45 protein-coding genes, 1 tRNA gene and 2 pseudogenes are annotated in these 40,683 nt (G+C 65.2%); 20 read left to right on the plus strand and 28 right to left on the minus strand.

Annotated elements, in window-relative coordinates:
* Window positions 1–271, minus strand: a 271-nt coding sequence (locus KBY72_RS08410; RefSeq protein ID WP_315859534.1) for a sigma-70 factor domain-containing protein, incomplete at its 3' end; no start/stop codon positions are given.
* 70 nt (window positions 272–341) lie between these two features.
* Here KBY72_RS08410 and KBY72_RS08415 point away from each other — a divergent pair.
* Entirely contained in the window at window positions 342–1,073 is a 732-nt protein-coding gene (locus KBY72_RS08415) for a pseudouridine synthase (protein WP_254961393.1), read from the plus strand.
* Window positions 1,074–1,201: 128 nt separating this feature from the next.
* A complete protein-coding gene (locus KBY72_RS08420) occupies window positions 1,202–2,014 on the plus strand; it encodes a helix-turn-helix domain-containing protein (protein WP_254961392.1) in 813 nt (270 codons plus the stop codon).
* On the opposite strand, the gene malQ is transcribed toward KBY72_RS08420, so the two are convergent.
* Together malQ and KBY72_RS08430 are read right to left on the minus strand one after the other, a co-directional pair.
* Window positions 1,978–3,504 carry a 4-alpha-glucanotransferase gene (gene malQ / locus KBY72_RS08425; protein WP_254961391.1) on the minus strand — a complete coding sequence of 509 codons (1,527 nt, stop codon included), beginning with the start codon at window positions 3,502–3,504 and terminating at the stop codon, window positions 1,978–1,980. The two genes, KBY72_RS08420 and malQ, sit on opposite strands and share 37 nt — an antisense overlap.
* Window positions 3,501–4,697, minus strand: coding sequence for a Coenzyme F420 hydrogenase/dehydrogenase, beta subunit C-terminal domain (locus tag KBY72_RS08430; protein ID WP_254961390.1), 1,197 nt, complete (start codon window positions 4,695–4,697; stop codon window positions 3,501–3,503). Before KBY72_RS08430 ends, malQ begins: the two co-directional genes overlap by 4 nt.
* Before the next feature lie 91 nt (window positions 4,698–4,788).
* Between KBY72_RS08430 and KBY72_RS08435 the strand changes: the two genes are divergently transcribed.
* Window positions 4,789–5,790: an LCP family protein gene (locus tag KBY72_RS08435; RefSeq protein WP_254961389.1), complete on the plus strand. Its 1,002-nt coding sequence runs from the start codon at window positions 4,789–4,791 to the stop codon at window positions 5,788–5,790.
* Here the strand turns inward: KBY72_RS08435 and KBY72_RS08440 are convergent.
* Entirely contained in the window at window positions 5,773–6,276 is a 504-nt protein-coding gene (locus KBY72_RS08440; RefSeq protein WP_254961388.1) for a hypothetical protein, read from the minus strand. The two genes, KBY72_RS08435 and KBY72_RS08440, sit on opposite strands and share 18 nt — an antisense overlap.
* 68 nt (window positions 6,277–6,344) lie before the next feature.
* Between KBY72_RS08440 and KBY72_RS08445 the strand changes: the two genes are divergently transcribed.
* On the plus strand, window positions 6,345–7,352 hold the full coding sequence (locus tag KBY72_RS08445) for a ribose-phosphate pyrophosphokinase (protein ID WP_254961387.1): 1,008 nt from the start codon (window positions 6,345–6,347) through the stop codon (window positions 7,350–7,352).
* Window positions 7,353–7,363: 11 nt separating this feature from the next.
* Window positions 7,364–8,530 carry a glycoside hydrolase family 10 protein gene (locus KBY72_RS08450; protein ID WP_409995486.1) on the plus strand — a complete coding sequence of 389 codons (1,167 nt, stop codon included), beginning with the start codon at window positions 7,364–7,366 and terminating at the stop codon, window positions 8,528–8,530.
* Here the strand turns inward: KBY72_RS08450 and pepN are convergent.
* Genes pepN through KBY72_RS08465 form a run of 3 tightly spaced genes read right to left on the minus strand, consistent with a single transcriptional unit; the run spans window position 8,514 to window position 12,231 of the window.
* On the minus strand, window positions 8,514–11,180 hold the full coding sequence (pepN, locus tag KBY72_RS08455; protein ID WP_254993372.1) for an aminopeptidase N: 2,667 nt from the start codon (window positions 11,178–11,180) through the stop codon (window positions 8,514–8,516). The genes KBY72_RS08450 and pepN overlap by 17 nt on opposite strands.
* 5 nt (window positions 11,181–11,185) lie before the next feature.
* On the minus strand, window positions 11,186–11,626 hold the full coding sequence (locus KBY72_RS08460; protein WP_254961385.1) for a cAMP phosphodiesterase: 441 nt from the start codon (window positions 11,624–11,626) through the stop codon (window positions 11,186–11,188).
* Between the two features lie 44 nt (window positions 11,627–11,670).
* Window positions 11,671–12,231: a hypothetical protein gene (locus KBY72_RS08465; RefSeq protein WP_254961384.1), complete on the minus strand. Its 561-nt coding sequence runs from the start codon at window positions 12,229–12,231 to the stop codon at window positions 11,671–11,673.
* Window positions 12,232–12,320: 89 nt separating this feature from the next.
* On the opposite strand from KBY72_RS08465, the gene KBY72_RS08470 reads away from it, so the two are divergent.
* Window positions 12,321–13,508, plus strand: a complete 1,188-nt coding sequence (locus KBY72_RS08470) for a histidine kinase (protein WP_254961382.1) — start codon at window positions 12,321–12,323, stop codon at window positions 13,506–13,508.
* Window positions 13,509–13,597: 89 nt separating this feature from the next.
* Window positions 13,598–13,670: transfer RNA gene (locus KBY72_RS08475), tRNA-Glu, on the plus strand.
* A 69-nt stretch (window positions 13,671–13,739) separates the two neighbouring features.
* Here KBY72_RS08475 and KBY72_RS08480 read toward each other — a convergent pair.
* Window positions 13,740–14,210, minus strand: coding sequence for an SRPBCC family protein (locus KBY72_RS08480; protein ID WP_106633068.1), 471 nt, complete (start codon window positions 14,208–14,210; stop codon window positions 13,740–13,742).
* A gap of 240 nt (window positions 14,211–14,450) precedes the next feature.
* On the opposite strand from KBY72_RS08480, the gene KBY72_RS08485 reads away from it, so the two are divergent.
* From KBY72_RS08485 to KBY72_RS08510, 6 genes are all read left to right on the plus strand, one after another.
* Window positions 14,451–15,593 (plus strand): FAD-binding oxidoreductase, encoded by a 1,143-nt coding sequence (locus KBY72_RS08485; protein ID WP_254961381.1) that lies wholly within the window; start codon window positions 14,451–14,453, stop codon window positions 15,591–15,593.
* Window positions 15,594–15,735: 142 nt separating this feature from the next.
* On the plus strand, window positions 15,736–17,259 hold the full coding sequence (zwf, locus tag KBY72_RS08490; RefSeq protein WP_254961395.1) for a glucose-6-phosphate dehydrogenase: 1,524 nt from the start codon (window positions 15,736–15,738) through the stop codon (window positions 17,257–17,259).
* 36 nt (window positions 17,260–17,295) lie between these two features.
* Window positions 17,296–18,591 (plus strand): glucose-6-phosphate dehydrogenase assembly protein OpcA, encoded by a 1,296-nt coding sequence (locus KBY72_RS08495; protein WP_254961380.1) that lies wholly within the window; start codon window positions 17,296–17,298, stop codon window positions 18,589–18,591.
* 27 nt (window positions 18,592–18,618) lie between these two features.
* Window positions 18,619–20,088 carry a cobyrinate a,c-diamide synthase gene (locus tag KBY72_RS08500; protein WP_254993373.1) on the plus strand — a complete coding sequence of 490 codons (1,470 nt, stop codon included), beginning with the start codon at window positions 18,619–18,621 and terminating at the stop codon, window positions 20,086–20,088.
* Window positions 20,037–20,339, plus strand: a complete 303-nt coding sequence (locus KBY72_RS08505; protein ID WP_254961377.1) for an acylphosphatase — start codon at window positions 20,037–20,039, stop codon at window positions 20,337–20,339. Before KBY72_RS08500 ends, KBY72_RS08505 begins: the two co-directional genes overlap by 52 nt.
* A gap of 23 nt (window positions 20,340–20,362) precedes the next feature.
* Window positions 20,363–21,049 (plus strand): GAP family protein, encoded by a 687-nt coding sequence (locus KBY72_RS08510; RefSeq protein ID WP_254961376.1) that lies wholly within the window; start codon window positions 20,363–20,365, stop codon window positions 21,047–21,049.
* Window positions 21,050–21,062: 13 nt separating this feature from the next.
* Here KBY72_RS08510 and KBY72_RS08515 read toward each other — a convergent pair whose 3' ends face one another.
* From KBY72_RS08515 to folD, 4 genes are all read right to left on the minus strand, one after another.
* A complete protein-coding gene (locus KBY72_RS08515) occupies window positions 21,063–22,529 on the minus strand; it encodes an AAA family ATPase (protein ID WP_254961375.1) in 1,467 nt (488 codons plus the stop codon).
* The gene (locus tag KBY72_RS08520; protein WP_254961374.1) at window positions 22,522–23,031 is read right to left on the minus strand and encodes a divergent PAP2 family protein; all 510 of its coding nucleotides are present in this window, start codon (window positions 23,029–23,031) and stop codon (window positions 22,522–22,524) included. The genes KBY72_RS08515 and KBY72_RS08520 overlap by 8 nt, the downstream gene beginning before the upstream one ends.
* Window positions 23,028–23,930: a geranylgeranyl diphosphate synthase CrtE gene (crtE, locus tag KBY72_RS08525; RefSeq protein ID WP_254961373.1), complete on the minus strand. Its 903-nt coding sequence runs from the start codon at window positions 23,928–23,930 to the stop codon at window positions 23,028–23,030. The genes KBY72_RS08520 and crtE overlap by 4 nt, the downstream gene beginning before the upstream one ends.
* A 247-nt stretch (window positions 23,931–24,177) precedes the next feature.
* On the minus strand, window positions 24,178–25,056 hold the full coding sequence (gene folD / locus KBY72_RS08530; RefSeq protein ID WP_254961372.1) for a bifunctional methylenetetrahydrofolate dehydrogenase/methenyltetrahydrofolate cyclohydrolase FolD: 879 nt from the start codon (window positions 25,054–25,056) through the stop codon (window positions 24,178–24,180).
* A gap of 69 nt (window positions 25,057–25,125) precedes the next feature.
* Between folD and KBY72_RS08535 the strand changes: the two genes are divergently transcribed.
* Entirely contained in the window at window positions 25,126–27,195 is a 2,070-nt protein-coding gene (locus tag KBY72_RS08535; RefSeq protein WP_254993375.1) for an HDIG domain-containing metalloprotein, read from the plus strand.
* Here KBY72_RS08535 and KBY72_RS08540 read toward each other — a convergent pair.
* Both KBY72_RS08540 and KBY72_RS08545 read right to left on the minus strand, forming a co-directional pair.
* Window positions 27,192–27,662: a hypothetical protein gene (locus KBY72_RS08540; RefSeq protein WP_254993376.1), complete on the minus strand. Its 471-nt coding sequence runs from the start codon at window positions 27,660–27,662 to the stop codon at window positions 27,192–27,194. The two genes, KBY72_RS08535 and KBY72_RS08540, sit on opposite strands and share 4 nt — an antisense overlap.
* The gene (locus KBY72_RS08545; RefSeq protein ID WP_254935999.1) at window positions 27,659–27,946 is read right to left on the minus strand and encodes a SemiSWEET family sugar transporter; all 288 of its coding nucleotides are present in this window, start codon (window positions 27,944–27,946) and stop codon (window positions 27,659–27,661) included. The genes KBY72_RS08540 and KBY72_RS08545 overlap by 4 nt, the downstream gene beginning before the upstream one ends.
* A 60-nt stretch (window positions 27,947–28,006) precedes the next feature.
* Here KBY72_RS08545 and KBY72_RS08550 point away from each other — a divergent pair, with 60 nt between their 5' ends.
* From KBY72_RS08550 to KBY72_RS08565, 4 genes are all read left to right on the plus strand, one after another.
* On the plus strand, window positions 28,007–29,527 hold the full coding sequence (locus KBY72_RS08550) for a peptide ligase PGM1-related protein (RefSeq protein ID WP_254993379.1): 1,521 nt from the start codon (window positions 28,007–28,009) through the stop codon (window positions 29,525–29,527).
* Between the two features lie 78 nt (window positions 29,528–29,605).
* Window positions 29,606–29,794 (plus strand): hypothetical protein, encoded by a 189-nt coding sequence (locus KBY72_RS08555; RefSeq protein WP_254993380.1) that lies wholly within the window; start codon window positions 29,606–29,608, stop codon window positions 29,792–29,794.
* Window positions 29,795–29,802: 8 nt separating this feature from the next.
* Window positions 29,803–30,330, plus strand: coding sequence for a hypothetical protein (locus tag KBY72_RS08560; RefSeq protein ID WP_254993381.1), 528 nt, complete (start codon window positions 29,803–29,805; stop codon window positions 30,328–30,330).
* 23 nt (window positions 30,331–30,353) lie between these two features.
* Entirely contained in the window at window positions 30,354–30,791 is a 438-nt protein-coding gene (locus tag KBY72_RS08565) for a hypothetical protein (protein WP_254993382.1), read from the plus strand.
* 280 nt (window positions 30,792–31,071) lie between these two features.
* Here the strand turns inward: KBY72_RS08565 and KBY72_RS08570 are convergent, their stop codons facing one another.
* From KBY72_RS08570 to KBY72_RS08630, 13 genes and pseudogenes are all read right to left on the minus strand, one after another.
* The gene (locus tag KBY72_RS08570) at window positions 31,072–31,533 is read right to left on the minus strand and encodes a type II toxin-antitoxin system VapC family toxin (RefSeq protein ID WP_254961362.1); all 462 of its coding nucleotides are present in this window, start codon (window positions 31,531–31,533) and stop codon (window positions 31,072–31,074) included.
* Window positions 31,534–31,537: 4 nt separating this feature from the next.
* A complete protein-coding gene (locus KBY72_RS08575) occupies window positions 31,538–31,768 on the minus strand; it encodes a FitA-like ribbon-helix-helix domain-containing protein (RefSeq protein WP_254993383.1) in 231 nt (76 codons plus the stop codon).
* A gap of 338 nt (window positions 31,769–32,106) precedes the next feature.
* Complete coding sequence (locus tag KBY72_RS08580; protein WP_254993385.1) at window positions 32,107–34,008, minus strand: polysaccharide biosynthesis protein; 1,902 nt, start codon at window positions 34,006–34,008, stop codon at window positions 32,107–32,109.
* A gap of 302 nt (window positions 34,009–34,310) precedes the next feature.
* Entirely contained in the window at window positions 34,311–34,679 is a 369-nt protein-coding gene (locus tag KBY72_RS08585) for a type II toxin-antitoxin system RelE/ParE family toxin (RefSeq protein ID WP_254961358.1), read from the minus strand.
* Window positions 34,676–34,948, minus strand: coding sequence for a type II toxin-antitoxin system ParD family antitoxin (locus KBY72_RS08590; RefSeq protein ID WP_254993386.1), 273 nt, complete (start codon window positions 34,946–34,948; stop codon window positions 34,676–34,678). The genes KBY72_RS08585 and KBY72_RS08590 overlap by 4 nt, the downstream gene beginning before the upstream one ends.
* A gap of 74 nt (window positions 34,949–35,022) precedes the next feature.
* Window positions 35,023–35,385: a hypothetical protein gene (locus KBY72_RS08595; protein ID WP_254931710.1), complete on the minus strand. Its 363-nt coding sequence runs from the start codon at window positions 35,383–35,385 to the stop codon at window positions 35,023–35,025.
* Window positions 35,386–35,564: 179 nt separating this feature from the next.
* Window positions 35,565–35,957 carry a hypothetical protein gene (locus tag KBY72_RS08600; protein WP_254931728.1) on the minus strand — a complete coding sequence of 131 codons (393 nt, stop codon included), beginning with the start codon at window positions 35,955–35,957 and terminating at the stop codon, window positions 35,565–35,567.
* A gap of 106 nt (window positions 35,958–36,063) precedes the next feature.
* A pseudogene (locus KBY72_RS14435) lies at window positions 36,064–36,258 on the minus strand (DegT/DnrJ/EryC1/StrS family aminotransferase); the annotation flags it as partial.
* A gap of 23 nt (window positions 36,259–36,281) precedes the next feature.
* Complete coding sequence (locus tag KBY72_RS08610) at window positions 36,282–36,563, minus strand: type II toxin-antitoxin system YafQ family toxin (protein WP_254961356.1); 282 nt, start codon at window positions 36,561–36,563, stop codon at window positions 36,282–36,284.
* The gene (locus tag KBY72_RS08615; RefSeq protein WP_254961355.1) at window positions 36,550–36,978 is read right to left on the minus strand and encodes a hypothetical protein; all 429 of its coding nucleotides are present in this window, start codon (window positions 36,976–36,978) and stop codon (window positions 36,550–36,552) included. Before KBY72_RS08615 ends, KBY72_RS08610 begins: the two co-directional genes overlap by 14 nt.
* A gap of 10 nt (window positions 36,979–36,988) precedes the next feature.
* Window positions 36,989–37,150 (minus strand): hypothetical protein, encoded by a 162-nt coding sequence (locus KBY72_RS08620; protein WP_254931713.1) that lies wholly within the window; start codon window positions 37,148–37,150, stop codon window positions 36,989–36,991.
* Between the two features lie 338 nt (window positions 37,151–37,488).
* Window positions 37,489–37,809, minus strand: a complete 321-nt coding sequence (locus KBY72_RS08625; protein ID WP_254993388.1) for a hypothetical protein — start codon at window positions 37,807–37,809, stop codon at window positions 37,489–37,491.
* Window positions 37,802–38,077, minus strand: coding sequence for a hypothetical protein (locus KBY72_RS08630; protein ID WP_254961353.1), 276 nt, complete (start codon window positions 38,075–38,077; stop codon window positions 37,802–37,804). Before KBY72_RS08630 ends, KBY72_RS08625 begins: the two co-directional genes overlap by 8 nt.
* A gap of 187 nt (window positions 38,078–38,264) precedes the next feature.
* Here KBY72_RS08630 and KBY72_RS08635 point away from each other — a divergent pair.
* A pseudogene (locus tag KBY72_RS08635) lies at window positions 38,265–39,853 on the plus strand (IS3 family transposase).
* Window positions 39,854–39,909: 56 nt separating this feature from the next.
* On the opposite strand, the gene KBY72_RS08640 reads toward KBY72_RS08635, so the two are convergent.
* Entirely contained in the window at window positions 39,910–40,212 is a 303-nt protein-coding gene (locus tag KBY72_RS08640; RefSeq protein WP_254962186.1) for a hypothetical protein, read from the minus strand.
* 85 nt (window positions 40,213–40,297) lie between these two features.
* Here KBY72_RS08640 and KBY72_RS08645 point away from each other — a divergent pair, with 85 nt between their 5' ends.
* The gene (locus tag KBY72_RS08645) at window positions 40,298–40,462 is read left to right on the plus strand and encodes a hypothetical protein (RefSeq protein WP_254962187.1); all 165 of its coding nucleotides are present in this window, start codon (window positions 40,298–40,300) and stop codon (window positions 40,460–40,462) included.
* Window positions 40,463–40,683 lie beyond the last annotated feature (221 nt).

Genomic DNA, 40,683 nt, shown 5'->3' on the forward strand with positions numbered 1-40,683 from the left:
AGCGCTTCTTAAGCAATGGCGCGCTCAGACCAGCAGCCTGGGCCAACTCCGCCTGGCTTGGCTTGTTGCCCAGTCGCACCTCCAGCTCCAACTCCAGCTCCTCTAAACCCACCAGCTCCTGCACCTGGCGACCCAGCGTGATCTCCTGCTCATGGGACAGCAGCGGCACTCGCCCGATGTCCCGCAGGTAGCTACGCACCAGGTCGCCACCTGATTGGGCCGAGACAGCACCGGCACTGGGGCTGGAGCCAAGAACGGGCAGGGCTGACATGGCTAGCCGGTTTACGAAACTCTTTGGTTTCGCAAACCTACCATTCTTTTTAAGGGCGAACATGGGTGGCATGCCCACTGAACGGCTGCAAAAACTGATAGCCAACGCCGGGCTCTGCTCCCGTCGACAGGCAGAACAGCTGCTGGACCAAGGCCTGGTGCAGGTAAATGGTGCCGTGGCCCAGCTGGGCGATCGGGCCGACCCCGAGCGCGATCGCATCACCGTGCGGGGAGAGCCCCTGGCGGCCCGGCCCCAGCCCCTACTGCTGCTGCTCAACAAACCGGTGGGAGTGGTTTGCAGCTGCCACGATCCCGAGGGGCGAACCACCGTGCTGGACCTGCTGCCAGCCGAACTGCGCCACGGCAGTGGACTCCACCCGGTGGGCCGGCTCGATGCCAACAGCCGCGGCGCCCTGCTGCTCAGCAACCAGGGGGAGGTGACCCTGCGGCTCACCCATCCACGCTACGGCCACCGCAAGACTTACCGGGTGTGGGTGAAGGGCCAACCGGAGGACCGGGTGCTGGAGCGCTGGGCTGCCGGAGTGCCCCTTGATGGCCAGGCCAGCCAACCGGTGGGGCTGGTGCTGATTCAAAGGCGCCCCCAGGCAACCGAAATCGAACTGCGGATGGGAGAGGGACGCAACCGTCAGATCCGGCGCACCGCCGAGGCCCTTGGCCACCCCGTGCTCGATCTGCAGCGGCTGGCAATCGGCCCCCTGCAGCTGGGCGCATTGCCCGAAGGTCGCTGGCGGCGCCTCGATCGCCAAGAATGGCAACTGCTTAATCCCACGCCCCCACCCTGAGCCCCTCAATTCCGCTGCCACCAAAGCGCCCGCGAGGCCGCCCTGGCCGCTGGTGGCGCCCTGGTGGCTGGTGGCGCCCTAGTCAATCAGCGGCCCCAAGTGGGCCTGCCGAGGCTCCGGCTGATCCGTTGCTGGCAGCAGGCCAGCGGCTGCGGCTGCGGCGCGAGGAACGGGGCCTGAGCCTGCGGGACCTCGCCCTGCAAACACGCATCAGCGCAGCAGTGCTGGAGGCCCTAGAGCGAGGCTGGCGCGACCGTCTACCGGAAGCCACCTACCTGCGCACCATGGTGCCGCTGATCGAGCGACACCTAGAGCTGCCATCCGGCAGCCTGGAAACGGCGCTGCCCAGCAGCGAGCAACACCGCCGTTTCCAGGGCCAAAGGCGAGAGCCCCTGCTGCGTCGTTTCACGCCGGGCTCAATCGATGTATTCACCACCTGGCAGGGCACCCTGCTCTACGGCCTACTGACCCTGGGACTGATCTACGCGCTGAACCTGCAGCAGCAGCAACTGGCAGCCCGGGGGCTGCTGGCGCTACGGCCGATTTCGCCCCTGCCTGCCGCTGACCAGGCCAAACCGCCGCGGCCTGATCAAGCCCTACTGCAGCTTTATCCCGAGCTGCGCCCCCTGGAGCTGGCCGCCAGGGGCCAGGGGGTTGAGAAACTGCGGCGGGCAAAGCCAAGCCAAATTCCAGCGGCCGGAGTGCTGGAGCTGCAATTAAGCCAGCCCAGCCAGTTCACGCTGGAGAGCGCCAGCGGAGTTCGCACCAACCTGCGTAACAGCAGCGGCAGCATCAGCCTGCCACTCAGTGGCAGCTTCCGACTCAGCCTCAACCCTCCACCCAGCGCCGGCGATCTAGTGAGCTGGAACGGCTCGCCCCTGCAGCCAGTCAAGGGCCAGCCCGGTCAGTTCAGCTCACCAGCAGACGCAGCCCGGCCGTAGCTAGCCGCCATGGCGCCATAGCCCTGCAGGGCCCCGTCCAGGCTGGCCACCGGCTGCTGCAGGCGCCAAGTCCAGTTGCCCGAGCTGGTGCCTGGGGTATTGAAGCGGGCCCGGTCATCGAGCTCCAGCAGATCCTGAAGGGGCACCACCGCTAGGTCGGCAGGACTGGCCAGTGCCAGCTCCAGCAGCTGCCAGGCCGGCGCCGTGATGGGTGCACCCACCGCCTCGGCCAGCCGCTGACGGGCGTCGTCACCGAGGCTCTGCCACCAGCCAACGCTGGTGGCGTTGTCGTGGGTGCCGGTGTACACCACCCAGCGGCGACCGCGGATGTTGGCTGGTAGGTAGGGATTGGTGGAGTCGCCATCAAAGGCGAACTGCAGGATCTTCATGCCTGGCAAGCCGAAGCCATCACGCAGGGCCTCCACCTCTGGGGTGATCACACCAAGATCCTCAGCAATTAGGGGCAGGTGCCTGCCGCGGCGCAGCCAGAGCAAGGCCAGCAACGGCCAGCCTGGAAACCAGCGCCAACTTCCGTTTTCGGCGGTGAGTGCATCACCGGGCACGCTCCAAAAAGACTCCAGAGCGCGGAAGTGATCGAGCCGCAGCTGGTCAAACAATTCAAATTGGCGCTGCAGGCGGGCCAGCCACCAGCTAAAGCCGCTGAGCAGGTGTCTGGGCCAGCGATAAACAGGGGTGCCCCAGAGCTGGCCGGTGGCCGAGAAGTAGTCGGGCGGCACGCCGCTCTGGGCCGTGAGCGAGCCATCGGAGCGCAGGGAGAACAAGGAGCGGTGGGCCCAGACATCGGCGCTGTCGTGGGCCACATAAAACGGCAGGTCTCCCAGCAGCTGCACGCCGGCCTGGCTTGCCTGACGGCGCAGCTGCTGCCACTGGCGCTGCAGCTGCCACTGAAGCAGCTGCTCCTGCAGCAGCCAGTCGGCGCGCTCGGTGGCAATTCGCGCTAAGGCGCGGCGCTGACGCTGGGCCAGGGGCGCCGGCCACTGCCACCAGGGCTGGCCGCCTTGGAGCCGGCGGATCACCATGAATAGGGCGTGGTCTGGCAACCAGCGCCGTTGGCTCCGCCGCCAGCGGGCAAAAGCCCGTTGCTGCTCTGCCGGCTGGGCACCCCAGCGGCGGGCCAGGGCCTCCCCCAGAGCCGTACTGCGGGCCGCAACCACAGACAAATCCATCGGCCCGGCCGCCAGCGCAGCTCCAGGTAGGGCCTCTAAGTCATTGGGCTCCAGGAAACCCTCCTGCCGCAACCGCTCACCATCCAGCAGCCAGGGGTTGAGGGCCGAGCCGCTAGGGGAGCTGTAGGGCGAACCGGTGCCGTCGGGGGGAGCAAGGGGCAGCAGTTGCCAAACGCCAATGCGATGGCGACCGAGGAGGTCAAGCCAATCGTGGGCAGCCTGGCCAAAGCTGCCGCAACCACCCTTACCAGGCAGGGAGGTGGGGTGCAGCAGCACCCCGGCATGGCGGTGGGCCTGATTCACGAGGCCGGCAGCCGATATCGACTAATGATGGCCTTGGCAAACGCCGGAATGTGGGCTTCGAGCTTTTCTGGGTGGTTACGCCGCAACCAGAGGGCGTTGCGGGTGAAGTGGGAGTCGATCGAAAAGCGGCCATATTCCAGGCCCTTCGGCCCTAGCCGCTGCACCAGCAAACCAATCAGGTTGGCCAGCCACATGGGCAGCTTCAGGGCCTTGTCGTAGGCCTCGATGCCCTGCTGCACCGCCGCAAAACGCTCACCACTGGAGGTAACAGGGGCCACGTCAAGCTCCTCCTCCACCAGATCCAGCAGCAGCTGGCCCCTGGGGTTGCGCACCGTGAGCCATTGGCGGCCGAAGGTCGCGCCCATGTAGCCCACCACCAGATCGGCGCCGGCGTTGGTGTAGTCGAAACAGCTCAAACAACTCGGAGCAAATACATCTTTGAGCTTGGGTGTGTCCAACCCAAAGAAGGGCACCGTTTCCTCGCGGCCGTCGCTGTGGCGGAAGTGGATGCGGAAGTCCTGCATGAACTCGTAGTGCACCACCGTCTCTGGCGAGCTGACGGTGCTGTCGAGGAAGGTCTGCAGGCCCGCTCGGCTGACGTTGTCTACGCAGGGCAAGCCCAGCACGTAGAGCTCATCAAGGGGCAGGGTGGATTGCACCGCCCGCAAGGCCTGGATCTGGCAGCCCACACCGATCGCCAGCAGCTTGCGGATGCCGCTGCCGGGCAGCTGCTCCAGCACCTCCAGGTTTGGGGACAGGGTGGGCTTATTCACCCGGGCGCTGAGCACCTCCTCCGGGGTGCGGGCGAGGCGGGGCACGGGCGTGAAGCGATCCTCCTCGCTTTGGCCAACGCAAAGCACCGCATCGACCAAGCCAGTTTCCAGGGCCCGCACACCGATGCGGCTGACGATCCCGGTCCACTGGGCCCCTTCGATCGGTTGCTGGAGCCGGGCGGTGAGCATGCGCTGCTGCACCCCGAAATAAAGCTCCTCCTCGTTGTCGAGGTCGCGGCTACGGCCATGGGCCGCAGCCTCCATAGCCTCAAAGCGCTGCTCCAGAAAGGCGCAGCTGTTTTTCACGTAAGCAACCCAGCGGCTGTCACACAGACCGCACTGGCTGCATAAATCTTTGGCTGGATAGACGCTGCCCTTGGCCAGGGGCCGGGCGCGCTCATGGGGAGCACTTGCAGCCATCAGCGGATTTCCCCATAGCATCTGCGCCGCCACAACCTATCGGGTGCAAGACGTAGAGGCTTGGGCCAAAGTGGTTTGCCGACAAGCCCCTATGGCCCGACGTTCCGCCCCAAGCCAACCCCGCCGGGGAGCCACCCTGTTGCGGCTGGGTGCGGTAGCCGTAGGCATGGCCATGGGCGCGGGTCTGATCGGTGTGCTCTGGCCCATAGGCGACCGTGCCACAGAACCACTGCAGCAGCTGACGCCAGCCGACCTGGCCAAGCCCCCTAGCCGCAGCATCACCCTGCTGGTGATCGGCCTCGACAGCGAGCGTCCCGGGGATCCGCTCAACAAGGCCGCTCCCCGTGGGGCAGCCAACGCCGATGCCCTGCTGCTGGTGCGGGTTAATCCCCAGGGGCCCCTGCAGGTGCTCAGCCTGCCGCCCAACCTGGCCGTGCAACTACCGGGCCAGAAACGCCCCCAGAGTCTCGGCAGCCTCTATCGCATCGGCGGCGTAGCCCTCACCGCTGATGCGGTGGGCAACCTGGTAGGCCTCGACTCGGGCCAGCCAGCGCGCTTTTTGGTGCTGGGCCGCTCCAACCTGCGCAGCCTGGTGGATGGCCTCGGCAGCATCGCCGCCAATCCCACCCTGGCTCTTCGCTACAAGGACAAGAGCCAGCGCTTCAGCATCAACCTTCAGGGCGGGCTGCAACGGCTCAAGGGCAACCAGGTGGAGCAACTGGTGCGCTACCGCGATCCAGACCGGCCTGAGGAGAGTCGCCAGGACAACCAGCAGCTGGTGGTGCGCAGCCTGCTGCGGGAGCTGGCCATGCCGGAACAGCTGGGCCAACTTGCAAATTTGCTCAAATCACTCAACAACCAGGGGGTTGTCACCAACTTGAGCCAGCCAGAAACCCTGAGCCTGCTGGCGGCTGGCCTAGATCAGGCCGAGAGCGTGCAATTCACCAGCCTGCCCCTGGCACCGGCACCCGAACAGGAACAGGAACAGGAACCCAACAACAGCCGGAGCACCAAACTGAACCTGCGCGAGATCAGCAGCAGCGCCCCTGAGCCCCTCTGGCCGGCAGCGACTACCTCAACGGCTCAGCAATAGCTCCCATCGCAGGGCCAAAGCAGGGGCCAGGTCAAAAGGCTCCTCCAGGGTTCCCAACCAGGGCAGGCCATCGCCGCGGCGCAGGTCTGGCTGCCAGGGGCCACCGGCCTGCACCAGCCCGGCCAAGGGCACTTGCCACTGGGCCAGCAGGGCCGCCATCGCCGCCGGCAGGCCCGTCTGCAGCTGCTCGGCCGTCAGCAGCAGCAGCACCGGCTGGCGCCAGGCCCCAAGGGCCTCGGCCCAGTGGCCGAATCCCTGCAACACCAGGCCGGGATCAAGCAGCAAGGGCACCAGGCCTGGTCCCTGCTCAGCCAGGGAGGCCAACGATTGGGGCGGTTGCTCAATTGCGAGCGGGTTGCCCCAGGGCAGGCCCAGGGCCAAGGCCAGCGGTGGCCCCGCCTCTGCTTGCAGTGCCGCCACCGCAGCCGCTGCACCAGCTCCCACCAGCACCAAGGGGCGTTGCCGACCAGACAGGGAAAGAGTCATGGATTTTTGTACTAGGTGGGCGGGCTCGCTTCTACCATCAGGTTTCAGCCGACGCGTTAGCGGCCGCCGTGACCAGTTTTCTGACCGCTGATCGCGTGGCACCCCAGGGCAGCGCGAGCCAGTCGAATCACGACACCCGGCGACTGAGGTTGTTTAGTGGCACCGCCAACCAAGCCCTGGCTCAGGAAATTGGCACCTATCTGGGCGTGCCAGATGGGCCGAGGGTGATCAAACGCTTCGCAGACGGCGAGCTTTACATCCAGATTCAGGAGTCGATCCGGGGCTGCGATGTCTTCCTGATCCAGCCCACCTGCGCCCCGGTGAACGATCACCTGATGGAGCTGCTGATCATGGTGGATGCCTGCAAACGGGCCTCGGCCCGGCAGATCACCGCCGTGATCCCTTACTACGGTTACGCCCGCGCCGACCGCAAGACCGCCGGACGGGAATCGATCACCGCCAAACTAGTTGCCAACCTGCTGGCTAAATCAGGGGTGGATCGGGTGCTAGCCATGGACCTGCACTCCGCCCAGATCCAGGGCTATTTCGACATCCCCTGCGACCACATCTATGGCTCGCCGGTGCTGGTCGACTATTTGCGCACCCGCGACCTCTGCGAAGTGGTGGTGGTGTCCCCGGACGTGGGCGGGGTAGCTCGGGCCCGGGCCTTCGCCAAGCAGATGAATGACGCTCCCCTGGCGATCATCGACAAGCGTCGCTCAGGTCACAACGTGGCCGAAAGCCTCACCGTGATTGGCGATGTGGTGGGCAAGACCGCAATCCTGATCGACGACATGATCGACACCGGCGGCACGATCTGTGCCGGTGCCCGGCTGCTGCGGCAGCGGGGGGCAACCCGGGTGCTGGCCTGCGCCAGCCATGCGGTGTTTTCCCCACCGGCAATCGAGCGGATGTCGGAGCCTGGGTTGTTCGAGGAGGTGCTTGTCACCAACAGCATTCCCCGCCGCGATGAAGACCGCTTCCCCCAGCTGCAAGTGCTCTCGGTGGCCAAGATGCTCGGCGAAGCGATCTGGCGCATCCACGAGGAGAGCTCGGTGAGCTCAATGTTCCGCTGAGGGCAGATCCGCTGAAGTTGCGCCGTTTTGCCCGCTTAAAAGCCTTTTTGCCAGCTGCGGCGAGCATTTTGCTCACCCTGCCTTGGGCTGCCAACGCTCCACTGCTGGCCCAAACTCAGCCAGCTCCGCCCCGGCGCATCGGCGTGTGGCTCACCAATAGCCCCAGCCCCCTCTACTACGACCCCGCCCGCATCGATCGGGCGGTGCAGGAGCTGGCAGAAGCGGGCTTCAACACCCTCTATCCCAACGTGTGGAGCCGGGGCACCACCTTCCACCGCTCCCGCCATGCGCCGATGGAGCCTGCCTTGGAGAAGGCCAACCCCAACCTCGATCCGATCTGCCGCTTCACCAAGGCCGCCCATCGCCGCGGCCTGCAGGTGATCCCCTGGTTTGAGTACGGCCTGATGGAGCCGGCCGACGCTGCCGTGGTGCGACAAAACCCCGATTGGGTGCTGCAGCGCCGGGATGGCAGCACTGAGATGGTCATGCACGGCAAACCAATGGTGTGGCTCAACCCCGCCCACCCGGGGGTGCGGCAGCGCTTTCTTGGCCTGATCGGCGAAATCGTGCAGCGCTGCAGCGTCGATGGCATCCAGCTCGACGACCACTTCGCCTGGCCGGTGGAGCTGGGCTACGACCCCTACAGCCGCGAACTATTCCGGGCGGCCACGGGCCGGGAGCCGCCAAACGACCACACGGATCGGGCCTGGATGCGCTGGCGGCGTCAGCAGCTCACCGCCCTGCTGCGGGAGCTGCGGGGCCAACTCAAGCCCTCTGGCACGGTGATCAGCCTCTCGCCGGGCCCCTTCCGCTTTGCTTACAACCACTGGCTGCAGGACTGGGAGCTTTGGTCCTTGGGCGAGCTGATCGACGACCTAGTAGTGCAGAACTACGCCCACTCGGTGAAGGGCTTCGAAAAGGACCTCAACCAACCGGCCCTGGTTAAGGCGCGCAGCTGGGGCATGCCTGTGGAGATCGGCATCCTGGCGGGCTTCGGTGGCCGCACCCCAACCATGGCGACCCTGGCGCAGAAAGCCCAGGTTTCGCTGCAGCGGGGCCATGGTGTGATCTATTTCTATTGGGAGGGCCTGTGGGGTTTGCACGCCGGGCCTGAGGGGGCTGCCTACCGCAAAGCTGCCTTTTGCCAGCTGCACCAGAGCCTCAAGGGCCGGCCTTAGCGCCCAGGCACTGACTAACCACCTCACCGGTGTTTGGGGAGAGAGATGCTGCCGCCAGCTGCTCGAGGGCTGCGTGCATCGCGGCTGAACGGACTGGTCCGTAGCTCTGCCAGCGGCTAAATACCTTGGCCAGGCGCGAGGCCGTGATCGGGTTGCGCTGGTCGAGATCGGCGATGCGAGCTGCCATGAAGCGGTAGCCGGAGCCATCGGCGGCATGGAACACCGCCGTATTACCGGCGAGCCCCCCGAGCACGGCCCGCACCGAATTGGGCGCCGCGGGATCAAAGCGGGGATGTTCCAGTAGACGAGCCACCCGCTCCAGGCCATCGGCAAAGGGCGCAGATGCTTCTAGGGCAAACCAGGCATCAAGGATCACCGGCTTGTGCTGCCAGCGTTGGTAAAAAGCATCCACCGCCTGCTGGCGCTCAGAGATCGGATGGCACTGCAGGGCCCTGAGGCCAGCGCGGGCCAGGGTCATCGAGGGGCCTTGCACCGCCGCCGCTGCGGCCGCCGCAACCTGCGCATCACCGGCGGCCACCCGCCAGCTCCACACGGTGCCCGTAAGCAGGCGATCGCCGTTACCAGCGGGCCAGGCCAGGCTCCACTGGGGCGTGCAGCGCTCCAGGGCAGCGGTCAGGGGCACGGCCAAGGCCGCACCAAAACGCTGCTGCAGGGCAAGCAGCGCCGTAAACAGGGCCGGCGGATCGGGCTCAGCGCCAACGGCAACGGCGGCATCCTCGAGCTCGGGCAAACCTGGCAGGGCCAGCAACACGCTGCGACTGGCCTCGGATAGGGAGGGATCGGCCAGAATCCGGCCGAAGGCATCGATCAGCTCCTCTTCCAGCAGGCCATCGGCGCTACCTGCGGCGCGGGCCAGCACGGCTTGGCGCAGCAGCACCTGGCCCGCATCCCAGCGGGCAAAAGGATCGCTATCGGCAGCCAGCAGGTGCACCAGCTCGGCGGTGGGCCGGCCCATTTCCAGGATCACCGGCGCTGAAAAATGGCGTAGTAGGGAAAGGGCCGGGGGATGGTGCTGGCGAGGGAGTCCCACCAAGCGCAGGTTCTGCTGGGGCTGGTCGATCACCAGCAGGCGGGTGCCATCGCCAGCTAGCAGGGCTGGGTCTGGTTCTCTCTCGAGTCGCACGGGGAGGGATTCACCGCCCTGAGCCAGCAGCCCCAGGGCCAGGGGAATCACCAGCGGCTGCTTGTCGCTCTGGCCGGGTGTCGCTGGGGTGTGTTGTTGCACCTGCAGCTCGAGCACGCCCGTTTCGCCATTCCAGTGGCGCTGGATGTGCAGCCGCGGCGTGCCGGACTGGTGATACCAACGGCGAAATTGGGCGAAATCAAAGGGCGGCGGCACTGGGGCGGCATCCTGCATCGCCTGCACGAAGTCTTCGCAGGTGGCGGCGGTGCCGTCGTGGCGGCTCACATAGAGCGCCATCCCCCGCATAAACGCCTCCTCACCCAGCAGGGTGTGCAACATACGAATAAGTTCCGATCCCTTTTCGTAGATCGTGGTGGTGTAGAAGTTGTCGATCGCCTGATAGGCATCAGGCTGCACGGGATGGGCAGTGGGACCAGCATCTTCACGAAACTGGCTATTACGCAACATCGAAACGTTTTCGATGCGATTCAATGCCGCACCGTGCATATCTTCCGTGAAGCTCTGGTCGCGAAACACGGTTAGACCTTCTTTAAGCGACAGCTGGAACCAGTCGCGGCAGGTGATGCGATTGCCTGTCCAGTTGTGGAAATACTCGTGGGCAATCACGCTCTCGATCCGCTCAAGCTCGCCATCAGTAGCGGTTTCGGCGTCGGCTAGCACCAGCTTGGAATTAAAGATATTGAGGCTTTTATTCTCCATCGCGCCCATATTGAAGTGACGCACCGCCACGATGTTGAACTCATCGAGGTCGTATTCGAGGCCGTAGCGCTGCTCATCCCAGGCCATCGAGCGTTTCAGGGACGCCATGGCGTGGGCGGTGTAAGGCGCATCGCCGGGTTCCACGTGGATGCGCAGGGCCACGGCGCGGCCGCTGGCGGTGGTGAAGCTGTCTTTCACCTCCTCAAGCTGGCCAGCCACCAGGGCAAACAAATAGGAGGGTTTGGGGAAAGGGTCGTCCCAAACAGCGAAGTGGCGCCCGGCGTCGAGGTCGCCGGTTTCGATGCAGTTGCCATTGGAGAGCAGCACCGGACAGCTGGCCCGATCGGCTTCGATCCGCACCTGAAAGCGACTGAGCAGATCGGGGCGGTCGGGGTGAAAGGTGATGCGCCGAAATCCCTCGGGTTCGCACTGGGTCGTGAACAGCCCGCCACTGGCGTAGAGCCCTTCAAGGGTGCTGTTGGTTTCCGGGTGGATGCGCACCCGGCTCTGCAGCTGAAAAACCCCAGAGGGAGGCTTGGTGATCACCAGCTGGTCGGCGCTGAGCTCAAAGGCCTCAGCCGGCAGGAGCTCGCCATCGAGACGCAATTCCAGCAGCTCCAAGTCGACGCCCTGGAGCACCAACGGTCCCGGCTGGGCCAGCGGATTAGGCACGAAGGCCAGCTGGGCCAGCACCTCGGTGTGGCCGGAGTGGAGCTGCACCGTCAGATCGGTGCGCTCAAGCAGATACGGCGCCGGACGGTAATCGGCGAGGCGCACGAGGGGCATGGGAATTACTTAGAAGTAGCGGGCTTAGGGGTAGCGGGCTTAGGGGTAGCGGGCTTCACTGCTGGCTTGGTATCGGGCGACTGCTTGATGGCGTCCTGCACCTTGGCCATCACATCTGCTGGCACCTCCTTGGGGCAGATCTCAGCGGCACCAAGGACAGCCGAGTTGATCGATCCCTTGCGCAGGTCGTCGATGCTGAGCGGCTTAGCTCCCACCTGGCTGATCACGCCATCGTGCTGGCCCTGAATCAGCTGGGCGATGGTTTCGCCAGCAATGCCCACCGCTTTATCGAAGGGCACCCCTGCCCCCCGGGCAATGCAAACGTTTACGGCTGCAATCCGGGTGTAGAGGTTCATTTCCGCCTCAGTGGCTGGAGCTGCCAGGGCTGCTGCAGGGACCAGCAGCAGGGGAAGCACCAGCAGGGGAGCCAGAAAACTACGGGGCATCAGGAACACCGGAAAAGAAAAATTGCTGACTGCATGCTGCTGCATCAAGGCAAGGCGTCGTGCGGGATGGGCGCCCCCGCTTCTTCAACCCGGATCTCGTGGTGGGTTTCGGCCACATCCAGGGCGCCGTTCTTCCAGGAGTAGATCGAACGGGAGCGGTAGCGGTCTTGGTCGACCAGGCGAGTGTGCTCAAGAATGTCCCACTCCTGGTAGCTGGATTCAAAAATGAGCTCGTGCTCATCCACCTGACGGATCTGACTTTTGGTGGGAGCGCCGCTCAAGTAGCCGGAGCTGCGGCTTAGCTGGTGACCGCAGAGATTGGCCTCCATGGTGCCAGTGGGCACGTAGCGGGGCTTTTTGTCGAAGAATTCGAACTCCTGCTCGGGCCACCAAGTGAAGCGATAGGCCGCATCACCCTCCACCGGCTCACTGAATATCTCCACCCGCAGCATCATGTCGAGCCGCAACGCCTCCCCGTCCTCAAATAAATACAGCCGGCGCGAGCGCCACAGGCCCAGGTTGCGGGCAAACCAGCGCCTTGTATTGCTGTCGAGCTGAATCCTGGGGCGCGGCGCCACTGGACTGGAATTTGAAGGCATGCTCATGACATCCCGGCCCTAGGGCGCACGGCATTGGTTTATTTAGTCATAGCGAAATCGAGCTGCTCTGGCCAATTCCCCATAGGGTTGGCCACGTGAGCGCCGATCACCCCACCACGGCCGCCCAGGTCGCCAACGACGGAGCGACCGAACGCCCCGAACTGAAGCTGCTGCTTGTCGCCACCAGCTACCACCTGGCCAGCCAGGACCTACGCAACCTGATCCAGTTCCTCAAAAGCGAGGAGTGCGCTTTCAAGGTGAGCCTGGAGATCGCCGATCCGGGCCACCAACCCCAGCTGCTGGAGCTGCACCGGCTTGTGGCCACCCCGGCCCTGGTGAAGCTCGACCCCCTGCCCAAGCAGGTGATCGCCGGCAATGCCATCACCCAGAAGCTGCGCAGCTGGCTGCCGCGCTGGCAGCAGATGGGGGTGGTTACGAGCCTGGGCATGAGCCTGCGGCCCGCTGAAATTGATGGCAGCCGCACCAAGCGCGAGCTGCAGTTGGAAGACCAGCTGCTGGTGCTGCGCCAGGAAAACGAAACCCTGATCGAGCGCCTTGGGGTGCAGGAGCGCCTACTGCGGATGGTGGCCCATGAGCTGCGCACGCCGCTGACGGCTGCCAAGCTCGCCCTTCAGAGCCACACCCTCGGCCAGATCGACGAGACCCGCTTCCGCGACGTACTCACCCGCCGCCTCGACGACATCCACGAACTCTCCAAGGACCTGCTGGAGGTGGGTACAACCCGGTGGGAGGCCCTCTTTAATCCCCAGCGCCTGGCGCTGGGCAAGGTGGCCGCCGAGGCGATCCTGGAGCTGGAAAAACTCTGGATCGGCCGCGACCTAGAGCTGATCACCGACATCCCCGCCGACCTGCCAGATGTGTTCGCCGACCAGCGCCGCATGCGCCAGGTATTGCTGAACCTGCTGGAAAACGCCCTCAAGTTCACCCCGGACCGGGGCCGGGTGCACCTGACCCTGCTGCACCGCACCGACCAGTGGGTGCAGGTGAGCTTTTGCGACACCGGTCCGGGGATACCTAAAAGTGAGCAGGAACGGATTTTTCTGGATCGGGTGCGCCTGCCCCAAACCTCCAGCACCACCTCGGGCTACGGCGTGGGCCTGTCGGTTTGCCGCCGCATCGCCGAGGTGCACGGGGGGCGCATCTGGGTTGTGTCAGAGCCCGGCGAGGGTGCTTGCTTCCACGTCAGCGTGCCGGTCTGGAGCGGCCAGGTCCAACCCGCCCTGACGCCAATGGGGCCTGATCGTCGCGGCGCCCCCCACTGATGACAGGCCTGAAGCGCTGCTCTCCTTGACGAAGGGTCCCCCTGCCCCGTAGCTTCCAATACATCAACGCCCTACAGTGTTGTGGCCTCGCCCCCATCGTCTAGAGGCCTAGGACACCTCCCTTTCACGGAGGCGACAGGGGTTCGAATCCCCTTGGGGGTATACACAAATCCAACTGCTTTTGGCCCCATCGGGCAAAAGAGAAAGGTTGGTTAATTCGATTCCTGTTAATCAGGATTGGGCTGCGCGGCGTTCCGCCTCTCGCTGCACTCCGCGCAGGTTGTTGGCCAGGTCTTCGCGCAGACGTTGCTCGATCAAGCCAATCGGCATGCCGGGCCGGCCCTGCACCGTGAGCTCGTAGAGCAGGTGGGTGGTTTCACCAGTGCGGCCGATCTGCCAACAGCCTTCAAAGCGGCGGAAATCACCGCGACACATGCAAAAACGCAGCTCGCCCGCCTCGAGATCCTCCTCAATCTCGAGCTCCACCTTGGCGCTGAAACGCAGCCCACAGAACTGCTGGGTGCCCACCTGCTCCAAACCCACCCGATTGCCGCGGCGCCAAAGCTGGCGGGAGGAGGCCAGGTTGGGAATAAAGCTATTGAGATTGGCGTAATCGGTGAGCACGGACCAGATCCAGCTGGGATCAAGCGGTAGGCGCAACTGCACCGCAAGGCGCCTGGTGCCCTGGGGCAGACGCTCCATCTCCTGCTGGATGGTGTCGAGGCTGCAGATGGCTGTTGGGGCGGAATTGGTCAAATCCGCAGGCCCATTCGACAACAAATCCGGCTCAGCCAGTTGGCCGGGCAGACCTGATCGGGCAAGAAGCTGCGCCAAGGACGCACGGCGTAAGTGTGCTGGGGCACAAACCTAGCGGTGTCTGCCGGGAATTCGCTGCGGCCGTGTTCCCTATGATCAGCCCGTTTTTGAGGGGACTGAGTCTGCATGCGTGTTTCCACCGGTCGCGCCAACCAGTCCGACAACCGGATGTTCACCGTCGTGGTGGAAGCCTTCGGGGTGAGACGCCAGCGTCAGGCTGAGCGCCGCTTCACCGTGCCATTCGGCCAACTCCAGGGCCTGATGCAATTAATCGCTCAGACAGGCGGTCGCATCAGCGCCGTTCTCGCAGACGATGGCGCCAGCCCAGCACCCGCCCCCAAAGCAAACGCCGCTCCTTCGAAACCCGCTGCCGTGTCCCACGCCGACGTTCCCGTCAACCTTTACAAGCCGAAGGATCCGTTCGTCGGCACAGTGACCGACAACTACAGCCTGCTGGCGGAAGGGGCTATCGGCCGGGTGAATCACATCACCTTCGACCTCTCCGGTGGTGACCCCCAGCTGCACTACGTCGAAGGCCAGAGCATCGGCATCATTCCCGACGGCACCGATGCCAACGGCAAGCCCAACAAGCTGCGCCTTTACTCAATCGCCAGCACCCGCCACGGCGACAACCTGGAGGGCAACACGGTGTCGCTGTGCGTGCGCCAGCTGCAATACGAGAAGGACGGCGAGACGATCAACGGCGTCTGCTCCACCTTCCTCTGCGACATCGAACCCGGCGCCAAGGTGAAGATCACCGGCCCGGTGGGCAAGGAGATGCTGCTTCCTGAAGACGAGGAAGCCAACGTGATCATGCTTGCCACCGGCACGGGTATCGCGCCGATGCGCACCTACCTGCGCCGCATGTTTGAGCCCTCCGAGCGGGAGAAGAACGGCTGGCATTTCCGCGGTAAGGCCTGGCTGTTGATGGGCGTGCCCACCACCCCCAACCTCCTTTACGAAGACGACTTCAACCGCTACGCCAGCGAGTTTCCCGAAAACTTCCGCTACACCAAGGCGATCAGCCGCGAGCAGCAAAACGCCAACGGCGGTCGCATGTACATCCAAGACCGCGTCAGCGAGAACGCCGAGGAGATCTTCTCCTGGATCGAGAATCCCAAGACCCACGTCTACATGTGCGGTCTGCGGGGCATGGAGCCCGGCATCGACGAGGCGATGACCGCCGCAGCCACTGCCAAGGGTTTGAACTGGGCCGAGTTGCGTCCCCAGCTCAAAAAGGCCGACCGCTGGCACGTCGAAACCTATTGATTTCGAGCCAAATCCGCTTCCCCTGCCCGCCCCCAAGGCGGGCTTTTTTTTGGCGAATCCCACACAGAAACCATCACAAAGTGGGGCAAGCGGTGGGCGACGGCGCCAGGCCCGTTAAACCATGGGCACCAGACAGGCATTCATGGGCGCTGTGCTCACCAATCCACTGCGGGTAGGACTCCGCCAGGAGCGGGTTATCCCGCCCCAATGCCTAGTGATTTTTGGGGCCAGTGGCGACCTCACCCACCGCAAGCTGGTGCCGGCGCTATTTGAGTTGTTTCGCCAGCGCCGCCTGCCCAGTGAATTTGCGGTGCTGGGCTGCGCCCGCCGCCCCTGGAGCGATGAGGACTTCCGCGGCAAGATGGCCGAGGCCATGGCCCAAGAGGTGGCTGAGCACCGGGTGGCCTGGGAGCAATTTGCAGCCGGGCTGTTTTACGAGCCGGTGGACCTGGAGGATCCCCCTTCGGTGGTGCGGCTGGGCCAGCGGCTAGAGGGCATCGACCGGCTGCGGGCCACCCGCGGCAACCGCACCTTCTACCTCTCCGTATCGCCCAACTTCTACGGCAGTGGCTGCCGCTCCCTGGCCGCCGCCGGGCTGCTGAGCGACCCGAGCCGCAGCCGGGTGGTGATCGAGAAGCCCTTCGGCCGCGACTACGGCAGCGCCCAGGAACTCAACCGGGTGGTGCAGACCTGCGCCCAGGAAAACCAGATCTTCCGGATCGACCACTACCTGGGCAAGGAGACGGTTCAGAACATCCTGGTGATGCGCTTCGCCAACACGATCTTTGAGCCGATCTGGAACCGCAATTACATCTCCAGCGTGCAGATCACGGCGGCCGAAACCGTGGGCGTGGAGGAGCGGGCCGGCTACTACGAAAGCTCGGGCGCCCTGCGCGACATGGTGCAGAACCACCTCACCCAGATGCTCGCCCTCACCACCATGGAGGCACCGGGACGCTTTGACCCCGAGTCGATGCGCAACGAGAAGGCCAAGGTGCTGCAAGCGGCGCGCCTAGCCAATGAAGATGAGCCCTGGAAGTGTTGCGTGCGCGGCCAGTACGCCCCTGGCGGCTCCCACAGCCGACCAATCGCCGGCTACCGCCATGAGCCGGGGGTGAACCCGGAGAGCACCACGGAGACCTACGTGGCAATGAAGCTGTTCATCAACAACTGGCGCTGGCAGGGCGTGCCCTTCTACCTGCGCACCGGCAAGCGCCTACCCAAGCGGCTCTCCGAGGTGGTGCTCACCTTCCGCGAGGCGCCCGTGCACCTGTTTGATGCCGCTGGCGGCGCCCCCACCCCCAACCAGCTGATCCTGCGCATCCAGCCAGATGAAGGCGCTGAATTCAAATTTGAGGTGAAGTCCCCCGGCTCCGGCATGCGCAGCCGGCCGGTGGATATGGCCTTTTCCTACGACGACAGCTTCGGTGAACCCAGCGACGAGGGCTACGTGCGCCTGCTGGCTGACGCCATGCTGGGCGACCCCACCCTGTACACCCGCAGTGACGAGGTGGAGGCCGCCTGGCGTCTCTACACGCCGCTGCTGGAACTGATCGAGGACGCCCCCTCCCAGCTGCCCGTGTACCCCTACGAAGCCCGCACCTGGGGTCCTGCCGCCGCCGACAACCTGCTGGCCGAAGACGGCCTGGCCTGGCGTCGCCCCTGATTTCTCTTGCCCTGACCCCACCGCGAGTCTGCCCCCATGTCGACCCAGCTCACCCTCCAGGCCCCCCTCGCCCTACCCCCCGACCAGGTGCCCGGCTACCTGGAGCGCCTCTGGAATCAGGAATTGGGCAGCCCCCCCGGCGCCGCCACCTTCACCCTGGTGGTGTGGGAGGGCTCCTGGCTGGAGCAGCAGCTGGTGCGCTGCGGCCGGCTAGATGGACCAATCACAGGCCTGCTCAATGAAACGGTGCTAGAGGCGGCCCGAGCCGCGGCGGTGAGCTGTGGCTTGCCCCTGAGCACGGCACCGATGGATCCCAAGCTGGCCTGGGCGATCGGCCAGCTGGGCGGCAATCACCACGCCGAAGACCAGCGCGGCCAGTTTGTGGAAGGGGCGATCAGCGCCCACATGCCCCGGCGGCTGATCACCCTGGCCCCCACCCTCGACGGCGGTCAGCCCTTAGAAACCCTGGTGGCCGCCTACTGCCCCCTGCCGGAGGAGGGCGCTGGCGGCTCCGCTTGCGGCGACGTGGTGGTGCTCAGGGGCGGCACCGGTGCCCTGCGCCAGAACCTCGATCTGGTCCAACCGCTGATCGCCCCAGACCTGCCCTGCTGGGTGTGGTGGAACAGCAGCCTCGATGAGGCCCCTGATGTGATGGCGGCTCTAGCCACCGGCGCCCGGCGCCTGGTGGTGGATTCGTCGCTGGGGGATCCGCGCCGCTGCCTCGACCTGCTGGTGGACCGGATCGATGCGGGCCAGCCGATCAACGACCTCAACTGGCTGCGGCTGCGCAGCTGGCGCGAATCCCTGGCGATGGTGTTTGATCCGCCCTCGCGGCGTGATGCCCTCAACCACGTGGTGCAGCTCGACCTCGACGTGGAGGGCAGCAACCCGGTGAAGGGTTTGCTGTTGGCGGCCTGGCTGGCCGACCGGCTGGGCTGGCACCTGATCTCCACCTATGCGGTGGATGGCGACGGGGTGGGCGATGGCATCGGCGCCGAATTCGAGCGCACCGACGGCCAGACCGTGCGCTTCCGCCAGATGCCAGTGCCAGTGGGCGTACCCAAAACCCACCCCGGCGCCATGGTGGGACTGCGGCTGATCTGCCAAAGCAGCCAGGGCTCACCGCTATGCGTGATCCTCTGCTCCGAATCGGGCGGCTGCATGCGGCTCGAATCGGGCGGCATGGCCAGCATGGAACTGGCTGAGGAGGTGGTGCCCCTGCCCAATGAGAGCGAGGAGATGGAGATGGCCCGCCTGCTCTCCGGCGGCCACGACTCCACCAACCCCCTGCTGGCAGCCGCCGCCCCCCTCGCCGCCAAACTGCTGCCCTAAGACCGCTGCCCTGAGAGCCTCCCCTGAATGGCCTGTCTGATCGCCGCGCCCAGCAGCGGTAGCGGCAAGACCCTGCTGAGCCTGTGCCTGGCAGCCTGGGCCCGGGCGCAGGGCCTGGGTTTGCAGCCCTTCAAGGTGGGGCCCGACTACCTCGATCCCCAGCTGCTCAGCCGGGTGAGCGGCCACACCTGCCGCAACCTCGATCCCCTGCTGTGCGGGCCCGAGTGGCTGGAGCGCTGCTTTAGCTGGCACGGCAGCCGGGCCGACCTGGCGCTGGTGGAGGGGGTGATGGGCCTGTTCGATGGCCGCGGCCCCAGCAGTGAGGGCAGCTCGGCGGCGGTGGCGGCCCAGCTCGGTCTGCCGGTGGTGTTTGTGGTGGAAGCGTCGCGGCAGGCGGGCTCCCTGGCGGCGCTGGTGCGGGGCTTCCGCGACCATGGCCCACCAGCGGTGCAGCTGGCCGGGGTGGTGCTCAACCGGGTGGGCAGCGAGCGCCACCACGCCCTGCTGGCGGAAGCCCTGGCCAGCATCGAGGTGCCGCTGCTGGGGGTGCTGCCGCACCACCCCAGCCTGGAGCTGCCCTCACGTCACTTGGGCCTGCTGCCGCCGGAGGAGCTGCAAGACCTCGAGCAGCGCCAGGAGCAGTGGGCCGAGCTGGCCACCCGCCACCTAGACCTGAAGCAGCTGGTGCCGCTGCTGGCCCCACCAGCAGCCGAGCCAGGGGCCGAAAATCCGATCAACTGGTGCCTTCGGCAGAGCCCCCACCTGCGCCAGAGCCCCCAGCCCCTGCCGGTGGCGATCGCCAGCGATGCGGCCTTCCATTTCCGCTATCCGGAGGCCGGCGAGCTGCTCGAGGCGGTGGGGCTGGAGCCTCGGGCCTGGAGCCCCTTGGCCGATGAGCCCCTACCCGAGGGCTGCCGGGCGGTGCTGCTGCCGGGGGGCTATCCGGAGCTGCACACGGCCCAGCTGGCGGCGAGCCGGCGCAGCCTGGGCGACCTGGCCCGGGCGGCGGCGGCGGGGCTGCCGCTGGTGGCCGAATGCGGCGGCCTGCTGCTGCTGGGCGAGCAGCTGGCCGATGGCGAGGGGCAGCTGCAGCCGATGGCTGGCGTGCTGCCCTTCAAGGCCCGCAAAGGCTCTCTGAGCCTGGGTTACCGCACGGCTACCGCCACGGCCAATGGCTTGCTGGTGCGGCCGGGCGAGAGCTTTTGCGGCCATGAATTTCACCGCTGGCAACTGGAGCCTCTGCAGAACTGCGACAAAGCTGTGGCAGCCGGCGACGGGCTGTGGCAGCTTGACGGCTGGGGGACCGTAACCCGGAGCGAAGGATGGACAGCGCCGAACGTGCACGCCAGCTGGCTGCACCTCCACTGGGCTGGATGCCCGGTGATTCCCTCACGCCTGGCAGCCGCAGCCGCGCGCGCCGCGCCGCTGCCGACGAGCGCCGCTTTGTGCAGCCCCACGAACCCCGGCCCCAGATCCAGCAAGAACGCTGGCGTCTGATCGTGCGCGGCCAAGTGCATGGGGTGGGCTACCGGGCCGCCTGCAAGCTGCGGGCCCAGGATCTTGGCCTGAGCGGCTGGGTGCGCAACTGCTCCGATGGTTCGGTGGAGATAGAAGCTGAGGGCTGCCCGCAGGAGCTCACCGAGCTGCGGCTGTGGTGCGAGAAGGGCCCGGCTGAAGCGGTGGTGAATAGCGTGGCTAGCAGCCAGGTGGCCGCTGCCGGCACCGACTGGTTTGAAGTGCGTCGCTGAAATGCCCAAATAACGACCGCACCATGAGTTCCAACCTGCTCGGCGAGCTAGCAGCTTTTGGTTTGGCGATCAGCTTTTCGCCGCTGCACATCGGCCTGCTGCTGCTGCTCCTGCTCGGCCCCAAGCCGCTGCAGCGGGGCGGGCTGTTTGTGGCTGCCTGGCTGGTCACCGCCGCCCTGGCCATTACCCTGCTGCTCACGGTGGGCCACGGCTTGCTGCTGAGCATGGACAAGGGCAGCGACCACCTCACCGGCCTCGACCTACTGGCCGCCGGCGCCCTGCTGGGGCTGGGGGTGAAGGAGCTGCTGAATAAAAATGAAGAGGGTGCGGGGCCGCCGGGCTGGACGCGCCGCCTCGATCAGTTCTGTGCCCTGCCCCTGCCGCTGCTGCTGGCCATCAGTGCCGGCCTGCAGGTGGCCAGCCCCGACGATCTGTTCCTGTTTGCCAAGTCCGCCAGCAGCCTGCTGTCAGCGGGGCTCGGCCGCGGTCAGGAGCTGCTGGCCACTGGGGTATTTAGCCTGGTGAGCGCCAGCCTGCTGCTGCTGCCGCTGCTGGCCCTGCTGCTGGCTGGCCCAGAGCGCATGCTGCCCCTGCTGGAGCGGGGCAAGCAGTGGCTATTCGCCAAGGGCGACCTGCTGGTGGGCCTGGTGAGCGTGGCCTTGGCGGTATATCTGGGCTGGCAGGGCATCGAGGGCCTGCGGCTGGCCTAGGCAGCCAGAGCTATCAGCCATCCACCTGCAACCAGTCGCTCCAGAGCTGCTGCTCGGCGAGGGCGCTGGGCCCGGCACCCGAAGCGCCGGCCTGGAGCGTGACCGCCTGGCTGGCCCGGCTCACGGCCACGTACACCAGCTGGCGGCGCAGCACGGTGTCGCTGGGCCAGAAGACATCGCCATCCACAAACACCTCGGCAAAAGTGCTGCCCTGGCTGCGATGCACGGTGAGAACGGCGGCCGGACCGAGGGAGGCAAAGGCATCTCGCACCAGGAAAAAACGGCGCCACAGCCCCTTGCCGTCCTGCTTGCCGGCGTCCTTGGCCTGTTGGCGTAGGCGGGCCAACACAGCCTCGAAGGCGATCCTGGCCGCCGAGCCCAGGGGCGGCAGTAGGCGCAGGCTCAGCTGGCTATCGCCGGCCTCCACCCGGGCGGTGAGGGTATCGATCACCGGCGCATCAGGCACGCCGAAATCGGCCAGATCGCAGCGTTCGGGGATGACATCGCGCACCACCAGCTCCCGGTTGGAGCCCAGCAGCATGTCGGGCTCCTCGGCGGCGTCCTCGCCCTCGCGGCAGGCGGGGGCCATCACGGCAGCGCGGGTAATCAGCACCTCACCTGGCAGCACCGGCAGCTGGTCGGCCATTTCACCGTGCAGGGCGCGGCGGGCGATCGGCACCAGCTGCTCGAGGGAGCGGTTGGTGTAGCAGAGGATGCGAGCTAGGTCGGGGTTGTCGGTTTCGGCGCTGCGGCGCAGGGCGGCCTGGGCGGCTTGCAGCCAGGCGCCGCGCTCCAGCAGGGCCACCTGACCGCTGGCATTGCGGATCGGCGGCAGCGGCGGCGGGCGGCGGCAGGGCAGGTCGCCCTGGCGCAACCCCGAGGCCAGGCGCAGCACCGGCCCCTGGTGGCGCACCACCTGACGCAGCTCGGCCCGGCTGGCCCGGCCCAGGCTGAACACCGGGCTCACGGGTTCACCAACCGGCGGCAACTGGGCCGGATCGCCCACAAACACCAGCCGGGTGCGAAAAGAGTGGGCGCAGCGCAAGCTGATCTCCAGCAGGGTGGAGTCCACCATCGAAGCCTCATCGATCAGCACCAGGCCCAGGTGCTCGAGGGCGACGGCGGTTTGCTCGGTTTCCTCGCAGCGCTCGATATCGCGCTGGCGCCTGAGTTTCAGCCGCAGCAGGCGGTGAATGGTGGAAGGAAACCAGGTGGGCGAAAGGCCAGCCCCAGCCAGGTAGGAGCGCAGCACACCCACGGCTTTATGGGTGGGGGCCACCACGGTCCAGCAGAGGCCGGTGGCCTCCACCTGGGCCAGAAAGCGCATCGAGAGAAAGGTTTTGCCGGTGCCGGCGTAGCCGCTCAGCACAAACGGCGTGCCATCTGCGGGCGCCACCAGCCAATCGGCGAAGGCGGCGGCGGCGGCCTGCTGGTCGGCAGTTAGGGCCGCGGCTGAGTCGGGAGCTTCGGAGTCAACCAACCGCGGTGAACCAGCCCAGGCCCTGGGCCAGATGCAGCGGCGAGCCAGCCAGCACCAAACCAGGCAAGGCCACCAGTGGCCCGATCAGGGCACCGATCAGCACCTCAAGGCGGGTGTGGCCGAGATTTTCCTTGAGGGGTTTTGGGGAGGAATCAGCGCTGGCCATGGAGTTATCACCCATCTCATTGACGCGGGCGGCGGTGAGGCCAGCGGCGCGGCGCACACCGGAGGCGTCGTAGAGCACCACAAAGCAGAGCACGGCCGCCAGGGCAAACAGGGGCCCCTCAAAGCCCTGCACCCAACCCAGGGCTGCGGTGGTGCCGGTGAGCAGGGCCGAGTGGCTCGAGGGCATGCCACCGGTTTCCACCAGCACCCGCGGATTCCAGCGGCGATGCACCACCAACTCAATCACCAGCTTGGAGAGCTGGGCAACGCCACAGGCCGCCAGGCCCCACCAGAGCACGCCGTTGTCGAAGACGCCTACCAACATGGGGTTACTCATCGGTCGCGGCTCGTGATGTAGTCGGCCAGGGCAAGCAGGGGCGCGGCACTCACGTGCCAGGGAGCCAGGGCGGCCTTGGCCTCGGCCACCAGGGCATCAGCCCGCTGGCGCGATTCCTCTAAGCCCAGCAGCTTGGGGTAGGTGGTTTTGTCGGCGGTGAGATCCTTGCCGGCGGTCTTGCCGAGCACCTCGCTGCTAGCCGTGACATCGAGGATGTCGTCGATGATCTGAAAGGCCAAACCAATGCCGCGGGCGTAGGTGCTCAGGGCGGCCAGCAGGTCTTCGGAGGCACCGGCGATCAGGGCGCCGGTGAGCACGCAGGCCCGCAGCAGGGCGCCGGTTTTGTGCAGGTGGATGTATTCGAGGGTGTCGAGATCGACGGATTTGGCCTCACACTCCAGATCCACCACCTGACCGCCCACCAAGCCGGGGGCGCCGGAAGCCAGGGATAGCTCGCCCACCACCGCCAGCAATCGCTCGGCCTCCACGCCTGGGCTGCGCAGCGCCACCATCTCAAAGGCGCGGGTGAGCAGGGCATCGCCGGCCAGGATGGCGTTGGCTTCGCCATACACCTTGTGATTGGTGGGGCGGCCGCGGCGCAGATCGTCGTTGTCCATAGCCGGCAGGTCGTCGTGGATCAGCGACATGGTGTGGACCATCTCGAGGGCCACCGCCGTTGGCATGGCCAAGGCGCTGTCGCCGCCTGCCAGCTCACAGGCCGCCAGGCAGAGGATCGGCCGCAGCCGCTTGCCACCAGCCAGCAGCGAATAACGCATCGCCTCGCGCAGGGACTCGGGCCGCTCCGGCCCCAGGGAGCCATCAAGGGCCGCCTCCACCCGCAGGCGGGTCGCCTCTAGATAGGCGGCGAAGTCAAAGGGGCTGGAGTCCGCCGCGGTCATGGAGCTTCGGCCAGGGGCCTCCGTGCTAGCGGGATTCTCTCAGGCGGGGTGGCGCAGGGGGCTCAAGAGCGCGCAACGTTGCGGCCGAGAGCGCTGGCTTCGCTGAGCCCAGTGTCCTTGGTTTTGGGCACAGTGTCCTTGATTCTGTACAGCTGTACAGGATCAAGGACAGCAGCAGAACACACCACACCCTCGACCCTCACCAGCCCCTCGACCCTCATCAGCCCAGGGACCATCCACTCCCCGCTCAGGGCACCAGATCGCCCAGGCCGTGCTCGACGCCGGCCCGGCGGCACCAGGCCACCACGGTGTTTACCAGCAGCATGGTGACGGTCATCGGGCCGACGCCACCGGGCACGGGGCTGATGGCGCTGGCTAGGGGCTCCACCTCCTCAAAACGCACATCACCGCAGAGGCCCCTCTCGGTGCGGTGGATGCCCACATCAATCACCACGGCGCCGGGTTTCACATGCTCAGCGCCGATCATGCGGGGCCGGCCGGCGGCCACCACCAGCACGTCGGCCTGGCGGGTGAGGGCAGCAAGATCAGTGGTGCGGGAGTGGGCCACGCTCACGGTGGCATCGGCTGCTTGAAGCATCAGCGCCATCGGCTGGCCCACCAGGATGCTGCGGCCCACCACGACAGCCCGCTGGCCGGAAAGGGCCACGCCGTGGCGGGCCAGCAGCGCCATCACACCAGCAGGGGTGCAGCTACGCGGCCCCAGCTCACCCTTGAGCAGGCGGCCCAGGTTGAGGGTATGCAGGCCGTCGGCATCCTTCTCTGGGTCGATCGCCAGCAACAGCGGGCCCTCATCGAGGCCGGCAGGCAGGGGCAGCTGCAGCAGGATGCCGTCGCAGGCGGTATCGGCGTTGAGCTGCTGCACCGCGGCCAGCACTTCGGCCGCACTGGAACCAGCATCGAGGTGGGCGCCGAGGCTGGTGATGCCCACCCGGGCGCAGGCCTTTTCCTTATTAGCTACATAGACGCCGCTGGCCGGGTCGTCGCCCACCCGCAACACCGCCAAACCAGGCGGGCGCCCCACGGCTGCCAGTCGCTCAGCGATCGTCGCCTGCAACCGGAGTTCGATCTCACCGGCCAGCTGGCGACCGTCCATACGGGTGGCCATGGTGCAGAAAGCAAGCACGCCTCCCCAGCTTGCAGTCCCGCCCGGCTTAGGGCCCGCTAGCGTTTTGGAATGGTGTTAAGGCGGCTGCGAACCCTGTGGCGGCAGCTATTGCGGCTGGAGCGCCCGCGGCATTCGCCGGGGGTTTGGCGCAATCGCGATACAGCGTCGGTGCTGCTGGTGTGCGCCCTGGTGGCCCTGGTATCGAGCTGGCCCTGGTTGGTGGAGCCAAACCTGCGACCCGGCATGGAGGCGCCCTTCACGGCTAAAGCTCCGCAGGCGGCAATGGTGGTGGATAGCAACGCCCTGGAGGAGCGGCGCCAGGAGTTGGTGCCTCGCAGCACGGTGCAGGTTGTGGATGAGCAGGCCAACGGGCAGCTGCGTCAGAAATTGGAGCAGGATCTGCAGGCGGTGGAGCAGCAGGCCAAATCAGACCAGCAGCGCATCGAACCGGTGGCAATCACCACCGAGGAGCGCAATTGGCTACGGGAGGAAGGGGTCACCCAGCTCACGGCCTGGGGCCGGGAGGTGCGCCAAGCCCAGCTGCGCATGCTCAGCCAGGGGCTGGCCGCTGGGGTGGCAGAAGGCCAGCTGCTGCAGGCGGCCACCCTGCAGCTCGAGCCCTTGGCACCGCTACCGCGGGGGCTGGGGGCACGGCTTTTGGCTAGCTCCCTGCAGGGCCACTCCAACCTGCGCAGTGATCCAGGCCTGAGCCAGCGACGCATCGAGGCGTTGATCACCCAGCAGGGGATCCCCACGATCAAGGTGCAGCAGGGAGATCTGATTACCCGTCAGGGCGACACGATCAGCCCCCAGGCCTTTGACGTACTCGATTACTTCGGCCTGGTGAACCGGCGGCCGCGGCCCCTGGCCTGGCTTGGTCACTTCCTAGAGGCGCTGGCCATAGCTGGGGTGCTGGTGCTGGTGCTGCGCCGCTGGCGGGCCTGCCTGGAGCCGCGGCAAGCGCTGCTGGCCCTGGGGGCCCTGCTGGTGGTGCAGGGTTTTGCGCTGTGGCTGGGGCCGCTGGCTAGTCCGCTGGTGCTGCTGGTGCCCCCGGCGCTGCTGCTGGCCCAAGGCCTGGGCACCCCCTGCGGCTTGGCCTGGCTGGCGGCAGCCAGCTTCCTGTGGCCGATGCCGATCACGGCCCTGATGGGAGGGAGGCTGCTGGTGGCGGCAGCGGTGGGCAGCGTGGCGGCCCTGGCGGCCGGACGACAGCGCAGCCGGGCCGAACTACTGCAACTGGCGGTGCTGCTGCCCGGCACGGGGCTGCTGCTGCAGTGGCTCCTACTGCAATGGGGGCTGCAGGGTCCGGGAGCGGTGGCCCGGGTGGACCTCGTGAGCGAAGCCCTGCTGCTGGGGGGGCTGCTGATGGCGGGCCTGCTGCTGGCGCCGCTGGTGGAAACCTTCTTTGGCCTGGTGACGCGGGCGCGGTTGATGGAGCTGGCCGACCTGCAAAGGCCCCTGCTGCGGCGGCTCTCGGTGGAAGCACCCGGCACCTTCGAGCACACCTTGATGATCGCGGGCCTAGCTGAGGAGGGGGCGCGGGCCATCCAGGCCGACATCGACCTAGTGCGCACCGGGGCGCTTTATCACGACGTGGGCAAGCTGCACGGCCCCCAATGGTTTATCGAGAACCAGGGTGAGGGCGCCAATCCCCACGACAGCCTTGACGACCCCTTCGCCAGCGCCGCCATCCTGCAGGCCCATGTGGATGAGGGGTTGAAGCTGGCCCGCCGCTACCGGCTGCCGCGCCCCCTGGCCGACTTCATCCCAGAGCACCAGGGCACCTTGAAGATGGGCTACTTCCTGCACCATGCCCGCGAACGGGATCCGGGCGTTGCCGAGGAGCGCTTCCGCTATCAGGGGCCCACGCCCCGCAGCCGGGAGACTGCGATCTTGATGCTGGCCGATGGCTGCGAAGCAGCCCTGCGCTCCCTGCCGCCCGGCACTAGCGAAAGCGAGGCTCGCCAGATGGTGCGACGCATCATCGAAGCGCGCCAGGATGACAACCAGCTAGCAGAAAGTGGCATCAGTCGGGCCGAACTGGAACTACTGATCCGGGCTTTCGTGCGGGTGTGGCGGCGGATGCGCCACCGGCGGATCGCCTACCCGATCCCAGCCAGAAAGGGCTATAGCGCCTAGGGCGGCTCCTCAAATTCCTTCCAGGCCTCGAGCAGGGTGTAGGCCGCCAGTTTGCGCCGCCAAACGTCTACCGCGCCGCCCTGATCTGGATGCCACTTGGGCAGGTTGCGGCGCCAGGCTGAGCGCACCACGGCCCAGTCGCTGCCTGGCTCGACTCCAAGTTCGGCGCAGGCCCGCTCGTAGGCATCGGCTGGGCGTTCCGGAGCCGCTGCAGGCGGCGAAACCGGCCTCCTCAGCAGCAGCCACAGGCAGCGCAGCAGCCCATTGGCAATTAGCAGGACACCCACCCCGGCGAATATCGCCGGCGACCAGAGCATGCGCAGGCTGTCGGCAGCGAGCTGGGAGTTGCCCTGCCCCCCCTGCTGGCTGGCACCCACCAGGATGAAGGCGGCCAGCAGCGCACCGAGGCCAAGACTGATCAGGCCGTGCAGCAGCGAGTCCAGGGCAGGGAGAATCCGGTCCCTCATCGGCGCGGGGCGCGCAGGGACTGCAGCTTGCGCTCCAGCACGATCCCCGCGGGCACCAGGGTGACCAGGTTGGCCACGATCAAGGGGCCATCGCCTGTGTAAAACCCGTAGATGGCCCACAGGGCAATGCCGGCGGTAAAAAGGCCGTACATGCGCAGGGAGATGGCGCTGGTGTCGCCACTGCGCAGGGTCTTGAGGGCCTGGGGGAAGAAGCTCAAGGTGGTGAGCAACGCCGCCAGGTATCCAAGGGCGCGCACAGCAGGACTAACCAAAGGAACTGCCATGGGGATTGGGCGAGCGTGCCGTCAGCATGGGAGCTGGCACTCGATCCTGCCCCCACTCCCATGACATTGCTCAGCTTCCGCGAGCTCCAGGCCCAACTGCAGCCGCATTGGGGCCAGAGCACCGCAGCCCAGGGGCCGGATGTGGACGTGCTGATGGTGCCGTCGCTGTCGATGGACCAGGACCAGATCGACCTGGTGACCGGCGCCCACCACTACGAGGAGCGCCAGCTGTTTTCGCTGATCCGGCTGCGGGATCCGGGGGTGCGCATGGTGTACGCCACCAGCAAACCGCTGGGGGAGCTGGTGGTGGATGCGGTGCTGGAGCTGCTGCCGGGGGTGCCCACCTCCCACGCGCGGCGGCGGCTGCACCTGGTCGACACCGACGACGCCTCCAACCGGCCCCTCACCGCCAAGCTGCTGGAGCGGCCGGCCCTGCTGGGGCGCATCGCCGAGCTGCTGCGGCCGGGGCGCAGCTTCATCAACTGCTTTGTGGTGAGCGACCTGGAACGCCAGCTCTCGGAGCGGCTGCAGGTACCGCTGCTGGGCACCGATCCAGCCCTGGGCTACTGGGGCAGCAAGGCCGGCAGCCGCGAGCTGTTCGCCCGCTGCGGCGTGCCCCACCCCCCCGGCTCGGCCCTCACCCACAACCTCGACGACCTGTGCGAAGCCACCGCCGAGCTGTGGGAAGCCCACCCCGAGCTGCGCCAGTGCGTGGTGAAGCTCAATGAGGGCTTCAGCGGCGAGGGCAATGCGCCTTTGCCGCTCGAACCTCTGCAGCTGGCCGGGCTAAGCGGCGCTGAGCGGCGGCGGCGGTTGCGGCAGGCCCTGGAAGTGCTGCCGATGCCTGCAGCCAGCTGGAAGGAGCAGCTGGCGGTGCAGGGGGCGCTGGTGGAGGCTTGGCTGGAGGGCGGGGAGGAGCTCAGCTCACCAAGCGTTCAGGGCACGATTTATCCCGGCCCAGCCGGATCGGTGGGGCAAGCGGGCCAGGTGGAGGTGCTCTCTAGCCATGAGCAGGTGCTGGGCGGCACCAGCGGCCAGACCTACCTGGGCTGCAGCTTCCCGGCGGCCGAGCCCTACCGGGCCGAGCTGATGCGCCACGGCCAGGCGGTGGGCGAGGCGCTAGCGGCAGAGGGGGCGCTGGAGCGCTACGCGGTGGATTTCATCGCCCGGCGCTTTGGCGATCGCTGGGATCTGCAGGCGATCGAGGTGAACCTGCGCCAGGGGGGCACCACCCACCCCTACATGGCGCTAAGCGCCATCACCAGCGGCAGCCTCGATCCAGCCAGCGGGCTGTATCACGCCCCCAGCGGCCCTTCCCTGCACTACAAGGCAACGGACAACCTCACGGCGCCGCACCTGCGCGGGCTACTGCCGGTGGATCTGATCGACATCGTGGCTGAGGCGGGCCTGCACTTCGACCAGGCCCAGCTGCGCGGCACCGTGTTTCACCTGCTGGGCTGCCTGTCTCAATACGGCAAGCTCGGCATGACCTGCATCGGCCGCAGCGCCGCGGAAGCAGAAGCGGTGTACGCCGCCACGGAAGCGGAGCTACTGAGAGCCGCCCGGCTGCTGGGGCATTAGCCCAATAGCTGCCGCAGGCCGGGGTGGCTTGACAGGGATAGGGAGATCCGGTTGGTTGGAGGAAGTTTTTGAGCACCCATGCAGCGGACGGAGGCCCACTCCATCCATCGCTTGAAGGCCCTGCCGGGTAGCCGGCAGGAGCTCTATCAGGCGGTCCAGAGCAGCAACCCCGAGCTAGTGGGCTGGGGTTTTCTGGAGTTGGAGGCCTACAGGCGCCTGTGGCAGTTTCTGCCGCCCGCTGGCGAATTAGACCGTAGGGCTGCCTAAGGGCACCGATGCAGCAACGGCGCACCTCAGCAAGCCTTTTTGTCGCCACCTTGCTGGCGCTAACGCTGCTGGGCTGCAATGGCGCGGAGCGGCAAAAGCGCGAGGAGGCCGCTGCAGCCCAACGGCAGCTGAGTTCCCTGATGAGCCGCTGCCGCGGCCAGCAGCCAGCGGTGCAGCGTCAATTGCAGGAGCTGCGGCGCAGCAGCAGCGAGCTAGTCAATCTCAAGCAACAGGCCTACTCCCCCCTACGGAGGCCCGCGGCACCAGATCCGGAGCTGATGGCACGCTTCACCCGCGAAGACCAGGAGCTGGAGCAGGAGCGCTATGAGCAAGCCCTGGCCGCCTGGCGCAGCAGCGATCGGGCCGAGCGCCGCTACTGGCAGGGCGAGCAGGAGGCCAAGCGGCAACGCAGCGCGGCCCGCCAGCAGCAAGCCGAAAAAGCCCTGCTGGCCCTAGGAGTTGGGAGCACAACTGCGGATCACAACGCCTGGAGTCGGTGCGATCCGCAGCAACTTGCCGCGGTAGAGCTCCGTTAAGTTCAGTGGGCTTTGGCTCCTCCATGGTCGAAAGATCCACTCGCAGTTCGCGGCGGCCACAACGGCGGCAGCTTTGCTGCCCTGCCCACCCGGAGCAACGCATCGAGGGCAATGGCAGGAAGTACTTCCTGCACCTGCTCACCAGCGAGCAGCTAAAGGCCCGAGGCATGGCGGATAAGAGAGCCAAGCTGGTGATCCAGGCCTATCCGGTGCTGGTGCTCAGCAACGAGTGGCTTGAAGAGCTGTTCTGCCCAATTTGTGGTGGCAACCGCTGGTGCCACATAACCAAGCACGACCGGGTGGAGCACACGGTGCGCTGGGCGCCACGGGAGCTGTGGGAGCAGGTGGCCCACGTGGATCCGGTGGTGGCCAACCCAACGGTGAGTGAATTCACGCGCAGGGAAGCTCGGCGCCTCAACCAGAAACGGGCCGATGGCAAGCGGGTGTTTGACGCTGGCTAAGGCGCCAAGATGTTGTTCTGCTTTTCGGCGGGCAGGGGGCGCTGGAGCAGGGACAAGTAGCGCCTGGTGATGATCGGTAGTTAGTGAGCGTGTATTTCTCAGGGGGAAGCCAGCCGCCATGAAAATTTGGGTGCCTCTTTGATTTTGTACATCTTGAATCTGTACAAGTTGTACAGATTGCCGCACAGCTGCAAATCAGAGGGTGGAACTAGGCGTTGCGAATCACGCGTTCAGGCAAGCGACGCGTGCTGGTTGGCCGCATACAGGCTCAGCGGATGGCTCACCGCTCAGCATCCGCGAGACAACCAAGGGAAGCAGCTGCCTTGGCTAATTGTTTGTCTGCTGTGATTAAAAGTGCGTCATGTTTGAGCGCGAGAGCAAGGAAACTAGTGTCATACACACTTAGCGAGAGAGCCATAGCCTGCTCTAGCGCTGCTATAGCCAGTTCACTGGCGCTAGTAGCCCGAAGCGGCAGCTGCAGCAGATCTGCAAGGAGAGCACGGCATTCATCCAAGCTGAGCAGCTGGCGCTGCACCTGTTTCAACAACACAGAAGCGCACTCAAGAAGGCATAGATCGGGAATCAGCAGCAAGGCATCGCCACTGCACCCCCGTTGCATAGCGAGCTCCAAGGAGGGGGGCAATGGACCATCGGCCAGATAAAGCCTCAGCAGGGCAGAGGTATCAAGTACAAAAGAATGGGGTTGGGTCTGTGCTGATGCGGTCAGTGCTGATGCGGTCATCGCTTCAGCGGCTGCGGTCGGCCTGAATGTCGGCAGCTAGATCAGGGAAATGGCGCCCAGCCAGCAGCGAACGCCATCGCCGGGCCCGCTCAACCCCACCCACCTGGGCGTAGCGCACCTCCCGTTCAATTAGGAGCCGCACCTGCTCCTGCATGCTGCGGTGGTTGCTGGTGGCGAGCTGCCGCAGGCCCTCATAGGTCTGATCCGACAACCCTCGCAAACTGAGTGATGGCATTTTACCTCGCACCAACTGATCTCATTCTGCCATCGCCTACGGTCCACGCCTGCAGCATCAAAGCCCAGTCAGCTCGCTTTTCTGGGATGGAGCGAAAGAAGCTCAATCGAACCGACAGCGTTCCCTTCCGGCCTGTGCCTCTGCTTGCTGACGTGAGTTATCCGTTGGTCGTCCTTGACGAACTGCAGGAATAACGGTTTACCCCGAGTGGTGATGGTGCTTCGCATGGCCTCACGAGCGCCACACACAGAACACAGACCACATCTACTTTATGAACATAAACGCATAACTTAGGCAACAAAAACTGCCTCGGCTTGCTCACCCCTCAACGCCACCCTTCAGCAGTGAGCCCCGTCCGTCGGATGGGCCGCCTGGGACTGGCCCCCAACCTCACCCCGCTGCCACTCGGGCACCAGCTGGGCCAGCAAGTCGAGGGCGGCAGAGGCGTCTTGGCAGCGGATGGCTGCTTCAAGAGCATCCAATTGGGGCCAGAGTTGCTCGGGAGGCAGGGAGGCTTCGCGGGCGCGGTAGATGAGCGGGTGGGGGGTGGCTTCGGAGCTCGCTTCGATCAGCAGCTCTTCGTAGAGCTTTTCACCGGGGCGTAGACCGGTGCAGCTAATCTCGATGTCGCCATCGGGGGTGTGGGCATCGCGCACGCGCAGGCCGCTGAGGCGCACCATCTGGCGAGCCAGGTCGAGGATGCGCACCGGCTCGCCCATGTCGAGCAGAAACAAATCCCCTCCCTCAGCCAGCGCTGCGGCTTGGAGCACCAACTGAGCCGCCTCGGGGATGGTCATGAAGAAGCGGATGATCTCTGGGTGGGTGAGGGTGATTGGTCCACCGGCGGCAATCTGCTTGCGAAAGAGGGGCACCACCGAGCCGGATGACCCCAGCACGTTGCCAAAGCGCACCATCGCGAAGCGCGTGGACGCACCTTGACGATCGGCCTGCTCCGCCAAGCCCTGCACCACTAGCTCGGCCTCCCGCTTGCTGGCGCCCATCACGTTGGTGGGGCGCACGGCTTTATCGGTAGAGATCAGCACCATCTGGCGCAGGCCCTGATCCAAGGCGGCCTGGCCAATCACGCGGGTGCCCTGCACGTTGTTGGTGAGGCCGGCCAAGGGGTTGGCTTCCACCAGGGGCACGTGCTTGTAGGCGGCGGCATGGAACACCACATCCACGGCCTGTTCGGCGAAACACCGCTGCATGAGGGCGGCATCGGCGGCGTTACCAAGCACGGGCACCAAATCGAGGCCCTCGGGCAATTGCTGCTTTAGCTCCTGGTGAATGGCGTAGAGGGCAGGTTCACTGCGCTCCAGCAACACCAGGGCCTTGGGGCCAAGCCGCAGGATCTGGCGGCAGAGTTCGGAGCCGATCGAACCACCGGCGCCGGTAACGGCTACCACTGATCCACGCACGCCTGGGCCGAGCAAGTTGGGATCGGGCGGCACCGCATCGCGGCCTAGCAGCTCCTCGATGGCGACGGGGCGCAGCGTATTGATGCGGGCTTGGCCGCTGGTGATCTCCTCCAAGGAAGGCACCTGCAGCACCGACACCCCCAGCTGCTGAATGTCTTGGACGATGCGGCGGCGTTTGCTGCGGCTGAGGGAGGGGATGGCCAGCAACACCTGGCTCACCTGGTGACTGTTGACCAGCTCGGGCAGCATCTGGGGGGCACGGATGGCGATGCCATCGAGCTCGCGGCGCCAGAGCCCAGGATCATCGTCGATAAAAGCCGCCACGGTGTGGCTGCGGGCGAGACGCAGAGCAGCTGCTAGCTGGGCAGCGGCGGCACCGGCGCCATAGATCATCACCTGAGGCCGATTGTTGCTTGGGGTGTGGTTGGCGCGGAGTAGCAAGTCGCGCAGTACAAAGCGCGTGCCGCCGGTGAGGCCAGTGAGTAGGAGCCAGAGCAGGGGCCAGCTACTACGGGGTGGCATCTGCACCGGCAGCAGGGTTCCGAGTAGATACACCAGCACCACCACGGCGGCATTGCGGGTGGCTAACGCGTAGAACGCTGTACTGCTCACATACCGGGTGAGGCCACGGTATTGGCCGGTGAAGGCATAGACGCTGAGCCCGACAGTCCACACCACTGGGAACAGCCAGAGGCTGGCTCCTAGATGCTCGCTAAAGGGGTGGGCCGTGCGCAGCCAGAAGCTCAGCCAGATCGCCAGGGGGATCAGCAGCACATCGATCATGCCCAGCAGCAGGCGGCGGCCCAGGGGAGGGAGCTCCATCAGGGCGCGACGCAGGGCGGGTCTTCGCATCAGGCCAGGCATTCAGGATCTAGTGCTCTTGGGGGGGGAACGGGGAGGGAGGCTGTCCGCCGGATTGGGTTCACTGCTTGGGCATAGCCATCAGCAACTCGGCCATGGCCATGGGGGGGATCTCGGAGTTAGGAGGGTTTGGGGCATAGGGATTGCTTGGGGCGGCACTGAGCAGCCGAGGAACAACAGCTCTACCAGCCAAGAGCGTTTTCAGGGCAAAGAGCGCAACGACAAATGCTCACCTTGCCGGAGGCGAGAACCATGGATCGCCATCAAACCTGGGAGCTGTTTTGCAACAGGCGCACCAACATGTGGCGCTGGTGGTCTTGGCCACCAAAGAACACGGCCAGCACCTGGATTACCCGCTGCTCAGCGCGTGGGCGAAACCAATACACAGCGCGATCGAGGGCCAGGTGACGAAGGCCAGGCAGGAGATCGTCGTGTGATTCTCCACAAAGGGGAGCTGGGGCCAACCGTTCGGCGGCAGTGATGATCGCCTCGATGCGCACCTGTGCATGCCGGTTTGCCTCAGCCAGTGGTTCTCCAAAGCCGCAATAGGCCTGTGTGAGGTACTCGGTGATCAGCACCAAATCGTTAATCGCTTCTGCGGCGAAGACCACCGTCCACGGAGCCTCGCTCATCGGGGCTGCGCCGCCAACCTGGCCCGCAGTTGATCGGCAGAGATGAAGGACCCATTGGCGCGCTGCTTCAGCAAGACCTGCAAGGCGGCTCGATCGGCTTGGGCATCAGCCTCCTGCTGCTGCAGCAGGTCAAGGCCTTGCTGCAGCACAGCACTCACGGATGGGAAGCGACCAGCGCCCACCAACGCTTTGGCAAAGGCATGCTGATCTTCGCGAAGAGAAACTGAACTCTTGATGACCACTGGAGCACCCTCTACACGTCGTCTCAAGTGTGACTGAGTAGCACCAATCGGTCAAGGGGCCGCGCCAGGCGCCTGGGATTACCCCGGTAGGGCCAGGGGGCTCAAGCCATTCCCCCGTACTCCTCCAACAGCGAGATCACATCTCGGACTCGCCTGGCGTTGCGTTCGGAGGGGTCGAGCTGGTGTCGGAGCTGAACAAGAGAGCATCGATTTTGGAGTTGAACTCGATCTCTCTCAGCTCGTAGTCGACAACGGGTCGCCAGTTCAGCAACTGCTTCGCAGAAGCCTGCGGCTACGCCAAGCAGCGGCGGAACCAGGACAATGAGGAGTAGAACTCCGATCTGCTGATTGAGGGCGACGGCGCCGATGAAGGGGATGTGGACATGGCTGTAAGACGAGAAAAGAGTGATCAGCGCCAGCAGGCCGCCTAGGGCCAGGGTGATCCAACCCTGGATGTCGAACAAAAAAACCCTACCCACGCCGAGCTCTCGCCGCTCAGCTCATAATACACCTGTACTTCTCAACGGGGGGGCGCCCTCGCAGCCACCAGATCGCTTCCAGGGCCAGGCCAGCCAGAGCCCTGCAGCCGAAGTTCCAAGCAAAAGGGCAACAAGCACCTGGGGGCGCTTCTGGCCTAATAGCACTAGCGGCAAGCTCGCTTCACCACAGCTCGCACCACATCCGCGTAGCTGGCCATCTGCTCAGGGGTGATGTTGGGATGCACCAAAAACATCAAGCTGGTTTGACCAAGCAAGCGGGCTACAGGTAGGCGCTCGGCGGGAGCAAGACCTGCATCCTGGAAACACTTTTCCAGATAGATCTCGCTGCAACTGCCGGAAAGGGCGGGATAACCAGCTCCTGTGATCTCAAAAAAGATGCGATCGCGGCTCCAGCCTTGGGCAAGGGCATCAGGCTCCACGAAGACATAGAACTTGTCGGGCAGGGGTTGAAGCTGGATGCGGCCGATGGCGCTCTGGAGTTCGGTGAGGCGGAAGTTGGAGCTGTAGCCGCAGGCCCGCGAAGCGGTAGCGCTCATGGAGCCAGCGAAAGCCAGGTGGATGCTCGCGGCCGAACACGGCCCCCTGGGTTTTGCCGTGTTCCTTAAAGGCCCACATGGCATCCCACAGATCTGCGCGGGAGGTGGTCACCATGCCGCCTTCACCAGCGGTGCTGAGGGTTTTGTCTTGGCAGAAGCTCCAGGCGGCCACATCGTCGAAACTGCCAACAGATTCACCGTGGCTGCGGCTCGGCATCGAACTGGGGCAAGGGAACGATGAGAGAAAGGGCCGGTGAAGACGTGCGGTGAGCCGGAAGATGAGAACGAACGGGAGGCTCATCGCCAATGCCTCTTGGCCAGGACTCAAAGCGACAGCTCGCTGTGCGATCCCAGACGAACAAGCCGAAGCACCTCACCGCCCTGGAGCTGATAAATAAGCACCAAATCCGGGAAGACGTGACAGTCGCGATATCCCTTCCAGTTGGCTCTGAGCTGATGGTCGCGAAACCAGATTGGGAGAGGCTGTTCGGCCAGAAGATGCCCGATCACCTCTTTGAGGCGGGCATCCAGCTCCGAGCCGTAGACACTTTTGAAATACTTTTTATAGTCTTTTTTGAACTGTGTTGAGCGTTCAATCGTCCGCATGCAGGTCGGCGAACAACTGTTCAATGTTCTCTGCGGTCACTCCTCGCCCCTCGGCCAGCTCTTGCATGGCTTCAAGGGTGCCAGCATTTGGGCCCAGAAGATCGAGAAGGCTGAATTGGCCCCCTGCCAAAGCGTGATAAACCTGGTTCACGAAGAGCTGTTCGGACAGTCCAGAAGCAGTTAGCTGTCGCAGCACATTGGCGCGAATGTCGCTGTCGAGACCATTGAGGTCAATCGTTGCTGGTGTCATACCGAAACCTCCTTCATGCCACATTAATGCCGCTGAGGGTTCAACACCCGCGCCGGCGAGGCGGGCACCGAGGCAGATGTGCGAGGCGTAGCCGGCCATCGGCTCAGGTGTGATGGTGGAATGCACAAGGAACATCAAGCTGGTCTCACCCAGTTCACGAGCCACCGGCAACCGCTCAGCAGGGGCCAGACCAGCCTCCTGAAAGCAGCCCTAGGGCTGCGATCTCGCTGAGGATGTGGACATGGCTGTAAGACGAGAAAAGAGTAATCAGCGCCAGCAGGCCGCCCAGGATCAGGGTGATCCAACCCTGGATGTCGAACAGAAAAACCCTACCCACACCGAGCAATCGCCGCTCAGTCCATGATACGCCTGTACTGGTCAACAAGGAGGGGAGGGCGCTTTCGCAGCCACCAGCGCATCCTGCCGGAACCAAAACCTGGGCCACCTGCAGCCGGAACAACACCTGAGCCGCTTTCACCAGGCCGCAGGCCTAAACCCCCTACACCCCACAATCGGCCAGTTTGCGGGCAACAACCTTGGGAACCAGCCAGGCGCCTGCGTCCTAGTCGCCCGCTAGAGGCTGAGGTGCCTGCTCTGGCATCCATGCTTCCTTCACCGGCGGGGATATTAGGAGTCGAACTGGGGTGCAGTTTGCTGCAGCCTGAAACTTATGAATCATTTCCTCCCGTAGGTCGCGTCGTGATCCGGGGCAATGGTGAGTAGCCGCATGTACTGACCCTCACGATGAGCTGTTGCCCTGCGTGATTTGCTGATCCGCAACGAATACACGGCATCGATTCCAGCAGGTGGCTTAATGCTTGTGATCTTCTCCCACTTGATCCCTGGGTCGCGATAGAGCTGGTTCCAGGTGAGCTGGCGGATCTTGTTGAGGGTGTCGAGTGCCGCATGGCGCTCAGCCTTCTGCAGCGTGAGCAACTGCTCCTGAAACACCGGGTTGTTCAGATCCAGCCTGATGCAGCCTTCATGCTTAATCACAGCCAAGGCGCATCAGGGTTTCATCCAGATCGGCATCCGCTGGTGGGTGACTGGCGGACCAGACCATCGCAGCCTGCAGGGCTGCTGCGGCAGCGGGTTCGTGTAACCAGCGCTCATTGTCTGGAATCACTGTGGCGGTGCGAACGATCCAGACACCCGGCTCAGGCTCTTCCACAAGAACATGGCGGCCGGCGTACTGCTTGCCCAGCGAGATCTGGCCATTGCTGCCGACGAGCTTGATGGCGGGCGGATGGAGCGCGGAAGCCATGGCGAGCGAGGGCGGCAGCATTCAGTCTATCGCGACTTTCGTGCGGCACCAATAGAGGAGTTGACCTGAGCGCCGCGGCAGGCATGGGGACTTCAAGCCATTCCCCCGTACTCCCCCTCTGCCAGGAAAGTTGACGCCTCTCCATCTCGACCACTTTTTTCACCAGGGGGCTTGATGGAGCAGAGCAATGCGTCGTTACAGCGAGGCCTTTAAGGCTGATGTGAGGAGGCGTATGACTCCGCCGAACCGCCAGAGCGTGGCTCAGATCTCAGCAGAGCTGGGCATTCACGTGGCCAGCCTCTACAACTGGAGGAAGACCTGGCGTCTGCAAGGAGAGGTGGTGCCTGCATCCGAGAAGGATCCTGAGGGCTGGGGTGCCACCGACAAGTTCACGGTGGTGTTGGAAACCGCTGGGCTGAATGCCACCGAGCTGAGTGCCTACTGCCGTGAGCGGGGCTTGTTTCCCGAGCAGGTGGAGCGCTGGCGCCAAGCATCCCAGGATGCCAATGAAAAGCCAGTGCTCACCTTGACAGAGCAGAAGGATCTAGACCGCCGCCATCAGCAGGACCAGCGTGAAATCAAACAGCTCAAACAAGAGCTGCGCCGTAAGGAGAAGGCACTGGCAGAAGCAGCGGCACTGCTGTTGGCAGCAAAAAAGATCCAGGCCTTCTGGGGAGAGGACGCGGACGACTGACCTCGCCCGAAGACCGCCAGAAGGCTCTGCAGATCATCGATGAGGGGATTGCCGCTGGTGCTCGTGCCAGACAACTGGCCCTGCTGTTGGGCATTTGCCTCACCACGCTGCAGCGATGGCGGCGCCAGTTTGCCGGTGCTGGGGACGGTGTAGATCGCCGCAAGGGCAGCAGCCGCCATGTGCCCCACCGCCTCAGCGAGGAGGAACGCCAGCGCATCCTGCTCACCTGCAACGAGCCGGAATTCGCTGCGCTGCCCCCCGGTCAGATCGTGCCGATCCTTGCGGACCGGGGCCTGTTCATTGGCTCAGAGCGCAGCTTCTACCGGGTTCTCCACGCCCATGGCCAGGCGAATCGCCGCGGTCGCGCCCGACCACCACAGGAGCCGCGCCCTGTGCCACGGCTGCGGGCCGATGGGCCAAATCAGGTGTGGAGCTGGGACATCACCTATCTGCCCACCACCGTCCGAGGCGTGTGGCTCTACCTCTATTTAGTGATCGATGTCTGGAGCCGCAAGGTGGTGGCCTGGGATGTCGCCGAGCGCGAGGATTCAGCCATTGCAGCGGATCTAGTGAGCAGGGCTTGCCTGCGCGAGCGGATCAGCAAAAGCCGCCAGCAGCCGCTGATCCTGCACGCCGATAACGGCAGCGCAATGCGTGCCGCCACGCTGGAAAGCCGGCTGGAAGAGCTGGGAGTGCTGCGGTCCTTCTCCAGACCAAGGGTTAGCAACGACAACCCATACTCCGAATCGCTGTTCCGCACAGCAAAATACCGGCCCGATTACCCAAGTCGGCCATTCGCCAGCGTGGAAGAGGCATGCTTGTGGGTGGCGTCATTTGTGGACTGGTACAACCACCGGCACCGCCACAGCGGCATCAAGTTCGTTACGCCACACCAGCGACACAGTGGCCAAGCCGTGGAGATCTGCCGGCATCGTGCCGATGTCTATGAACAGGCACGCCAGCGGAATCCACGTCGCTGGTCACGATCTACACGTTGCTGGCGTCAACCGGAAGTGGTCTGGATCAATCCACCACCCCCGGAAATCGAACATCAACCAGCTACATTTGCCATGGCTGCCTGATCAGCAGCAGAGACGTCATCTTTCCTGGCAGTCACCGTACTCCTCCAGCAGCGAGATCACATCTCGGACTCGCCTGGCGTTGCGTTCGGAGGGGTCGAGCTGGTGTCGGAGCTGAACAAGATTGCACTGAGCTTGGCGTTGAGCTCGGCGAGCCGCTCGTTCTCGCTCTTCAGCTGCTTCATTCGCTGCTCGTGCTCGATCTTCCTCTGCTCGTGTGCGATCTTCCTCTGCTCGTCGTCTTTCCTCAGCTGCGCGTCCTCGTTCTCGAGCTGCCTCATCCGCTGCTCGTGCGCGATCTCTCTGCAATTGAACTCTATCTCTCTCAGCTCGTAGTCGACAACGGGTCGCCAATTGAGCAACTGCTTCGCAGAAGCCTGCGGCTACGCCAAGCAGCGGCGGAACCAGGACAATGAGGAGTAGTAGGCAGATTTATCGAAACAGCCTTTGCTGATTGAGGGCGACGGCGCCGATGAAGGGGATGTGGACATGGCTGTACGACGAGAAAAGAGTGATCAGCGCCAGCAGGCCGCCCAGGAGAAGGGTGATCCAACCCTGGATGTCGAACAAGAAAGCCCTACCCACGCCGAACACTCGCCGCTCAGCTCATAATACACCTGTACTGATCAACGGGAACACAGCGCGGGGCGCGGATCAATACTGCTTGCACTCGCAGCTGCAAGCGCATCCCGCCGGAACAAGGGCCTGGCCATCCGCAGCTGAAAACTCCCCAACCAGCAGAGCCCTCACGACCTGCAGCCGGAACAACTCCTAAGCGGCTTTCACGGGGCCGCCGGCCTCAAGAGCCGCATCCGCCCCAACCGCGGCCTGAA

The organism is Cyanobium sp. BA5m-21 (assembly GCF_024346235.1).
GTDB classification, from domain to species: Bacteria; Cyanobacteriota; Cyanobacteriia; order PCC-6307; family Cyanobiaceae; genus Cyanobium_A; species Cyanobium_A usitatum.

Bases quoted from the DNA above. Each gene is read 5' to 3' on its own strand.
- crtE (WP_254961373.1), bottom strand. From the start codon at position 23,930: ATGACCGCGGCGGACTCCAGCCCCTTTGACTTCGCCGCCTATCTAGAG.
- KBY72_RS08565 (WP_254993382.1), top strand. From the start codon at position 30,354: ATGGTCGAAAGATCCACTCGCAGTTCGCGGCGGCCACAACGGCGGCAG.
- KBY72_RS08550 (WP_254993379.1), top strand. From the start codon at position 28,007: ATGACATTGCTCAGCTTCCGCGAGCTCCAGGCCCAACTGCAGCCGCAT.
- pepN (WP_254993372.1), bottom strand. From the start codon at position 11,180: ATGCCCCTCGTGCGCCTCGCCGATTACCGTCCGGCGCCGTATCTGCTT.
- KBY72_RS08440 (WP_254961388.1), bottom strand. From the start codon at position 6,276: ATGACTCTTTCCCTGTCTGGTCGGCAACGCCCCTTGGTGCTGGTGGGA.
- KBY72_RS08520 (WP_254961374.1), bottom strand. From the start codon at position 23,031: ATGAGTAACCCCATGTTGGTAGGCGTCTTCGACAACGGCGTGCTCTGG.
- zwf (WP_254961395.1), top strand. From the start codon at position 15,736: ATGGGCGCTGTGCTCACCAATCCACTGCGGGTAGGACTCCGCCAGGAG.
- KBY72_RS08415 (WP_254961393.1), top strand. From the start codon at position 342: ATGCCCACTGAACGGCTGCAAAAACTGATAGCCAACGCCGGGCTCTGC.
- KBY72_RS08545 (WP_254935999.1), bottom strand. From the start codon at position 27,946: ATGGCAGTTCCTTTGGTTAGTCCTGCTGTGCGCGCCCTTGGATACCTG.
- KBY72_RS08510 (WP_254961376.1), top strand. From the start codon at position 20,363: ATGAGTTCCAACCTGCTCGGCGAGCTAGCAGCTTTTGGTTTGGCGATC.
- KBY72_RS08435 (WP_254961389.1), top strand. From the start codon at position 4,789: ATGGCCCGACGTTCCGCCCCAAGCCAACCCCGCCGGGGAGCCACCCTG.
- KBY72_RS08555 (WP_254993380.1), top strand. From the start codon at position 29,606: ATGCAGCGGACGGAGGCCCACTCCATCCATCGCTTGAAGGCCCTGCCG.
- KBY72_RS08485 (WP_254961381.1), top strand. From the start codon at position 14,451: ATGCGTGTTTCCACCGGTCGCGCCAACCAGTCCGACAACCGGATGTTC.
- KBY72_RS08430 (WP_254961390.1), bottom strand. From the start codon at position 4,697: ATGGCTGCAAGTGCTCCCCATGAGCGCGCCCGGCCCCTGGCCAAGGGC.
- KBY72_RS08610 (WP_254961356.1), bottom strand. From the start codon at position 36,563: ATGCGGACGATTGAACGCTCAACACAGTTCAAAAAAGACTATAAAAAG.
- KBY72_RS08460 (WP_254961385.1), bottom strand. From the start codon at position 11,626: ATGCCCCGTAGTTTTCTGGCTCCCCTGCTGGTGCTTCCCCTGCTGCTG.
- KBY72_RS08465 (WP_254961384.1), bottom strand. From the start codon at position 12,231: ATGAGCATGCCTTCAAATTCCAGTCCAGTGGCGCCGCGCCCCAGGATT.
- KBY72_RS08600 (WP_254931728.1), bottom strand. From the start codon at position 35,957: ATGAGCGCTACCGCTTCGCGGGCCTGCGGCTACAGCTCCAACTTCCGC.
- KBY72_RS08540 (WP_254993376.1), bottom strand. From the start codon at position 27,662: ATGAGGGACCGGATTCTCCCTGCCCTGGACTCGCTGCTGCACGGCCTG.
- KBY72_RS08495 (WP_254961380.1), top strand. From the start codon at position 17,296: ATGTCGACCCAGCTCACCCTCCAGGCCCCCCTCGCCCTACCCCCCGAC.
- KBY72_RS08570 (WP_254961362.1), bottom strand. From the start codon at position 31,533: ATGACCGCATCAGCACTGACCGCATCAGCACAGACCCAACCCCATTCT.
- KBY72_RS08580 (WP_254993385.1), bottom strand. From the start codon at position 34,008: ATGGAGCTCCCTCCCCTGGGCCGCCGCCTGCTGCTGGGCATGATCGAT.
- KBY72_RS08500 (WP_254993373.1), top strand. From the start codon at position 18,619: ATGGCCTGTCTGATCGCCGCGCCCAGCAGCGGTAGCGGCAAGACCCTG.
- folD (WP_254961372.1), bottom strand. From the start codon at position 25,056: ATGGCCACCCGTATGGACGGTCGCCAGCTGGCCGGTGAGATCGAACTC.
- KBY72_RS08630 (WP_254961353.1), bottom strand. From the start codon at position 38,077: ATGGCTTCCGCGCTCCATCCGCCCGCCATCAAGCTCGTCGGCAGCAAT.
- KBY72_RS08480 (WP_106633068.1), bottom strand. From the start codon at position 14,210: ATGGAGCGTCTGCCCCAGGGCACCAGGCGCCTTGCGGTGCAGTTGCGC.
- KBY72_RS08585 (WP_254961358.1), bottom strand. From the start codon at position 34,679: ATGAGCGAGGCTCCGTGGACGGTGGTCTTCGCCGCAGAAGCGATTAAC.
- KBY72_RS08535 (WP_254993375.1), top strand. From the start codon at position 25,126: ATGGTGTTAAGGCGGCTGCGAACCCTGTGGCGGCAGCTATTGCGGCTG.
- KBY72_RS08575 (WP_254993383.1), bottom strand. From the start codon at position 31,768: ATGCCATCACTCAGTTTGCGAGGGTTGTCGGATCAGACCTATGAGGGC.
- KBY72_RS08560 (WP_254993381.1), top strand. From the start codon at position 29,803: ATGCAGCAACGGCGCACCTCAGCAAGCCTTTTTGTCGCCACCTTGCTG.